A 51679-nucleotide genomic window follows, 5' to 3' on the forward strand; every position below is an offset into this window, starting at 1 on the left:
CAAAGACGATGAGGTAGATAGGTTCGGGGTGGAAGCGTGGCGACACGTGCAGCTGACGAATACTAATCGATCGAGGACTTAACCAACAAACTGAAACGCGAGTTTCCCCACAATGTCGATTTATCCAGTTTTGAGCGAACAAGCTCAACAAGTCCAGTGATGATGGCAAAGAGGCCACACCCGTTCCCATCCCGAACACGGAAGTTAAGCTCTTTTGCGCCGATGGTAGTTGGGGGTTTCCCCCTGTGAGAGTAGGACGTCGCTGGGCAAGTAGAAAGGCCGTTACCGGTTCATTCCGGTAGCGGTCTTTTTTATATTGTTTTTGTAAAAACACAGCCCTGCTTTTCGAAAAGATGTGGCGTCCGGTATAATGGAATAAACTATGAATGAAAACGTGAGGATGCAAAGATTATGACTCAAAGACGTCCAGTAGTGGATGCATTATTGGAATTTCAGAGAAGACGGCCGATTTCTTTTCATGTCCCTGGCCATAAAAACGGCCTGCTATCGGGTTTGCCGAAAGAATTAAAAGCGGCACTTGCGTACGATATGACAGAGTTGGAGGGCCTAGACGATTTACACGCCCCTCATGCGGCGATCAAGGAAGCGGAAGATTTGCTGGCAGAGGCGTATGGTTCAAAAAAAAGCTACTTTCTGGTGAACGGTTCAACTGCAGGAAATCTTGCGATGATCCATGCGGTTTGCGGAGAAGGAGACCTGGTGATTGTGCAGCGCAATTCGCATAAATCAATCTTCCATGCGCTTGAACTTACCCATGTAAAACCCGTTTACGTTGCGCCTGAATGGGATGAGGCGTCCAAAAGCGCTGCAGCTGTCGCCCTTTCTTCAATAGTGGCTGCCATAGATGAATATCCGGAAGCGAAAGCGGTCGTTTTGACATACCCTAGTTATTACGGTGTAGCTTCTGCTGAGTTAGAGGCAATTATTGAATTTTGCCATGAACGGAATATCCCCGTACTCGTCGATGAAGCGCATGGGGCGCATTTAGCAGCGGGCGAGCCGTTCCCGGTGAGTGCATTGGCATATGGAGCCGATGTGGTGGTTCAGTCCGCACATAAAACTTTACCGGCTATGACAATGGGCTCGTATCTTCATATAGCAGGAGAGCTGGTAGAGGAAAGAATGATCGGGAAGTATTTGCGGATTTTTCAATCGAGCAGTCCTTCCTATCCCATTATGGCGTCTCTGGATGACGCGAGGGCATATATCCAAAATTACTCTGTTCACGATAAGCGCGATTTTCTCGAAAAACGCCTTTATTTCATTTCCAGCATCAGGCGGATTCCTTCTCTTGATATAGTGGAGACGGATGACCCGCTGAAATTATTGCTGCGGGTCGAAAATAGAGGGGGCTTTCAGCTGAAAGAGGCCTTGGAACAGACGGGTGTTTATGTGGAATTGGCGGACCTTTTTCAGGTGCTGTTAATCTTGCCGCTGTCAAAACCTTGGCATGCTTATCCGTATGCCGAAATACGCAGCCGCATCAAAGAAGCTGTGCAAAGTATGCGGTTATTGGAGAAGCGTGCTCCAGGCTTTCGCCCTGGCTATCCAAAAGCTGTGACAATTCCCGAGCTGTCGTTTGAGGAAGTGGATTTATCGGTGCAGGAATGGGTACCTTACACGAGGGCGATCGGGAGGATTTCGTCGGCTATGGTAACGCCTTATCCGCCGGGCATTCCGCTGGTAACTGCAGGGGAGAAGTGGACTGTCGAAAAAGTGGAGGAGTTGTCGGATTATCTAGGGGCTGGTGCGGAGATACAAGGGGAACACCGTTTGTCGGAAAAGCTGGTTTCCGTTATCCCATGGTGAGTAGAACGAATGCTTGGGTGGTATACAATAGCATATGCGAAAGCGAATGTGGGGGTAATAGTATGGAACAGGAAAAGTACGCAATTATTGATATTGGTTCGAATACTATCCGGTTGGTGATTTATACGCGGGATAAGAGCGGGCGTTTCTCGGAAAGTGAGAACGTTAAGGCGGTTGCCCGTCTTCGCAATTATTTAACGAACGATAATACGCTTTCCGAAGAAGGCATACAAGTATTGATTGATACTTTGAAGAGCTTTCAGGAAGTCACACGCCACCATCAGCTCGAAGCGATTAAATGCGTTGCGACGGCTGCTGTGCGGCAAGCGAAAAACCAGGATGTTATTATCGATCGAGTTGGAAAAGAGACGGATTTTACCATGCGCATCCTATCTGAATACGAAGAAGCGCATTACGGTTATTTGGCTGTGGTCAATTCAATGTCGTATAAAAGCGGCATTACGGTCGATATCGGCGGTGGCAGTACGGAACTGACTTTATTCGAAGGCCGTGAACTCATTCATTTCCACAGTTTTCCGTTCGGTGCCTTATCGCTGAAGAAGCAGTTTATCGAAGGAGATACACCGAAAAACAGTGAATTGAAGGCGCTGCGGGAGTTTCTCGAAAAACAGTTTTTGACACTCGATTGGATTGAGGGGAAGAACTTGCCGTTGATCGGAATCGGGGGCAGTGCACGGAACTTGGCGCAGATTCACCAGGAAAAAATCGATTATCCGCTTTCAGGTGTCCATGAGTACACCATGAAGCGGAAAGAAGTGGAAGAAACGAATAAGTGGCTGGGATCGATGGCGTTTGACGATTTGCAGCGGGTGGAAGGCTTGTCACGCGACCGGGCGGATATTATCATTCCGGCGGTGGAAGTGTTTAATTGCCTGATGGAATTGATTGATGCGGAACTGTTTGCTTTGAGTCGAAAAGGGCTCCGGGATGGCGTATTTTATGAGGAAATGACCAAAGATTTCGAGATGCCGGTGTTTCCGAACGTCATTGAGGAGAGTTTCTACGATTTGGCGATCGACTACGACATCAATTTGACGCATGCCATCCATGTGACCAATAGCTCGCTGATGATTGTGCGGGAATTGGAAGAGCAAGGGCTTCTTGAATTGACAGAGAGGGACTATCATTGGGTCCGTCTGGGCAGTTCCATGTATAATCTCGGTTCGTATATCGACTCTGAATCGAGCAATCAGCATACCTTCTATCTATTGGCGAACCGGACCATCGATGGGCTTCTGCACAAAGAGCGCATCATTGTAGCCTTGCTTGCTTCTTATAAAAACAAGAACCTGTTCAAACGCAATGCAGCGCTCTATGAAGACTGGTTTACGGAAGAAGAGCTGGATAAATTCAATATCATCGGCGCGGTCATCAAATTCGCCTATAGTTTGAATGCGACAAAACGCGATATTGTCAAAGACATCCAATTGGAATCCCAAAAAGAAGAACTCATTTTTTCTATCCAATGCCGAGAAGACTGGAAACCGGAGCAATACCAGGTCGAGAAGCAGAAAAAGCATTTGGAGAAGCTATTAAAGAAAACAATCACCGTCCACTTTCATGAATGAATGAAACCTGAGGGGGAGTTTTGTCGTGGGAAAGAAAAAGGAAGACATGATCCAGTTGAACAATCCTTCTTATTATAATAACCGCGAACTGAGTTGGCTGGCGTTCAATGAACGGGTATTGCAAGAAGCGCTTGACCCACGCAATCCGCTACTCGAAAAGCTTAAGTTCCTGGCGATTTTCAGTTCCAACTTGGATGAGTTTTTCATGGTCCGTGTAGCGGGATTGCAAGACCAGGTGAAGGTGGGCTTTAATAAGCCTGAGAACAAAGCCGGGATGACGCCAAAGCAGCAATTGCATGAAATTGCCTTGAAGAACCATCAATTGGTGAATTTGCAATACGACACTTTGCGCAAAATATTGTATCCCAAGCTTCAGAGAGAGCATGTCCATTTCCTGAAAGTAAGGGAATTGAGCGATTCGCAGCAAGAGGCTTTAGAGGTTTATTTTGATGAGCATATTTTTCCTGTGCTGACCCCGATGGCGATCGATGCCTATCGCCCGTTTCCGATGCTGTTGAATAAAAGTATCAATTTGGCGGTGGTCTTGGAAGACACGGCAAAAGAAGCGGATTCTGAACAACGGACGCGAACAGCCATCGTGCAATTGCCTGCGATGCTTGAGCGCTTTGTCCAATTGCCGGAAAACGGCGGATTGCGCAAGTTATTGATGCTCGAAGACGTCATCGGTTTCTTTATCGGCAAGCTGTTTCACGGCTATGAAGTCAAATCGACGACTGTGTTCCGTATCACCCGCAATGCGGATATGACAATACACGAAGAAGGCGCGCGCGATTTGCTCAAAGAAATCGAAGAAGAGTTGAGAAAGCGCAAATGGGGCGCTGCCGTTCGGCTCGAAGTGCAAAAAGATGGCTTGGATCCCGTTATTTTGGACTATTTGATGGATGAGTTGGAAGTGCATCCGAAAGACGTCTATGAAATTGATGGATTTCTGGACTTGACCGTGTTTTTCGGTTTTTACAAAAAGATGGCCCCAATATGGGAGCATTTGGTATATGAGGGCAAGATTTCGCAATTGCCGGTAGGGATGGAGAACGGCAAGGCGATTTTTGCGAAAATCGCCGATGAAGATGTTTTTTTGCATCATCCTTATGAATCGTTCGAGCCGGTCGTCGAGTTTATTTCGGAAGCGGCGGATGACCCTGATGTGCTCGCCATCAAACAGACCTTGTACCGTGTCAGCGGGGATTCCCCGGTGATCAATGCCTTGAAGCGGGCAGCAGAAAACGGCAAGCAAGTAACGGTGCTTGTCGAATTGAAGGCACGTTTTGATGAGGAAAACAACGTGCACTGGGCGAAAGAACTTGAAAAAGCGGGCTGCCACGTTATTTACGGGATGACCCATTTAAAGACCCATAGCAAGATCACTCTTGTGGTGCGGAAAAAACAAGGGCGCATCGAGCGCTTTGTCCATCTTGGGACCGGCAATTACAACGACCAGACGGCAAAAATCTATACCGATATGAGCTTATTTACCTCGAAAAAAGAAATCGGCATCGATGCGACGAATTTCTTTAATTACTTGAGCGGCTACACGGAAAAGCCAGAATTCCATTATCTATCGGTGGCGCCGTTTTCGATCAGGAAAGACATTCTTCATTTGATCGATTCCGAAATCCGTTACGAGAAGAAGTATGGCAATGGCCATATTGTGGCTAAAATGAACTCTTTGACGGATAAGATCATCATAATGAAGCTGTATGAAGCGTCGCGTGCGGGGGTGAAGATCGATTTGATCGTCCGCGGCATCTGCTGCTTGCGGCCTGGAATTCCGGAGGTGAGCGATAATATTCGCGTGCGCAGCATTGTCGGGCGCCTGCTCGAACATAGCCGTGTGTATTATTTCCACCAGAATGGAAAAGAGAAGACCTTTTTATCTTCTGCGGATATGATGACGAGAAACCTGAACAACCGCATTGAAATCCTTTTCCCGATTCTCGATAAGCGGGTGAAAGGGCAAGTGTGGGACATTCTCGAGCTTGGGCTGAGGGATAATGTCAAAGCCCGTGAACAGGACGAGGAAGGCAATTACGGTTATGTCCGGAGAATGGAAGGGCAAGCGGTGATCGATAGCCAAATGGAACTGTTCGAGCGCGCATACCAAGTGGCGGAAGACGAGGAATAAGGTCTAAAGGAAGTTGTGGAACAGCCCGTTTTTGCGTTATAGTGGGTAGTGTTTTAGTTAAAAGATAAGGGAACAGGTGAAAATATGAGTTATTTTATTACGCTAGAAGGCGGCGAAGGATCGGGTAAGACGACGGCACTGGCGAAGCTGGCAGAACGTTTGACAGCTGATGGGTTTGAAGTAGTGACGACGCGTGAACCGGGGGGCATTGAAATCGCGGAGAAAATCCGCGAAGTCATCCTGGACCGGACGCATACGGCGATGGACGCCCGTACCGAAGCGCTATTATATGCAGCGGCACGGCGCCAGCATTTGGTGGAGCGTGTGCTGCCGGCGCTTCAGGCAGGGAAAATCGTTCTTTGCGACCGTTTTGTCGACAGCAGCCTCGCTTACCAGGGCCACGCACGCGGGCTTGGCCTGGACAATGTGCTGGCGATCAATGAATTCGCTATCGAAGGGCATATGCCTGAATTGACGCTATATTTTGATGTCAATCCGAAAACGGGGCTTGCGCGCATCGACCTCGATCAAGGACGTGAATTCAATCGCCTAGACGAGGAGTCGCTGGCGTTTCATTACAAAGTGAGGGAAGGCTATTTGCTATTGCTCGGCCGCTACCCGGAACGCATGCAGTTGATCAATGCGGAAAATGAGTTGGATGAAGTGGTGGCGGATGCGTATGAAGCATTGCAGCGCTTCTTGGCTGAAAAACAATAATGGATTGCCGGCAGCCCTGTTCGTTAAGGGCTGTTTTTTCATGGACTGAATCAACGGCTTTGTGCATATAGTCATGAATTTTTCGCATTGCCTAAAGGAAAGATGTGACGGCACGTTCACCGTTCGTGTTATACTAATACATAGAGAAGCAACCAAAAAAGGAGTGAGTGCTGATGAAACTCGTCGTTGCAGTGGTACAGGATCAAGACAGTAACCGCTTATCCAATGCGTTGACGAAAAATGATTTCCGGGCTACCAAGCTTGCCAGTACGGGAGGGTTCTTGCGCTCAGGAAATACCACCTTTTTAATCGGGGTCGACGATAGCCGTGTCCCGAAATTGATGGATTTGATCCGCGACAATTGCCGCGCGCGTGAACAGATGGTGGCGCCGGTTTCCCCGATGGGCGGAAATGCGGATTCCTATATACCGTATCCGGTCGAAGTGGAAGTGGGCGGGGCAACGATTTTTGTCTTGCCAATCGAACAGTTCCAGCAATTTTAAGGAATAGCTTGGCTGTTTCTTCGTCCGCACTACCCGTGATCCATCTGGAACACGGGATTTTTTACAAAGTTTGAAGGTGAAATCATGCACAAGACCATAGAAGAATTGCACGAAATGCAGCCGGTTGTGTTAAAACGGCTGCAAGGGGCGTATGCCAATGACCGTCTGGCCCATGCGTATTTACTCGAAGGGCCATCGGGTTCCGGGAAAAAGGAACTGACGCATTTTTTTGTCAAATTATTATTATGTGAAACACCGATTGATAATGTTCCATGTGAAACATGCCGCAGCTGTAAATTGTATGAAAGCGGCAATCACCCGAATATTTTATTCATTGAACCGGATGGCCAGAATATCAAAATCGACCAGATCCGCGATTTGATTTATACGATGAACAAGACAGCGCTCAACAGTGGGCGTAAGATCTACGTGATCGAGCAGGCGGACCGGATGAATAATTCCTCTGCCAACGCCTTGCTGAAGTTTTTGGAAGAACCGGAAGCGAATGTGACCGCATTGTTGCTAACGGAGCGCTTGAATGCCATCATGAGCACGATTCGCTCGCGCTGCCAGCTATTGTCATTCCAGCCGCTATCACGGCCGAAGCTAATGGAGCGCTTGATGGCGGATGGCATGACGGGGTCGATGGCAGCGACGGTGAGCATGCTGACGCAAAGCGAACAGGAAGCGAAGCGGCTGAGCGAGGAAGAGCAGTTTGCCGATGAACGGAAACTGGTGTTGAAGCTGGTCGAGACGGTCGGGGGCAATGTCCACGAGGCATTACTTTTGATCCAATCTGATTGGCTGCCCTTGTTCAAGGAGAAAGAAGATGCCGAAAGAGGGCTCGACATGTTATTATTTGCATATCGGGACATCGCGACAGTGAAAGCGGGTCTTGAAACTGCACGCACGTATCCGGACATGGAAGAAACTTGGAAGCAGATGGCGCTTCAACGTTCGTTCGATGTATTGTCCAAGCAGCTGCAGGCAGTGCTACAAGCCAAACAGCAATTGCCGCGCAATATGAACCGGACACTGTTGATGGAGCAATTAATGCTAAATCTGCAGGAGGGGTAAAAAAGTGTATAAAGTAATAGGAGTCCGCTTCAAGAAAGCGGGTAAAATATATTATTTCGATCCAGGCGAAGCACTGATCGAAAAAGACGATTATGTCATTGTGGAAACAGCACGGGGCATCGAATACGGCAAAGTGGTCGTTCCCGTGAAAGAAGTGGGCGAGAACGATGTTGTTCTGCCGCTAAAGCAAGTGGTGCGGGTCGCCACTGAACGCGACCGCCTGCAAGTGGATGAAAACCGCTCAGAAGCAGAGCGCGCATTTGAAGTCGGGACGGAGAAAATCGAATCTCACCGTTTGGACATGAAGTTAGTCGATGTGGAATACACATTTGACCGCAATAAGGTCATTTTCTATTTCACCGCAGAAGGCCGTGTCGATTTCCGTAATTTGGTGAAAGACTTGGCGTCGATTTTTCGTACGCGCATCGAACTCCGCCAGATCGGCGTGCGTGACGAGGCGAAGATGCTTGGCGGCATCGGGCCATGCGGTCGCATGCTGTGCTGTTCGACTTTCCTTGGCGATTTTGAGCCAGTATCGATCAAGATGGCGAAAGACCAGAACCTGTCGTTGAATCCGTCGAAGATTTCAGGGCTGTGCGGCCGTTTGATGTGCTGCCTGAAATACGAGAACGATGAATACGAACAGGCGAAAAAGGAAATGCCGGATATCGGCGCACGCGTCGAGACGCCAGATGGCAACGGCCGCGTCGTCAGCTTGAACTTGCTTGAAAGAGTATTGAAAATCCGCCTGGCTGAACAAGACCAGACGCTGGAATATACATTGGATGAAATCATGAACCAAGGGACGAGAGCGTGAGGTGGTGGTATCAGTGAAAGAAAAGAACTTTTTGGATACGGTCATGGATTTTGAACAGCAATTGGAATCGATGCAAGAGCAGTTCCGTGATTTGAAAACAGTAGTAGCGCGGACGATGGAAGAGCATCATGCGCTGCAATTGGAAAATCATCATTTGCGTGCCCGCCTCGATGAACTGAACGAAAAGGTGCCGGAACCGGAAAAAGTCGACCCGGTCAAATTGAAAAAAGCCGTCATGGATATCGGCGAAGGCTACGACAACTTGGCACGCCTGTACCATGAAGGCTACCACGTCTGCAATGTCCATTTCGGCAGCTCCAGAAAAGGCGACGACTGCCTGTTTTGTTTATCTTTCCTGAATAAGCAAAACTAACAAAGAAAAGCGAGGCCGCCTGTTCAGCTCTGACAGGCATAAGACAAGTTCCCGAAGCGGCGCTTTTTGCCGCACAGGGAAATGGGCTTATGACCCGAGGAGCTAGGCGTTCGAGCTAGACATTAAGAAAAGCCGAAACGCCCGTACTGGCAAGACAAGCACAACACAGAAATAGAACCAACAGGCTTCCGACACTCCGTGTGGCGGCAGCCTTTTATTATGGCAGGAGTGAACGATATGTTAACAGATGACGAACGGCTGGATTATTTGCTGGCGGAGAACTTGCGCATCATCCAAAGCCCATCGGTATTTTCCTTTTCTTTGGACGCGGTGCTGTTGGCGCGTTTTGCCTATGTGCCGAAAAAGCGCGGCCGCATTGTCGATTTATGCACGGGCAATGGGGCGATTCCGTTGTTTTTGAGCGCTCGTACCGAATCAACGATCACGGGAGTTGAACTTCAGCCCCGCCTGGCTGGCATGGCGCGCCGCAGCATCGAATTCAACGGCCTCGACGGACAGATCGACATTATCGAAGGGGACGTGAAAGAAATCCCTGCGCAGCTCGGCTACGAGAAATTCGATACGGTGACATGCAATCCGCCGTATTTCCCGGCGCATGACATGAGCGATAAAAATCTGAGTGAGCATATGGCGATTGCGCGCCACGAACTGCACCTGACATTGGACGAAGCGGTACGGTCGGCGAGCCAGTTATTGAAGCAAGGCGGCAAAGCGGCGTTTGTGCATCGTGCGGGAAGATTGATCGATATCATGGCGGCGATGCGCAACAATCGCTTGGAGCCAAAACGGATCCGGCTTGTCTACCCGAAAGCGGGCAAAGAAGCGAATACTTTATTGATTGAAGGCATCAAGGACGGCAAACCGGATTTGAAAGTATTGCCGCCTTTGATCGTTTACGGAGACGACGGCGAATACACGGAAGAAGTGCGAGGTTTGCTGTATGGAAGTGAACAATGACCATTATTTCTACGTGCTTGAATGCGGAGATGGTTCGTATTATGCGGGATATACAAATGATTTAGAGAAACGCTTGGCCAAGCATGAAAGCGGGAAAGGCGCGAAATATACGCGCTCCCGCGGCCCGTTGACGCTCCTTTACCACGAAATGTACGAAACAAAGCCGGAAGCGATGAAAGCGGAATACGCCTTCAAACAATTGAGCAAGGCGGAAAAAATCGCTTATATTCGAAATGGAAAGGCGGAGCGGACATGAAATCACAGAAGAGTTTCAGCGGCGAACAAACGACGCTTTATTTAGTGGCGACACCGATCGGAAATTTGGAAGACATGACGGTGCGTGCGCTGCGGCTGTTAAAAGAAGTGGACGTCATTGCAGCGGAAGATACGCGCAACACCAAGAAGCTTTGCAATTATTTTTCCATTGACACCCCGCTAGTCAGCTATCATGAACACAACCAGGACAGCGGGGGAGAGAAAATCCTTCGCTATTTGGCGGAAGGCAAGTCGGTTGCACTGGTCAGCGATGCCGGCATGCCGTGCATTTCCGATCCAGGGGAGGACATCGTGAAAAAAGCGGTCGAGTCAGGCTATCCGGTCGTCCCGGTGCCGGGTGCAAATGCAGCACTCAGCGCATTGATCGCTTCTGGCATCACTCCGCAGCCGTTCTTGTTTTACGGGTTCCTATCGCGCAATAAGAAAGCGCGTCAGGCGGAACTCGAAAAATTGAGCCAGAAAGAAGAAACGCTGCTGTTTTACGAAGCACCGCATCGTTTGAAAGATAGTTTGAAAAACCTGATGGCGGTGTTCGGCGGCGAGCGCCGGATTGTATTGGCCAGGGAAGTGACCAAAAAATTCGAGGAATTTCTACGCGGAAACTTAGAAGAAGCCGTCGCTTGGGCGGAGTCTAATGAAATCCGCGGCGAATTCTGCTTAGTGGTTGAAGGCAATTTGGAGCCCGACGTGCTGGAAGTGGATGAGTGGTGGAAAGAACTGACATACGTGCAGCACGTCACTCAGTTAATGGAACAAAAACAAATTTCTTCAAAAGAAGCGATCAAGGAAGCAGCGAAAGCGCGAGGCCTTCCAAAGCGTGATGTATACGAAGCATTCCATAAAGACTGAATCGAGCCCATAAAAAAAAGCCGGTGTGCATAGGCACGCCGGTTTTTTATTTCTTCAAATTGCTTTGGATTTCTTTGACAAGCTGCTCCGCGCCTTCTGGGCTGAGGATCAATTTGCCGCCAACTAATTGCATGTTCTCATCGGAAACTTCACCAGTTACCGCACATGTCATATTTGGCATATATTTTTTCAAGATAATTTTGTCGTCGTCGACATAAATCTCCAACGCATCTTTCTCTGCGATTCCTAGCGTACGGCGCAATTCAATCGGAATAACTACGCGGCCCAGTTCATCCACTTTACGTACAATACCAGTCGATTTCATAATCATTAGCCCCTTTCAATTTTAGCGGCAGAATTCGTCAAAATTCGACATTTACCACTTCTTGTCATAAATCATACCAAGTAATGTCAATTAGGTCAATAAAAAACTATGGATTTCATAATAAATTTTGGGTTATTGAGGCAAATACCCATTATTTCGTTATTTTTTTGCCAATTATTTTCCTGTAACCCCATTTTGGGAGGAAGCTCCAATTCTGGAACTCGGCTTTTTCTTGCAGGAGGAAACATTGTACAAAATTCACGACTTCGTTAAAATAAAGGATATACAAAAAAACTGGAGGAATTTTTCGTGACTGCCAAGAACAAGACATTTTACCTGACGACTCCCATTTACTATCCGAGCGGAAAATTCCATATCGGGACGGCTTACACGACCGTTGCATCCGACGCTATGGCGCGTTATAAACGCCTGCGCGGCTTCGATGTCCGTTTTTTGACGGGCATGGACGAGCACGGCCAGAAAATCGAAGAAAAAGCCCGCGAAGCCGGCAAAGAACCACAAGTCTTTGTCGATGAGATGGCTGAGGCGGCGAAAAAAGTATGGGAAGTCATGGACATTAGCTATGACGATTTTATCCGTACGACAGAAGGCCGCCATAAGGAAGGGGTGGAGAAAATCTTCCAAACCTTCCTCGACAATGGCGATATCTACAAAGGGGAATACGAAGGCTGGTATTGCACGCCTTGCGAATCCTTCTTCACGGAATCGCAGCTCGAAGACGGCAATTGCCCGGATTGTGGACGCCCGGTGCATAAAGTGAAGGAAGAATCGTATTTCTTCAATATGAAAAAGTACGCAGACCGCTTGCTTGATTATTACGACAAGCATGTCGAATTTATCGAACCGGAATCGCGCAAAAATGAAATGGTCAATAATTTCATTAAGCCGGGCCTTGAAGATTTGTCGGTTTCGCGGACTTCATTCGACTGGGGCATCCCAGTTCCTGGAGATCCGAAACATGTCATCTATGTATGGGTCGACGCGTTGTCGAACTACATCACGTCACTCGGCTACGGTTCGAATGACGATGCCGATTTCAATAAATACTGGCCGGCGGACGTCCACGTCGTCGGAAAAGACATCGTGCGCTTCCATACGATCTATTGGCCGATCTTCCTGATGGCGCTTGACTTGCCATTGCCGAAGAAAGTCTTCGCACACGGCTTCATCATGATGAAAGACGGCAAAATGTCGAAATCGAAAGGCAATGTCGTCTATCCGGAAATGCTCGTGGAGCGCTACGGGCTCGATGCGGCGCGTTATTTCCTATTGCGCGAACTGCCATTTGGATCTGACGGCGTGTTCTCGCCGGAATCTTTTGTCGAGCGTACCAATTATGACTTGGCGAACGACCTCGGGAATTTATTGAACCGGACCGTTTCCATGATCAATAAATATTTCGACGGCGAAGTGCCGCAAGTCGACGGCCTGAAAACCGATTTTGATGAGACTTTGCAGGCCGTCGCGAAGAATACGGTCTCTGTCTACGAAGAGCATATGGAAAAAATGCAGTTCAGCCTGGTGTTGAGCGAAGTATGGACATTGATTTCCCGCACGAATAAATACATCGATGAAACGCAGCCATGGGTATTGGCGAAAGACGAAAGCGATCGAGCGCAATTGGCTTCAGTCATGGCGCATCTCGCGGAAAGCTTGCGCATGACAGCAGTTATGCTGCAGCCGTTCTTGCCAAATGCACCAAAGCAGATCATCGAACAGCTCGGCCTTACGCCAGAATTCCTCGAATGGCAGACATTAGAGTCATTCGGCGCGATTCCTTCAGGTACGACCGTCGTGAAAAAAGGCACGCCGATTTTCCCGCGTCTCGAAGTGGAGCCGGAAGTGGCCTATATTCGCGACCAAATGCGCGGAGGGGCAGCGCCGAAAGAAGAGCCTGCCCAAACCGTTCCTGAAAAGCCGGACACCCCTGAGATTACGATCGATGATTTCATGAAAGTGGATTTGCGCGTAGCGACGGTTACGGCATGCGAACCGGTGAAGAAGACCGATAAGCTTTTGAAGCTGCAAGTGGACATGGGCTATGAAACACGCCAAGTCGTCTCCGGCATCGCTGAGCATTACAAGCCGGATGAACTTGTCGGCCAAAAAGTGATCATTGTCGCCAACTTGAAACCAGTCAAGCTGCGCGGTGAATTATCGCAAGGCATGATTCTCGCCGGACAGCAAAATGGCTACTTGACCATCGCTTCCGTAGACCAAAAGTTACCGAATGGCACACAAGTTAAGTAAATATTCATGTGACAGCCTGCTCAGTTGAGTAGGCTGTTTTTTTACGTTTAAGGACTTAATGACTATGAAAACAGCTAAAAATGATGAAATGACTTCAAAACATCATGTTTTGTAATCCAAATGTAATATGGCTGTGAAGAAAGAAATGGCCTCAACCCGTACAATGTAACCTATGTGAAGGAGACTGATGAAGATGTATATCGATACCCATGTTCATTTAAACGCCGATCAATACGACGAAGATTTGCAGGAAGTCATTGATCGCGCGCTAAACAGCAAGGTGGAGAAAATGGTCGTCATCGGTTTTGACCGGAAAACGATCAAACGCGCCATTGAATTGGTTGAGCAATATGACTTTATCTATGCCGTCGTCGGCTGGCATCCTGTCGATGCGATCGATTGCACGGACGAAGACCTCGAATGGATCGAACAATTGGCCGCACACGAAAAAGTAGTCGGCATTGGCGAAACCGGCCTCGATTACCATTGGGATAAATCACCGAGAGATATCCAACAACAAATATTCCGCAAGCAGATCCAACTCGCGAAACGCGTCAAGTTGCCAATCATCATCCATAACCGGGAAGCGACAGAAGACGTGCTGACAATCTTGCGCGAGGAAGATGCACAAGAAGTCGGCGGTGTCATGCATTGCTTCGGCGGCAGCGTCGAAACGGCGCAAGAGAGTATCAAAATGAATTTCATGATTTCACTCGGTGGGCCGGTAACATTCAAAAACGCCAAAAAGCCGAAAGAAGTGGCTGCTGAAATTCCACTGGAACATTTGATGATCGAAACCGACGCCCCTTATCTCGCACCGCATCCTTACCGCGGCAAGCGCAATGAACCTTCCTACGTGCCACTCGTGGCGGAAGAGATCGCCCGTTTGAAAGAACTGCCGGTCGAAACGGTAGCGGAAGCCACAACTGAAAATGCAAAACGATTCTACAAATTATCATAAATGCTGGTTAATTAAGAAAACATATGCGTTGACACGGAAGTGGGACGCGCCTATAATCACTCAGGTGTACAAAGGAGGAGTTATTTTTGACAAAAAAGGCAAATAATACCAACAACAATAAATCATTTAAAGGGAAGTCGGTCGCGATCAGCATTGCAACGGTTCTGTTGTTCGCAGCTGTATTGGCTTTCGCAATTTTCGAAGGCACTAAAAATACGGTGACAATTACAGCGAACGGGGAAACCGAAGAAATCCGCACCCACGCTGAAACGGTTGGCGATGTATTGGACGAAAAGGCGATTGAAGTCGGGAAAGACGATTTCCTCAGCCATTCAGCCGATACGAAGATCGAAGGCGATGCCGCGATCGAATGGGATGAAGCTGAACAATACGCAGTAACAGTTGACGGAGAAACCCGTTCAGCGCGGACGACTGAGAACACCGTTGCCGCTATTTTGGAAAAAGCGGAAATTGAAGTAACAAAGCACGACAAAGTTAGTCCTGCATTAGATGAGACTGTCGATGAAGATACAATGATCGACGTAGAGAAAGCGTATGAAGTAACCATCGTGGATGGCGGAAAAGACAAAAAAGTCTGGTCCACTTCGACTACGGTCGCTGACTTTTTAAAACAGCATAGTGTTGAACTAAGCAAACTTGACCGTGTAGAACAGGATATGGATGAACTCGTTCTTCCTAACTCGAAAGTCGAGGTCGTGCGTGTAGAAAAAGTCACCGATGTAGTGGAAGACGCTGTGAAGTATGCAGTGGAAACGAGAAAAGATTCTTCCCTTTTGAAAGGCAGCGAAAAGCTTGTCCAAAAAGGGCAGAACGGATTGGTTAAGAAAACTTACGAAGTCGTGAAAGAAAACGGCAAAGAAGTAAAACGTGAATTGAAAAAAGAAAAAGTCGTCAAAGAACCGAAACAGCAGATCTTGGCTGTCGGCACGAAAACAGTCGTAGCGAGCGTTTCGCGCGGCACAGCGAAAAAAGAAACAGTTGCGCCTAAACAGGCATCAGCGAAACAAGAAGCGGCGCCAGTGAAAAAAGCTTCGGCACCGGCGAAGAAAGCTGCAGCTCCAAAAGCGGTAGCAAAAGCTCCTGCAAAAGCGAAAGCCGCACCACAGCCAGCGAAAAAAGAAGCTGCTTCTGAACCTACAGGCGGCAAAGAATTTTATGTCTCGGCAACAGCTTACACGGCTAGCTGCACAGGCTGCTCTGGCATTACGGCAACGGGCATCAACTTGAAAGCGAACCCGGGCCTTAAAGTGATCGCAGTTGACCCAAGCGTCATTCCGCTAGGTTCAAAAGTGTGGGTAGAAGGCTACGGCAATGCCATTGCAGGCGATACAGGCGGCGCGATCAAAGGCAACAAGATCGATTTGTTCATGCCGAACCGTTCCGATGCCATCGCATTCGGGCGCAAGCAAGTGAAAGTTAAAATCCTCAACTAATCGAATACAGTATTATATAGAAGGAAAAGCTTTCCCGAAGTGTCGGGAAAGCTTTTTACATGTTTGCCGGAAGCGCGGTAAACTGGATGAGATCTGCAGAAACGAGGGATAGGCCATGAAGATACAAGAAGTGATTGTAGTCGAAGGAAAAGATGATACAGTGGCGATTAAGCGGGCTGTGGGCGCCGATACGATCGAAACGAACGGTTCCGCCATCTCCAGCGAGACTTTGCGACGCATTATGCATGCCCAGGAGAAGCGGGGCGTCATCGTCTTCACCGATCCCGATTATCCGGGAAGGCGGATTCGTGCTATTATTGAAGAACACGTGCCGCATGCCAAGCACGCCTTTTTGGCGAAAGAAAAAACCATCGCCAAAAACGGAAAAGGGCTCGGCATTGAACATGCCAGTGATGAAGATATCCGCCAGGCATTAGAGGCGGTCTATACGCCGCTGGCAGCAGAGCGGCCGGTGGAGATCACCCTAGAGGATTTGATCGACGCCCGGCTGATTGCCCATCCGTCAGCGAAAGCCCGCAGGACAGAGCTCGGCGAAGCGCTCAACATTGGCTATACGAACGGCAAGCAGCTGCATAAGCGCCTGCATGTGTTCGGCATTACCAAACAGCAGTTTATCGACGCAGTGCAAGCGTTAACCCAGGAGGACAGAACATGACCAAAGATATAGCAACACCGATCCGTACGCAAGAGATCATGGCCAAACACGGCCTGACGTTCAAGAAAAGCCTCGGCCAGAACTTTTTGATCGACCCGAATATTTTACGCAAAATCGTCTCGCAAGCGGGTCTCACAAAAGATTCGGCCGCCATTGAAATCGGCCCGGGCATCGGTGCATTAACCGAACACCTGGCGAGAGACGCAGGGAAAGTATTGGCGTTTGAAATCGACCAGCGATTATTGCCGGTACTCGCGGACACACTGTCGCCCTATGATAACGTCAAAGTGATCCATTCCGATATTTTGAAAGCGGACGTCGAAAGAGCGATTCAAGAAGAATTGGCCGGTTTTGAAGACATCATGGTCGTCGCCAACTTACCTTATTACGTGACAACGCCGATCATCCTCAAATTATTGCTTGAGAAACTGCCGATTCGCGGAATGGTCGTCATGCTGCAAAAAGAAGTAGCAGAGCGCATCACGGCGAAACCCGGCACGAAAGCATACGGCTCCTTGTCGATCGCCATCCAGTATTATACGGAAGCCGACTACGCCATGACGGTGCCGAAATCGGTATTCATGCCCCAGCCAAATGTCGACTCTGCGGTCATCCGCATGATCAAACGAACGGAACCGATCGTGCAAGTTATTGACGAAGACTTTTTCTTCTTGGTGACACGCGGGTCATTCGTCCAGCGCCGCAAGACGATTCTCAACAACCTGCAAAGCGCCATGCCGAACGGGAAAGCGAAAAAAGACCTCATTCTGCAGGCGCTCGAAGAAGCCGGCATCGACCCAGCGCGGCGTGGCGAAACGCTCAGCATCAAGGAATTCGGGCTGCTTTCCGATAAATTATATCCGCATTTTCATTAAACCGTGAAACTGTAACAGTTTTGGCACAGTTTTTTTCGGAACTAGAATATTTCGGATAAATAACTGTTGCAATTCCTGAAAAGCATTGGTAAAATTAAAAATTTATTTGACTCCGCGGTCATTTTATGCTAGACTTTAGACTATAGTGAGGTGTAGACAAAATGCCCAAAACTTTGGCGGAGATTAAAAAGTCATTAGACCTGCATTTAGGGAAAAGGTTGCTGTTAAAAGCAAACGGAGGTCGCAAAAAGACGGTAGAACGTGCCGGAATTCTGCGTGAAACCTATCACTCCGTGTTCGTGATTGAATTGGATCAAGATGAACATGCATTTGAACGTGTATCTTATAGCTACGCGGACATCTTAACTGAAGCAGTGGAAATCACTGTCTTTGAAGGAACAGAAGACGCACTAGTCGTTAAATAATTGAACTCTATTTCATACTTACTTTACAACCCGCTTCGGTGATTTCGCCGGAAGCGGGTTTTTTCTATTGTTCCGGTTCTTCGGAAGCCATGCGTCTGTGTTAAAATAGTTTTCATCAGAACAGAAAAGGAGGCAGTGGAATGCTCTATATAAAAGCGCCTGCCAAAATCAATTTGACGCTGGATGTCTTGTATAAGCGTCCGGATAACTACCACGAAATCGAAATGATCATGACCACCGTCGACTTGGCGGACCGGATCGGCCTGCAAGGAACAGCGAAAGGCATACATATCCAGTCAGCGGACCGCTTCGTGCCGAATGACTCGCGCAATCTGGCATACCAGGCTGCGCAATTGATCAAAGATACATTCAATATCAAGACAGGCGTCATCATCTCGCTCGATAAGCAAATCCCGGTAGCTGCGGGACTTGCCGGCGGCAGCAGCGACGCAGCGGCCACCTTGAAAGGGCTCAACCAGCTATGGCAATTGAATCTGTCGCTCGATGAGCTGGCAGAACTGGGCGCGAAAATCGGCTCTGACGTATCATTTTGCGTATACGGCGGCACAGCGCTCGCGACTGGGCGCGGCGAGGTCATCGAAGAACTGCCGGCGCCTCCGCATTGCTGGGTCATCCTCGCCAAACCATCGCTCGGCGTTTCGACAGCGGATGTATACGGAGCATTCAATCCAGACAAAGCGGATCATCCGGATACGCAAGCGATGATCGCAGCACTCCGTGAAGGGGATTACGAAGCGATGTGCGCTAATCTCGGCAATGCGCTCGAGAGCGTCACGATGAACCTCCACCCCGAAGTTGGGCAGATCAAGGAGCAAATGATCAAATTCGGTGCCGATGCGGTGCTCATGAGCGGCAGCGGTCCGACCGTTTTCGGCCTGGTCAACCAGGAAGCGCGCATTCCGCGCATCTACAACGGCTTGCGCGGCTTCTGTTCCGAAGTATATGCGGTGCGCTTGCTTGGCGACCGGGAGCCTCTTGCTTAAATACGTATATTTATGGTAAGTTTTCATTAGAATATTCGTGTTTAGGAGAGGGTAGTAGTGAAATGGAAGCGCAGTGAACGCTTGGTCGACATGACGCATTATCTATTGGAACATCCGCATCAATTGATTCCGTTGACATATTTTTCGGATCTGTATCAGTCAGCGAAATCTTCGATCAGCGAGGACCTAGGCATCGTCAAGGAAACCTTTGAAGAAAAAGGCATCGGCCTGTTGATGACCGTGCCAGGTGCTTCGGGCGGCGTCAAATATGTACCGAAGATGAAAGATGCCGAGATTCGTCAAGTCATGGACGGATTGATTACGGAATTGAGCCAATCGGACCGGCTATTGCCGGGCGGTTATTTGTATATGACCGATGTGCTCGGCAACCCCCAAATGATGAACCGCGTCGGTAAAGTGTTTGCCAGCGCATTTGCAGGCGAGAAAATCGATGCCATCATGACAGTCGCGACAAAAGGCATCCCAATTGCCCAAGCCATCGCGCGCCACTTGAATGTACCGGTCGTCATCGTCCGCCGCGACAGCAAAGTGACAGAAGGCTCCACAGTCAGCATCAATTACGTCTCGGGTTCCACGCGCCGCATCCAGACGATGGTGTTATCCAAACGCAGCATGAAGAGCGGCCAGCGCGTGCTCATCACCGACGATTTCATGAAAGTCGGGGGCACGATGAACGGCATGAAGAACTTATTGGAAGAATTCGATTGCACATTGGCCGGTGTTGCGGTGCTCGTGGAAGCGGAGCATGCAGACGAACGCCTCGTGGAAAAATATCTCTCCCTCGTCAAATTGGACGAAGTCAGCGAAAAAGACCGGACCATTACATTGAGAGCCGGAAATTATTTTGAAGGAGCGGATTAATATGAAATACGTAGCGACAGATAAAGCAGCAGCGGCGATCGGGCCGTATTCCCAAGGCGTCATTTCAGACGATATGTTCTATAGCTCGGGGCAGATCCCGTTGAAAGCAGATGGAGAGCTCGCACAAGGCGGCATTGCGGAACAAACGCATCAAGTGTTCGCCAATCTTCAGGCTGTCTTGGAAGAAGCGGGATCGTCGCTTCAGCATGTCATCAAGACGACTGTGTTCATCAAAGACATGAACGATTTTGCGGAACTGAACTCTATTTATGCTTCTTATTTCGGCGAGCATAAGCCAGCGCGCTCCACAGTCGAAGTGGCACGCCTGCCAAAAGATGTGAAAGTAGAAATTGAAGTCATTGCGAAAGTTGCACAATAAAACCACCTTTTGGGTGGTTTTTGTTTTATTTTCATTTATTAAGTAAATTTTCTAATAAATTCTGTAATTTTTGAAGGAATTTAGTCCTCTCTCCCGAATACAAATAAAAGCGCCAAAAAATTACAGCAAGAGAAGGGGAGATTTGAGAATGGAAGTAACTGATGTAAGATTGCGCCGCGTTCAGACTGACGGACGCATGCGGGCAATCGCTTCAATCACGCTCGACAATGAATTCGTGGTACACGACATTCGTGTCATCGACGGCAACGACGGGTTATTTGTCGCCATGCCGAGCAAGCGGACGCCGGACGGGGAGTTCCGCGACATTGCACATCCGATCAATTCTGGCACCCGCAATAAATTGCAGGAAGCCGTGCTTGTTGCCTATGAACAAAGTGAAGAGCAGGCAGTTCTAGAGAATGCTGGCATCTGATACGTCAAAGAACCTTCCACTTCAAGAGAAGGTTCTTTTTTATGGGTAAAATTCCATCGATAAGAAATCCCTCTCGTACCAGTCTTGCTCAGAAGGTGAAAAAGCGCGCAATTGCGCTCGCTTCGGGCTTTGTCATGGGATTGTCATGTCCTGTAACCTTGAAAATCAAGGGTTTTTCAGCTATAGTCAATAAGGAAACGTGAAAGTGGCATTTTTTTGCCTAGACTAGGTAGCCCTTTCGCCAGACAATCATTTTTCAGTTAATCAGTTTAAATACAGGAAACGGAGGGATTCGACCAATGGACCATACATACGCGGTAATTTTGGCGGCCGGGCAAGGCACGCGCATGAAATCGAAATTGTATAAAGTACTCCACCCTGTATGCGGCATGCCGATGGTAGAGCACGTAACGGGGAATATTCACCAGCTTGGCGTCGAGAAAATCGTCACGATCGTCGGGCACGGAGCGGAGAAAGTAAAAGACCAGCTGGGGGACATGAGTGAATACGCACTCCAGGAAGAGCAGCTCGGCACAGCCCACGCCGTGCAGCAAGCAGCGCCATTGATTGAAGGAAAAGCTGGGACGACAATCGTCGTATGCGGCGATACGCCTTTGATCCGTGCGGAAACGATGCAGTCACTCATCGACCATCATAAAGAAACCGGCGCTAAAGCGACCATCCTGACGGCTATCGCTGAAGACCCGACAGGCTACGGCCGCATCATCCGGGACGCTTCTGAAAGCGTCGAGAAGATCGTCGAGCAAAAAGACGCATCGACTGCAGAGCAAGCCGTGAAAGAAATCAATACCGGAACCTATTGCTTTGATAACGAAGCTTTGTTCGACGCGTTGAAAAACGTTTCGAATGATAATGTACAAGGCGAATATTATTTGCCGGACGTCATCGAGATCCTGCAAAAACAAGGGGAAATCGTGGCGGCCTTTGCGACCGACAGCTTTGAAGAGACGCTCGGCGTCAATGACCGCGTCGCGCTGAGCCAAGCGGAGACTTTCCTTCGCCGCCGCATTGCTGAGCAACACATGCGCGCGGGTGTGTCGATCATCGACCCGGCGACTGCGTATATCAGTGCACAGGCAAAAATCGGGGCTGATACGATCATCCACCCGAATGTCACCATTGAAGGCGATACAGTCATCGGCGAAGATTGCGTCATCACATCGAATACGCGCATCGTTTCGAGCACAATCGGCGATCGCACGGAAATCCGCAGCTCCGAAGTGTATGACAGCACGATCGGGAACGATACCGCTGTCGGGCCATTCGCCCATATCCGCCCGCAATCTGCGCTCGGAAATGAAGTGAAGATCGGCAATTTCGTGGAAGTGAAAAAATCCGAGATCGGCGTAGGCAGTAAAGTTTCCCATCTGAGCTATATCGGGGATGCGGCAGTCGGAACTGGCGTCAATATCGGCTGTGGCACGATCACGGTCAATTACGACGGCAAGAACAAGCACCTCACGACCATTGAAGATGATTCGTTCATCGGCTGCAACTCGAATTTGATTGCACCGGTGACGATCGGCAAAGGCTCTTATGTCGCAGCAGGGTCGACCATCTCGAAAGATGTGCCTAGCGACGCCTTGGCGATTGGCAGAGCGCGCCAAGAAAATAAAGAAGGCTACGCAAGCAAACTAAACCGCAAATAATAGGAGGGTTCCCCCCAATGGGCATTCAAAATACTAACTCGAAGTTGAAAATCTTTTCGTTGAACTCGAACAAAGAACTCGCTGAGCAAATTGCTGAGCAAGTGGGCTTGCCGCTTGGCAAAAGCTCGGTAACACATTTTAGCGACGGAGAAATCCAGATTAACATCGAAGAAAGCATCCGTGGCTGCGATGTGTTCATCGTCCAATCGACTTCACAGCCGGTCAACGAAAATTTGATGGAGCTATTGATCATGATCGATGCCGTCAAGCGTGCATCTGCGCGTACCGTGAACGTAGTCATCCCATACTACGGCTATGCACGCCAGGACCGTAAAGCACGTTCACGCGAGCCGATCACGGCCAAACTTGTTGCCAACTTGCTTGAAACAGCCGGCGCGACGCGTGTCGTCGTCTTGGATCTCCACGCTCCGCAAATCCAAGGGTTCTTTGATATTTTGATTGACCATCTGGTAGCTGTGCCACTCCTATCCGATCATTTCCTGAACGATCCGAACATCGATCTCGAGAACGCGATCATCGTGTCGCCTGACCACGGCGGGGTTACGCGTGCCCGTAAAATGGCGGACCGCCTGAAAGCGCCGATTGCGATCATCGATAAGCGCCGCCCGCGACCGAACGTTGCCGAAGTCATGAACATCGTCGGGAACGTTGAAGGTAAAACAGCGATCATCATCGATGACATCATCGACACGGCTGGAACGATTTCGATTGCAGCTAGCGCATTGATCGAAAGCGGAGCGAAAGAAGTTTACGCTTGCTGTACGCATCCGGTGCTTTCCGGCCCTGCCGTTCAGCGCATCCAGGATTCCGTCATCAAGGAATTGGTCGTGACCAACTCGATCGCTCTTGCAGATGAGAAGAAAATCGACAAGATCAAACAATTGACGGTTGCACCGCTTCTTGCTGAAACCATCATCCGCGTACACGAACAGAAATCAGTCAGCACTTTATTTGATTGATGGCGCTGGGGTATCCCAGAGTCTTCCAGGTTTCAGCTTTATATGAACAGGGTAGTTATAAACTATGCGTTTAATATAACTGGAGGTTGAAATTATATGGCTATCAAAATGACAGCAGCGAAACGAGAAACAGGAAAGCCGCATTCGGCATTAACCGATTTGCGCGGCGAAGGCCACGTGCCTGGCGTCGTATACGGCTACAAAATGGAAACAACACCAATTGCGGTATCCGAAATCGACTTGATCAAAACTTTGCGTGAATCTGGACGTAACGGCGTCATCAGCTTGGAAATCGGCGGCAAGAGCACGAACGTCGTATTGAGCGATTACCAAATGGATTCATTGAAAGGCAGCTTCAAGCACGTCGACTTCTTGGCGATCAACATGTCTGAAGAAATCGATGTTGATGCAACTGTTCACTTGATCGGCGAATCACCAGGCGAAAAAGAAGGCGGTGTCGTCACGCAGCCGAACCGCGAAGTTCACATTCGCGTCAAGCCGAGCGATATTCCGGATTCTGTCGATATCGACATCAGCGAGCTCGCAATCGGTGACTCTGTGTCGGTCAGCGACATCCGCGACAAGTTCAGCTTTGAAATCTTGAACGACGATGACTTCCTGTTGATCTCTGTTACAGCACCACGTACAGAAGAAGAGCTAGAAGAGCTTGAAACAACAGACGAAGGCGAAGAGCCTGAAGTAATCGGCGACAACGAAGAAGAAGCAGCCGGCGAAGAAAAAGAATAATTCCTGCAATGCTCAAACAGGGACTGCCCACCGGCAGTCCCTGTTTTTATTGCATGCGCACGGATTATGGTAAAATAAAAGGCAGTGAAGAAGTAAAAGGAGTTTGCTATGAAAATGATCATCGGCCTGGGGAATCCAGGAAAACCATATGAAGAAACCCGCCACAATATCGGCTTTCACGTAATCGACCGGTTGGCGAAAGAATGGAACGCCTCGCTCACGCAGTCCAAGTTCAAGGGGATGTATTCCGTCGTCCACCGCCCAGAAGGCAAAGTGATGCTCGTTAAGCCGCTGACCTATATGAATCTATCCGGCGAATGTATCGGCCCTTTGATGGATTATTACAATGTCGACATGGAAGACATTGTGGTCATCTACGACGATCTGGATTTGCCGGCAGGACAGCTCCGCTTGCGCCAAAAAGGCAGCGCCGGTGGCCACAACGGCATCAAGTCACTGATCCAGCATCTTGGCACCCAGCAGTTCAACCGCATGCGCATCGGCATCAGCCGCCCGCCTGCCGGAATGAAAGTGCCGGATTACGTACTCGCTAAGTTCAATGCTGAAGAAAAGCCATTGATGCAAGAGGCGGTCGGAAAAAGTGCGGATGCGTGCAATTACTGGCTGTCGAAACCATTTATCGAAGTCATGAACGAATACAACGGTTAATCGCTTTGGCGCATGCGTGCGTCCAAGGCTTTTTCCCGTTTCCTATCGTTTTTAAAAGGGTAATATAGCCATCAAACGGCTTAATTTTGGACAGGAAGGAGGAATCTTCATGAAGCACATTTTGCAGACATTTTTAGGGGATTCCCACACTCAATCGTTTATCAAAGAACTGAAAAAAGGCCAGGACCACCAGCTGATCTCGGGCTTATCCGGCAGCGCGCGCCCAATTTTTTATCAGACGGTCTATGAAGAACTCGACAAGCCGCTGCTCGTCGTGACGCCGAATTTGCTGCATGCCCAACGGGTCTATGACGATTTGGTCAGGCTCATGGGGGAGCGGCGCGTGCGTTTGTATCCAGCGGAAGAAACGATCGCCGCAGATATTGCATTTTCCGGACCGGAACTGCGTGCCCACCGCATCGACACGCTCGACCATATGAAATCGACCGGCAAAGGCATTTACGTCACGCCGGTTTCCGGCTTGCGCAAATTATTGCCGTCCCCGGCACAATGGGACGGGGCGACTTTGCGCGTTGCGGACGGAGATGAACTCGAGACCGAGAACTGGCTATTGAAGCTTGTTGCAATGGGCTATTCCCGCACGACAATGGTCACTTCACCCGGCGAATTCGCTTTGCGCGGCGGCATCCTTGATGTCTATCCGCTGCATTTCGAGCATCCAGTGCGCATTGAACTATTCGATACGGAAGTCGATTCCATCCGCCTGTTCTCCGCAGAAGACCAGCGCTCGCTTGAGAAAATCGAGTCGCTGTGCATTTTGCCGGCTGTCGAATTGGTGTTGTCAGCAGGACAGAAGCGTGTATTGGCAGACCGAATCGAAGATCAATTGACCGCGAGTTTGAAGAAGCTCAAGGATGACGATACGAAAGAGTTGATGCTGCAATACGTACAGCATGATATCGATACACTCCGGAGCGGCGACGAACCGGAACAGCTGGCGAAGTACGCCGCTTTGGTCGACTCGCAATCCGCTTTTCTTGGCGATTATTTCCCTGAAGACGGCGTCGTGTTTTTCGATGAGCTCGGACGCATCCAAGAGATGACCGAAACGCTGGAGCGCGAAGAAGCGGAGTGGACGGTGTCGCTCCTCGAAGAAGGAAAGTTCCTCCACGATGTGCCATTAGCGTACCCGTTCCGTGACGTGTTGTCGAAACTCAAGCAACCGGCCAATTTCCTGTCGCTCTTTACACGGACTTTCCCGCTCGTCACGATCAAGAAATCGCTTGCCTATTCCTGCAAGCCGATGCAATCGTTCCACGGGCAGATGAATTTACTGCAAGCTGAAATGGAACGCTGGACGCTCGGCAAATTCCGTGTATTTGTCGTGGCAAGCGGCGAAGAACGGCTGCAAAAAGTACGCTCTGTTTTGGAAGATTATGAAATGGAAGCGGAAATTATTACCGAAAAAACCATCGTACAAGACGGCAAAACCTATCTCGTCGACGGTGAATTGTCGGGCGGCTTTGAAATGCCGCTGCAGCGCATGGCCGTCATTACAGATGCGGAATTGTTCAAAAAGCAGCCAAAGAAAAAAACCCGCGCACAAAAATTGACCAATGCCGAACGCATCAAGAGCTATTCGGAGATCAAGCCGGGCGATTATATCGTCCACATCCATCACGGCATCGGCCGGTTTGTCGGCATTGAGACATTGGAAAGCGGCGGTGTCCATAAAGATTATCTTCACATCGTCTATAAAGGCGATGATAAATTATTTGTGCCGGTCGATAAAATCGACCTCGTCCAGAAATACATCGCCTCGGAAGAAAAGGAACCAAAGCTCCATAAAATGGGCGGCGTCGAATGGAAGAAGACACGCACGAAAGTATCGGCGGCCGTACAGGATATCGCTGATGACTTGATCAAGCTGTATGCGGAACGTGAAGCGCTCGAAGGCTTTACGTTCAGCGAAGACCAGGACATGCAGCGCCAATTCGAAACGGAATTCCCTTACGAGGAAACGCCTGACCAATTGCGCTCTATCGATGAAGTGAAAAAAGACATGGAGAGAAAGCGCCCGATGGACCGCTTAATCTGCGGTGATGTCGGCTACGGCAAAACGGAAGTCGCCATCCGTGCGGCATTCAAAGCGGTGCTAGACGGCAAGCAAGTAGCATTCCTCGTGCCGACCACCATTCTCGCCCAGCAGCATTTTGAAACGATGAGCGAGCGTTTCAAGGATTACCCGATCGAAGTCGGCCTCATGAGCCGCTTCCGCTCGAAAAAACAGCAAACTGAAACGGTCAAAGGCTTGAAGAACGGTTCGGTCGATGTCGTCGTCGGCACGCACCGCATCTTATCGAAAGATGTCGTGTATAAAGATCTCGGCTTGTTGATCATCGATGAAGAGCAGCGTTTCGGGGTGACCCATAAAGAGAAAATCAAGCAGTTGAAATCGACGGTGGATGTCTTGACCTTGACGGCGACGCCGATTCCGCGTACTTTGCACATGTCGATGATCGGCGTGCGCGATCTGTCCGTCATCGAGACGCCTCCTGCCAACCGTTTCCCGGTGCAGAGCTATGTCATGGAGCATAATGGCGGTCTCGTGCGTGAAGCGATCGAACGCGAGATGGCGCGCGGCGGCCAAGTGTTTTATTTATACAACCGTGTGAGCGATATGACCCGCAAAGTGGACGAGATCCAGCAGCTCGTTCCGGAAGCGCGCGTCGGCTATGCCCATGGGCAGATGTCTGAGACCGAACTCGAATCGATCATTCTCGGCTTCCTCGACGGCGAATACGATGTCCTCGTGACGACGACGATCATCGAAACCGGCATCGACATCCCGAATGTCAATACGCTCATCGTCTATGACGCCGACCGCATGGGCTTGTCGCAGCTGTATCAATTGCGGGGCCGCGTCGGGCGCTCGAGCCGCGTGGCGTATGCGTATTTCATGTATCAGCGCGATAAAGTGCTGACGGATGTCGCCGAAAAACGGTTGATGGCCATCAAGGAATTCACCGAACTCGGCTCCGGCTTTAAAATTGCCATGCGCGATTTGTCGATCCGCGGGGCGGGCAATTTGCTCGGCTCCCAGCAGCACGGCTTTATCGACTCGGTCGGTTTCGATTTGTATTCGCAAATGCTCGAAGAAGCAATCGAAGAACGCCGCACCGGCATGAAGAAAGAAGTCGTGCCGGAAGTGGAAATCTCGCTGACGGAAGATGCCTATATTCCGGATAGCTATATTGCCGACGGCTACCAGAAGATCCAAATGTACAAACGCGTCAAAAACATGGAAACTGCAGAAGAAATGATCGACTTGCAGGATGAATTGATCGACCGTTTTGGCGATTTGCCGATCGAAGCCGAGCAATTGCTGCGCATCGCCCGCATGAAAGTCTGGGCACGCGCTGCCGGTGTCGACTCGATCAAGCAGCAAGGCGACCGTGTCACTATCAAATTGAGCGATGCTGGAACAGAAGCGATCGACGGCGGCAAAGTCGTCGAAGCTTCCGGCAGCTACGGACGTGCAGTCGGCTTCACGATGAATGGCCAGGCACTTGTTTTGAATATAGACGGCAAGAAGACCGGCAAGCACCATCCGTTTGATGTACTCGAAGGCATGATGGAGATTCTGGCTGATTCTGTCCGGGAAGAGGCGTCTGTCGGGTGATGCGGGGGACAAGCAGATGACGGCGCAGCATTCGATGGCCAGTTTCTTGAAAGGTGCCGCGTTACTTACACTCGCAGGGTTTGTCGTCAAACTGCTGAGCGCTGTTTACCGGGTGCCGTTTCAGAACCTGGTCGGCGACGAGGGCTTTTATATTTATCAGCAAGTGTATCCATTCGTGGCGATTTTCGGCATTTGGACGTCCTACGGCTTTGCAGTCGCTGTATCGAAATTATTGGCAGAGCAGCACGATTCAAAGCATGCCGGCATTTTACGAACGGCTACCTGGCTTATGGTAATTCTTTCCGCCTCAGCATTCGCCGCGCTCTATTTCGGGGCTGGCATGCTGGCAAGCTGGATGGGCGATCCTTTGCTTGCCGGATTGCTGCGGGCAGGGGCGTTTGCGGTCGTCTTCATGGCACCGCTTGCAATTATGAAAGGTCGACTTCAGGCAACTGGCAATATGGCACCGGTCGCTACGGCTCAAGTCGCAGAACAGGCAGTGCGCGTCTCGGTCATTTTGATCGGCGCATTTGCTGCTGTCAGCTATGGCCTCTCGCTTTATGTCGCAGGGCAAGTGGCAATCGCCGCTGCGGGCGCCGGCGCATTCGCGGCTGTGCTGTTATTATGGCGTTCTTATCGGAGTCAAAGAGAGCGCCCCATTGGCACTTTCGACCGGGGAATGGCGAAGAACCTGCTGTTTACAAGCCTTAGCGTCAGCATGAGTTCGCTGTTATTGGTGCTGTTTCAGCTGGTCGATTCGTTTACTGTCTATCGTCTGCTCGAACAGCCGCTCGGGACGGAGGCTGCCATGGAACAAAAAGGCATCTATGACCGTGCGCAACCGCTTGTGCAATTCGGCATTTTATTGGCGACTTCTTTGACGCTGTCGCTCGTGCCGCTTATTGCCCGTACGATGCAGGAAAAAAGCGGCCGCAGCCCGGCACTATACGCGAGCCTCGCATTTCGCGTGTCCGTGTTGTTTGCGGTCGCCGCATCCGCCGGGTTGACGCTGGTTATGCCTTATGTCAATGAAGCTTTATTCCAGACGCCGGACGGATCTGTTGCACTCATCGTTTTTAATTGGCAAATCGTTTCGATGTCACTTGTGCTGGTGCTGACGGCGATTCTGTACGGTTTCGGAAAAATCCGCGTGCCGGCGCTGTTATTGTTTGTCGGTTTGATTCTGAAACTGGCTGGCAATCTATTGCTCGTGCCACTGTACGGCATCACCGGGGCAGCGCTTGCCGGCAATATTGGCTTGGTCTTTATTGCGGCAGCGCTCATCTGGTATTTTAAGAAAGTTTGGCCGCTGCAATTTGCTCACGCCCGTTTTTACGGCTGGCTCACAGCAGCGTCTGTGGCGATGACGATCGCGGTTTACGCCTTTGTAGTAGTGCTCGTGCCGCTATTGCCATGGTCCGGCCGGTGGGAAGCCGTATTCATCACACTGACCGCCGTGCCGCTCGGCGCTGCCGTGTTTTTACTGGTGGTGGCGAAATCACGGATCATCACCGAAAGGGAATGGTACATTATCCCGTTCGGACGCCGGCTGGCTGCGTTGCAATTGGCGCTCAATCCACGAAAGAAAAGGAGTTAGACAATGCATACCATTCATATACTCGGCCTTGGCGCCGGGGATCTTCTGCAATTGCCGCTCGGCGTATACCGTACCTTGAAAGAGGCGGACCCGCTTTACTTGCGGACAGCGGATCACCCGGTCGTTACAGAGCTGGAAACAGAAGGCTTACGTTACAAGAGCTTTGATGCAATTTACGAAAAGCATGACGATTTTGCGCCGGTTTATAAGGAAATCGCCGAGACGCTTATTGCGCTTGCGGAAAACGTATCCGTTTATTACGCAGTGCCGGGACATCCGCTCGTTGCAGAACAGACGGTACAATTTTTGATCGAAGCAGAAAAACAAGGGCGCTGTGAATTGTCGATCGCCGGGGGGCAAAGCTTTTTGGACGCTATATTCGGCGCGTTGCGCATCGATCCGATCGAAGGCTTCCAGCTGGTCGACGGCATCGGCCTCGACAGCGACCGGTTGAATATGACCGAACACATTTTGATCGCGCAAGTGTATGACCAATTCAGCGCATCCGAAGTGAAACTATCGCTGATGGAGAAATACCCGGAAGATTACCCGGTAACGATTGTTACAGCCGCAGGGGCCACTTCAGAGCGCCTGCGTACGGTGCCGCTCCACGAACTCGACCGTTCGGCGGAAATCGATAATTTGACGACTGTCTACGTGCCGCCTGCAACGGAGCAGACGCAGCGGTTGAAAGAATGGCAGACATTCCGTGAAATCATCGCGAAACTGCGCAGTCCTGAAGGCTGCCCGTGGGACCGCGAGCAGACACATGAATCACTGCGTCCTTATTTACTCGAAGAAGCGCACGAATTGCTGCAGGCGATCGAAGAGGAAGATGACGAAGCCATCGCGGAAGAACTCGGCGATGTGCTGCTGCAAGTATTCTTGCACGCGCAAATCGGCCAAGACAGCGGCTATTTCCAACTCGAAGATGTGCTAGAAGCCATTAGCGATAAAATGATCCGCCGCCATCCGCATGTGTTCAGTGATGTGGAAGTGGCGTCGTCAGATGAAGTCGTGGATAATTGGCAAGCAATCAAGCGCCAGGAAAAACCGGCGGGCGAATCGCTGCTCGATGGCCAGGACCGCTACAGCTCCTCGTTATTGACCTCGTATAATTATCAGAAGAAAGCCGCAAAAGCAGGCTTCACGTGGAAAGATGCGGACGGCGCATGGGCGAAGTTCGAAGAGGAATTGCAGGAGTTCAAGATTGAAGTGGCGAATGGTTCCAAAGACCAACAGCTCGATGAATTCGGCGACCTGTTGTTCACGCTCGTCAACATCGCGCGTTTTTACGGCTTGTCGCCCGAACAGGCAATGGTCCAAGCGAACCATAAATTCCGCACGCGCTTTTCGCACGTAGAGCAGCGCGCGCAAGAAGACGGCCGCACGTTTTCAGATTACACATTAGACCAGCTCGACAGCTTCTGGAACGAAGCAAAAGCTGGACACAGAGAGGACGAAAATCATGAGACTCGATAAATTCCTGAAAGTTTCCCGTTTGATCAAACGCCGCACTTTGGCGAAAGAAGTAGCCGATCAAGGCCGCATTTTGGTCAATGGCAATAAAGCGAAAGCAAGCAGCGTCGTCAAAGAAGGCGACGAACTGCAGATCCGCTTCGGGCAAAAAGTGGTCACTGCCCGCATCGACCAATTACGCGAAAACGTCCGCAAAGAACAAACAGCGGAAATGTACACGATCCTGAACGAAGAAAAGCTCGATAAAGTGGATCCGAGCTTTGTAGACGATGAGGCATAAAGAATGAAAAAGAACCCAGCCGGTTAGCGGTTGGGTTCTTTTTGTATGTTGAAAAAAATGTTGTGAACAGTTGGAGTGGAATAGTGATGAGGGAAGATTGCGCTTCAAATGCTGCTTTCCCGGGGCGGGCGTCGAGCCTCCTCGTCGCGCAAAAATCATGCGCTCCTGTGGGGTCTCTCAAACCCGCTGATCCCTCAGGCGTCGCCGCCCTACACTCCATCTCTAGGTTTCGAATGGTGGTTAATTGCGTCACCCTCTCAATTTAGTAAATGAAGAAATAAAGTGCACTTTTTCTCGGTAGACCAGTTTACTGATTTTGTTCAGCCCATGCATTGCCAACAAAGCGACGTACTCAAAGGCAGACGAGTCATACAAAACCGGAACCATCTTACTTATTTACTTCAATGAAATATCCAAGCCGCCACGCGCACAAGGGTGAGCCGAAGCAATGAGACAGCGGGTTTCTGGCTCATTGCGAAAGGCCAACCCCAAGCGAGGCAGCGACTAACAAAGCGATGCAAAATACAATGAACGACCCCCGTCGCATACAAGCTGCATGGCCCAACTCTTTTGACCAATTAAGCTACTCACCCAAAAGCGGACGAACCGTACAAAACCGAAACCATCCGACTCACTCGATTCAACGAAATGTCCAAGCCCCTCGCGCTTAAGGGTGAAGCGAAGCCAAGAGACAGGCGTTCTTCCTGGCTCATGGCGGGAGCTCAACCCCGAGCGAGGCGGCGGCTACCAAGGTGACAAAAAAAGCTTACTCCTCTGTACATTAAAACGCCACTCCGCTAAAAATTCGACAACCCCAAAAAGAGCCTCGCCAGTTGCAGGCAAGGCTCTTCATTCGTATCAATAAGTTCAATCACCTATCAAAGTTACGAGCACCGCTTTTTGGGCATGCAGGCGGTTTTCGGCTTCCTGAAAAATGACCGAATGGGGGCCTTCCAAAATATCGGTCGTCACTTCTTCCTCGCGATGCGCCGGGAGGCAGTGCATAAAGATGTAATCCGCTTTCGCGTGCTGAACCAGTTCCGCGTTCACTTGGAATCCTTCAAAATCATTCAAACGTTTAATGGCTTCGGCTTCCTGACCCATGCTCGCCCAGACATCCGTATAAATGGCATCGCTGTTTTTCACGGCTTCGACGGGATCATGGGTCACCGTCACCACAGAACCGCTATCTTTTGCGATGACTTGCGCGAGTTCGACCATTTCCGCCTGCGGCTCATAGCCTTTCGGGGCGGCGATCGCGATGTCGAGCCCGACTTTTGCGGCACCGATCATCAAGGAATTGGCCATATTATTGCCATCCCCGATATACGCCAGCTTGCGGCCTTTCAACTCGCCGAAATGTTCGATGAGCGTCATGAGATCAGCCAGCACTTGACACGGGTGGTAATCGTCGGTCAAGCCGTTGATGACGGGAATCGAGCTGAACTTGGCGAGCTCTTCCACAGCGGACTGATGGAATGTGCGGATCATCAAGCCGTCCAAATACCCCGATAGCACACGGGCCGTATCGGCAATCGTTTCACCGCGGCCAAGCTGGGTATCCTGAGAACTCAAGAACATTGCGTGCCCACCGAGCTGCAGCATGCCGGCTTCAAACGACACGCGTGTGCGGGTCGATGATTTCTCGAAGATCATGCCGAGCACTTTTCCTTTCAAGAGCGGTAAATGTTTATTTTCAGGTTTCTTTAATTCAATCGCTAAATTAAGCAAATCAAGAATTTCCTCGGTGCTATAGTCTTTCAATGAGAGAAAATCTTCCTGGGCAACCGTTGGGGCAAGCGGCATGATCATTGTCATTGGGCAAGCACTCCCTTCAAACGTTCAGATTGGTTTTTTTGGCTAGCGGCGTAAGCATCGGCCGTTTCCGGGCGTGACCAAGCGTGGAGGCGGTGGATGGCCGCTTGCGCCATGCGGCCGGCGTCGGGTGTTTCGGAAAAGTCGATGTAGGCGGCAGCGTCTTTCGATGTTAACCACTCGTTAAACGAAAGTTGGTCTTCGGTGACGATCGTGAAGCCTTGTGCGCGCCAAGAATTGAGTTGCTCGTAATCGACGCTGTCCTGCGCGGCAAATAGCGTTGAGCCTGTTGCAAGTTTCGCCAGCTGGACGGAAGCGCCGGTCAATGCTTTCTCGAGCGCGTCTTCAAACAGCTTGGCTGTGCCAATCACTTCGCCGGTCGACATCATCTCGGGCGACAGGACAGGGGACAGGCCAGGCAATTTAATATGGGAGAACACCGGCGCTTTGACGGTGAAGTCCGGTTGTCCGTTATACATGTCTTCGATGCCGAGCTCATCGTACGGCATGCCGAGCAGTAGGGCGGTTGCGTGCTGAACGAGCGGTACATCCGTCACTTTCGAGCTGATCGGCGCTGTGCGCGACGCCCGCGGATTGATTTCCATGACGAATAATTGATCTTCTTCGTAGACGAATTGAATATTGAATAGCCCTGTGTAGTCAAGCTGCCTCGCAATATGCTTTGCGGTATCGATCAGCTTTTGCTGCTGGACATCTGTTAATGTCACGGGCGGCGTGCTCGCGATGCTGTCGCCGGAATGGACACCGGTTCCTTCGAGATGCTCGAAGATCGCCGACACCCAGACGTTGTCGCCGTCCGTTAAAATATCGGCTTCGGCTTCTTTGCCGGTGACGAAATGGTCGACCAATACCGGAAACGCCTTGTCCGCGCCCGCGAGCCAAGCATCAAGCTCCGCTTGGTCGTGAAGCACGATCATGCCGCGTCCACCGATGACGTAAGAAGGGCGAAGCAAGACCGGGAAGCCGAGATTTTCCGCTGCGGGCAGCACTTCTTCCGGCGCATTCGCCGTCGTCCCGGGGATGGTCGGCAAGCCGATCGACTCGAGAAACGCATAAAAGCGGTCGCGGTCTTCCATTTGGTCCAGCAAATCGACCGATGAACCGAGCACGGTAATGCCCGCTTCTTCAAGTGCTTTCGCCAAATTAAGTGAAGTCTGGCCGCCGAATTGGAGGATGACTTGGTGGATGCCCTCAAATTCCAGGACGTTCAAGACATCTTCCGCCGTGATTGGTTCGAAATAAAGCGCATCGGCAACTTCGTAATCGGTGCTGACGGTTTCCGGGTTGTTGTTGATCATGACCGCTTCATAGCCAAGCTTCTGTGCGGCCATAACGCTGTGCACGCAGCAATAATCGAATTCGATGCCTTGCCCAATGCGGATTGGGCCGGATCCGACGACCGCGACTTTTTTCGCATCATTCGAACGGTCGACGTCTGCAGCATTGTCCCATGTGGAATAGAAATAATTTGTATTCGAACGGAACTCAGCGGCGCATGTATCGATCATCCGGTAGGCTGGCGCAATTTTATAGCTTCTGCGCTGTCCCCAAATTTCAGCTGCCGGCACATTCCAAATATCGGCCATTTGCTGGTCGCTGAAGCCGAGCTTTTTCGCCTGTAATAAGCGATCAGCAGTCACGGAGTTCCAGCTGATCGATTTGAGGTCTTGCCACTCTGTAACAATATTCGATAAAACGTATAAGAAATAAGGCGTGATGCCAGTGATGGCATGCAGTTCATCCGTGGTTTTCCCGCGAATGAGCAATTCGAACAGCACGAACAAACGGCGGTCGTCCGGCTTCATTGCGAGTTCCAATAAATCGCCTGTCGGCAATGAGGAGATGGCAGGCAGGCGGAACCCATCTATCGGAAGTTCAAGCGAGCGCAACGCTTTTTGCATGGCGGCTTCCATGCGGCGTTCGATCGCCATCACTTCGCCGGTCGCCTTCATCTGCGTGCCGAGCGTGCGGTCTGCTAAAGGAAATTGGTCGAACGGCCAGCGCGGGATTTTCAAGGCGACGTAATCGAGTGCCGGCTCGAAGCTGGCATAGGTCGTGCCGGTCACCGGGTTCTTCAATTCATCGAGCGTATAGCCGATGGCGAGCTTGGCGGCGATTTTCGCGATCGGGTAGCCGGTCGCTTTGGAAGCGAGCGCGGATGAGCGGCTGACACGCGGGTTGACTTCAATCAAAAAATAATCGGAGGTTTCCGGATGGAGGGCGAACTGCACATTGCAGGCGCCGATGATGCCGAGCGCTTCGATGATGTTGATGCAAGACGTGCGCAGCATGTGAAAATCCGGATCGTTCAAAGTTTGGCTCGGGGCGACGACAATCGAATCGCCCGTATGCACACCGACCGGATCCAAGTTCTCCATATTGCAGACCGTGATGCATGTGCCTGCTGCATCGCGCATCACTTCATATTCGATTTCCTTATAGCCGGCGATGCTCGTCTCGACGAGGCATTGCTTGATCGGGCTCGCCGACAAGCCTTGCGTGACCAGCTTGATGTAAGCTGCTTCGTCGCTTGCGATGCCGCCGCCGAAACCGCCGAGCGTATAGGCAGGACGGACGATAACGGGATAGCCCGTGCGCTGTGCAAAAGCGAGCGCTCCGTCGAGCGAATAGATGATGTCGGAATCAGGCACCGGCTCGCCAAGTTGCTTCATCAAGGAGCGGAACTGGTCGCGGTCTTCCGCTTTTTTGATGGCGGTCATATCGGTGCCGAGCAATTCGACGCCGTATTGCTCCAAGATGCCAGCATCCGCGAGCGCCATTGCCAAATTCAAGCCGGTCTGGCCGCCGACGGTCGCAAGCAAGCCATCGGGACGTTCTTTCTCGATGATGTTCGTAGCGGATTCGAGTGTCATTGGTTCGAAATACACTTTGTCCGAGACGCTTTCATCGGTCATGATCGTTGCCGGGTTGTTATTGATGAGCACCACTTCGATGCCTTCTTCTTTTAGAGCCAAGCACGCTTGGGTGCCGGAATAGTCGAACTCAGCGGCTTGGCCGATGACGATGGCGCCGGATCCGATGACGAGCACTTTTTCAATAGAGTCTAATTTAGGCATGCATTTTCACCTTCTTCATTTCATTTGCGGTCTCCAGGAATTGGTGGAACAAAGCGAGATGATCCGCTGGGCCGGGAGCTGCTTCCGGGTGGAATTGAACCGTCGTAATCGGCAATTGCGGATGAATCAAGCCTTCGATGCTGCCGTCGTTGACGTTTTCATACAGTATCTCGAACGGCGTTTCATTCAAGCTCTCCGCTTCGACGACATAGCTATGATTTTGGGAGCTCATGCTAACGCGTCCGGTCTTATTGTTTTTGACGGGATGGTTGGCACCGCGATGGCCGTAAGCGAGCTTCGCTGTTTTCGCGCCGAAAGCAGCAGCCAGCACCTGATGGCCGAGGCAAATGCCGAACGACGGATAGCGTTCTGCCCAGTCGCGGTAGACCGGCAAGCGACTATTCAGTGCTTGCGGATCTCCCGGGCCGTTCGAGAACAATAGCCCGTCAACGCCGAGAGTTTTGGGAAGGTCGGCTGCTCCGTTGTAAGGGATGACGCTCACCGTGCAGCCAAGAGTGAGCAATTCTTTTAAAATGGATGCTTTGTAATGGAAATCGACCAGGCCGATATGCAAAGGGCCTTCGCCGATTTGCTTCGTCTCTGCCGCTGCGCCAGCCGGGAAAAAGTCGGTCTTGATCATTTGCCACGGTTGTTCAGCCGCATCCTCGTGAAGGAGCTGCGCCGGCATGGTGCCCGTTTCACGAACCTGTTGGATGACTGAGCGTGTATCGATGCCGCTGAGGAGCGGAACGCCTTGCGCTTCGGCGAATTGTGCCAGCGAAATTGCCTGTTTGGGTAACGGGCCTGCATACAGCTCTGCAACGATGATGCCAGAGGCTTGAATTTTTTCGGATTGTGCATAAAGCGATTCGATGCCGTATTGGCCAATCAAAGGATACGAAAAAACGATGACCTGTCCTTTATAGGACGGGTCGGTAATAACTTCCTCATAGCCGGTCATGCCGGTAAAAAAGACGACCTCTCCCTGTACCGCCGCTTGTGTGCCGTGCCACGATCCCGTAAATGATGCGCCGTTCGACAAAATCAATTTTCCTGTCATGCCCCACACTCCTTTTTATGAATATATATGCAATATAAGTAATTTTTATAATAAATGATGTGTTCTGTATTATAATGTTGCATAAAAATTAAGTCAACAGTATTTTTATTAATTGTCATGGGAATTGGTTAAATTCCGGTAAAATGCAGGAAAAAAGGAGAAAGGGCTTACAGAAAATCTTTTTAAATGGAATGTTTTTCATGTATAATAATCACAAAATCAGTAGGGAAGGGGCGTCCATAAGTGAAGAGAGAGAAAATGCATGAAAATCAGGGAGTGACCCCGCTGCAAAATGAATACACGCGGGCTGCAGAAATTGAAGACGCACGAAAAAAGCGGCATAAAGTAGTATTGTACAGACGCTTGGCGGTGTTCGGCTTGGTGGTGCTGTTGACGAGCATTTGGCTGGGCTCAACCATTTATGCACAATCCCAGACCATTGCCGGCAAAGAACAGCTCCAGCAGGAAAAGCTGGCCGAGCTAGAAGAAGTACAGAAACAGCAAGCCAAGCTCGAAGAACAGATCCGTTTATTGAACGACGACGATTATGTGTCGAAGCTGGCGCGCAAAGATTATTTCCTGTCGGATGAGGGCGAGATTATTTTCACCTTGCCGAATGATGCCGAGAAACCGCAAGAAGATGGCGAAGAAAAAGAGTAGTCGGTTGACACTCTTCCTTTCATCGCTATAATTAAAGGTGGGATCAGTCCCGCAAACTGTCAATTTGGCCCGAATTTGGAGTCATCTTAAATTTTAAGGAGGAGCATTTTTTTTATGTCGATTGAAGTAGGCAGCAAGTTAGAAGGAAAAGTCACGGGTATTACAAACTTTGGAGCGTTCGTACAGCTTCCAACCGGTGCAACAGGCCTCGTGCATATTAGTGAAGTCGCCGACAACTATGTGAAAGATATTAACGATCACTTGAAAGTTGGCGAAATGGTAGAAGTGAAAGTGATGAATGTAGAAGCAGACGGGAAAATCGGTTTGTCGATCCGCAAAGCGAAGCCTCAGCCAGAAGGCGGCACAAGCCGTCCAAGCCGTCCGCGTCCGAACAATCGTTCTTTTGACCGCGCCCCTAAGGAAACCTTCGAAACGAAGATGGCAAAATTCCTGAAAGACAGCGAAGACAACCTGTCGACGCTAAAGCGTGCCACAGAATCCAAGCGTGGCGGTCGTGGAGCGAAAAGAGGCTAACTTGCTAGCTGTTTTAATAGCATAGAGAAAATGCTTCAACTTAGTTGAACTGTGAAGATGGAACGCTTCTCCTTTCGGGGAGGGCGTTTTTTTTATCGCCCGAAAAGTGCGAAGCGGTAGGAGAATGGGAGGCACTTGTCTAAGTAAGTAGACAGCTCAGCAGGCTTTCGTCCTGCACGATACAGCGGAAAGGTGTGGAAAGGATGGAACAACAGCAAGTCCTTCAGGCATTTGACGACTACGAAGTCTACATGGAATCGCTCCAAAAGACCTTATCCGAATCCGATGACGCACATAAGCCGATCGCAGACGGCAAATGGTCAATCGCGCAGATGGTCATGCATCTCGCAGAATGGGACCGTTTTATCCGCAGCGAGCGGCTGCCGCACATGGAAGAAGGGGTGCATCTGGATCCTTTGCCAGAAGTTGATGAATTCAACCGCCGTGCCATCGATAAAGCCGACACGATGGATTTTTCGTCAATTGTCACACAAGCCATTGAAGAACGCCGTTTGTTGAGAGAGCGGCTGGCATCTGCCACTCCCAGTCAATGGAATGCCGTGTTCTACGTTGATGATAAGAACATGACGATGGGTCGCTATTTCGGGGGTCTCGCCGAACACGATGCCCACCATTTCAAGCAGATCGATACTTTTTTAACATAAAAAAAAAGCGCCCTCCATGATGGAGGGCGCTGCTTATGATAGGATGGCGGCAGAGGGGATCGAACCCCCGACCTCACGGGTATGAACCGTACGCTCTAGCCAGCTGAGCTACGCCGCCTTGTTCAAACGAACAGTTTATATCATACTATCCTTAATACATATATGTCAATTAGCATTTTATGTTTTTGCGATATTTATTTTATTCAGGCTGGAAAATAAACAGAACAGGAGGGCATGCCGTGAATCATTATGAACAAACGATGCTTGCATACCATACAAAACACGGGTTATTCGAAACTGGCGAGCGGCTTGTCATCGGCGTTTCGGGCGGCATCGATTCGATGGTTCTTTTGCATTTTCTCTCGAAAAAGCGGCATCAATTGGGCGTACACCTCACAGCAGTGCATATCGATCACATGTTGAGGGGGGAACAATCTGCGCAAGACCGCCGCTTCGTCGAGCAGCATTGCCAGCTGTGGGAGGTGCCGTGTGAAAGTTTTGCAGTCCCTATCCCTGCGATTTTAGCTGAAAATGGTGGAAACACGCAAAGTGTCTGCCGGGAAGAACGCTACCGGATATTCGAGCAAGTGATGGAAAAAACGGAATCCACCGTCCTCATCACGGCCCATCATGCAGACGACCAATTGGAGACGATTTTGATGGAAGGCATGCGCGGCAGCCTGCGAAACGGGGCTTTTGGCATGCGCATCAAGCGGCCATTTGGCGGCGGCATGCTCGTCCGGCCGCAGCTTGCTGTCACCAAACGGGAAATTGCCCAGTATGCGGAACTGGATAAAGTGCCATACCGCGAAGACCCGAGCAATGCCAGTGACGCTTACACGCGCAACCGTATCCGCAAGACCATCGTGCCGGCGATGGCACAGGAAAACCCTCGCGCTTCGTTACACTTTTCCGAGCTTGCCGAACAGATCAATGAAGATGCAGCGTTCCTCCAGCAGCTCGCCGTACAAACGCTAAAGGAATTGCTGCTATCAGGTCAGGAATTGCTTATTTCTGCCGAAAGTTTCAGAAGCCATCCCTCTGCTTTACAAAAAAGGATGGTTCTACTACTATTAAACTATCTATATGATGACAAGCGAGTGTTAATAACGAGCCATTTGGCGGAACAAGTGCGCGAGCTGCTGCAAAGTTCCTCGGGCACTGTTTTTTTACATTTGCCGCAAAATTATATGATGATACGCCAATACGACCAGGTATTCTTTGAAAAATCAAAAGAATTCCTCCAGCGCCAGCAGGTAGATATCGGTTATGTTTGGTCGCCGCCTGTCCTGGGCTCCCGTTACCGGGTTGTGCCAGTGGGCGAAGAGCCGGAAGCAGAGAATGCCGTTTTTTGGTATTTCCACTCCGAAGAGACGGATTTTACGCTCCGCGGAAGGGAGCCTGGCGACCGCATCTTGCTTGCGGGCATGAACCAGGCGAAAAAACTGGCGCGGCTGATGATTGATGAGAAGATCCCATCGCAACAGCGGGACAACTGGCCAATCATCGTAGCCGGAACAAATCGAGTATTACTGGTGCCCGGTTTGCGCACCGCCGCTTGCCTGAGCCGGACCAAGCGTTCGGAAGACAACCGAGTATTAGTTGAACAATGCATAGACTATGCAAAATGAGGAAGAAACTAGGAGGCCCACCATGCTACAAAAGGACATTAAAGAAGTATTGATCAGCGAACAACAGCTTCAGGAAAAAGCACGCGAACTCGGCGACACATTGACGCGTGATTATGAAGGGAAATACCCGCTTGCCATCGGCGTATTAAAAGGCGCTATGCCATTCATGGGCGACCTCATGAAACGTTTTGACGGTTATGTGGAAATGGATTTCATGGATGTTTCAAGCTACGGAAACGCAACGGTTTCTTCAGGCGAAGTCAAAATCGTCAAGGATTTGAACGCAAGCGTCGAAGGCCGTGACTTGCTGATCATCGAAGACATTATCGACAGTGGGCTGACACTGAGCTATTTGGTGGACTTGTTCAAATACCGCAAAGCGAATTCCATTAAAATCGTCACGCTTCTCGACAAGCCAACTGGCCGCAAAGTGGACTTAAAAGCGGATTATATCGGCTTTGAAGTGCCGGATGCGTTCGTTGTCGGCTACGGCTTGGACTACGCAGAAAAGTACCGCAACCTTCCATATATTGGAATTCTTAAGCCAGCTGTCTATAGCGGCGAAGAGGAATAGTCAAAGAACGTTCAAAGAGCCGATGATTTCAAGCATGCCGTAAAGGCTTTTCATTGTATGCATTTTTGTCCCTGTGTTAGTATTTAGTATAGTTTTGGGAAACTTTGTGAGGAGGCGCGGGATGAATCGAATATTCCGATACACCATATTTTATCTACTGATATTCCTAGTCATCATCGGTATTCTAGGAACTTTCAATAATAGCAACCAACCGACGCAAAATATTGGCTATGGCGACTTTCTGGATGCGCTGAACGCTGGCGAAATTACAGAAGTGACCATCCAGCCGGACGCACAAGTGTACGAAGTGACCGGCCGCATGACAGATTATGATGAAGGCGAATCGTTTGTGACCAATGTACCAATCGAGAACGAAGCTTTGGTAGCGCAAATCGATGAGCTCGCGACAGCCCAAGAAGATGTGGAAGTCGAGTTTTTGAAAGCGCCGCAAACTAGCGGATGGGTTTCATTCTTTACCGGCATCATTCCATTCATCATCATCTTCATCCTGTTCTTCTTCTTGCTCAACCAATCACAAGGCGGCGGTGGCGGCCGAGTGATGAACTTCGGGAAAAGCAAGGCGAAATTATACGATGATCAGAAACAAAAAGTTCGCTTCGACGATGTAGCCGGAGCGGATGAAGAGAAGCAAGAGCTTGTCGAAGTAGTGGACTTCCTGAAAGATCCGAAACGCTTCGGTGAAATCGGTGCCCGCATTCCGAAGGGGATCTTGCTTGTCGGGCCTCCGGGTACCGGTAAAACTTTGCTTGCCCGCGCAGTAGCTGGCGAAGCAGGCGTGCCGTTCTTCTCCATCAGTGGTTCGGACTTCGTCGAAATGTTCGTCGGTGTCGGGGCTTCGCGTGTTCGTGATTTGTTCGAGAACGCGAAGAAAAACGCACCATGTATCATCTTCATCGATGAAATCGATGCAGTCGGACGCCAGCGCGGCGCCGGCCTTGGCGGCGGGCATGATGAGCGTGAACAAACGCTTAACCAATTGCTCGTCGAAATGGATGGCTTCGGCGCGAACGAAGGCATCATCATCATCGCTGCAACCAACCGTCCGGATATCCTGGATCCGGCACTTCTGCGTCCTGGCCGTTTTGACCGCCAGATCACAGTCGGCCGCCCGGATGTTAAAGGACGCGAAGAAGTGTTGAAAGTCCATGCGCGCAACAAGCCGCTTGACGACACTGTCGACATGAAGGCGATCGCCCAGCGGACGCCTGGCTTCTCCGGTGCAGATCTTGAGAACTTATTGAACGAAGCAGCTCTTGTAGCCGCTCGCCGCAATAAAAAGAAAATCGACATGTCCGATATCGACGAAGCGACAGACCGCGTTATTGCCGGTCCGGCTAAGAAGAATCGTGTCATTTCGAAGAAAGAACGCAATATCGTCGCTTACCACGAATCAGGGCATACCGTAATCGGCCTGATTCTGGATGATGCGGATATCGTCCATAAAGTAACGATTGTCCCGCGCGGCCAGGCTGGCGGATATGCCGTCATGCTGCCACGTGAAGACCGTTACTTCATGACCAAACCAGAACTTCTCGATAAGATTGCCGGCTTGCTAGGCGGTCGTGTTGCAGAGGATATCGTCTTCGGTGAAGTATCCACTGGCGCGCACAATGACTTCCAGCGCGCAACAGCGATTGCCCGCAGCATGGTTACTGAATACGGGATGAGCGATAAGATCGGCCCGATTCAATTCGGCCAATCCCAAGGCGGAAACGTCTTCCTTGGACGCGATTTCAATTCGGATCAAAACTATTCCGATGCCATCGCATTCGAGATCGACCAAGAAATCCAGCGCATCATTAAAGAGCAATATGTCCGGACGAAAGAGATCCTCACGGAAAAACGCGAGCTTCTCGAACTTCTCGCCAACACATTGCTCGAAGTGGAAACACTTGATGCTGCACAAATCATGCATTTGAAAGAACACGGAACCTTACCGGAACGTTCGTATGAAGCCTTGAATGGCCGATACGAAAAAGATGAAGAAGGCGAAACGGATTCAGACGAGGTAAACCCGGATGTGACGGGCGCACCGAATGATCCATCATCAGGAGATTTGCCGGAAGAAGGCTCATCCACTGATTCGCAAGGACCGATCCGAGAAGACCGTAAATAACCGAAAGCCGGTGCCATGCCTGAAAAGGGCTTGGCGCCGGCTTTTTGCTTTTGTAGAATTATGGTATGATGTGTTGGAAATTCAGCAGATAAATGGGGAGAATTTATGATCTTAGTGATGGATACAGGCAATACCAATATCGTCCTTGGCGTATACGATGATGAAACACTGCTTCACCATTGGCGGATGGAAACCGACCGCCATAAAACCGAAGATGAATACGCCATGCAGATCAAAGCATTTTTGAATCATGTCGGACTGGGCTTTGAAGCGATTGACGGCGTCATCATGTCATCTGTCGTCCCGCCGATCATGTTTGCGCTAGAGCGCATGGCGCAAAAATATTTCCACACCAAAGCACTGGTCGTCGGGCCTGGCGTCAAGACCGGCCTCAACATTAAATACGAAAACCCGCGTGAAGTCGGTGCAGACCGCATCGTCAATGCCGTCGCAGCGATACAGGAATACGGCGGCCCCTTGATCATCGTCGACTTTGGCACTGCCAATACTTTCTGTTACATCGACGAAAAAAATCAATACCAAGGCGGCGCCATCGCCCCGGGGATCCAAAGCTCGACCGAAGCGCTGTACACGCGCGCCTCGAAATTGCCGCGCATTGAAATCGCGCGTCCCGATTCGGTTGTCGGGAAAAATACCATTTCGGCCATGCAGGCGGGCATCGTCTATGGCTACGTCGGCCAGGCAGAAGGAATCATCACTCGCATGAAAAAACAAAGCAAGCAGCATCCGACCGTCATCGCGACAGGCGGACTTGCGCCGTTAATTGCCGCAGAGTCGGATATGATCGACCATGTCGACCCGTTTTTAACATTGAAAGGCCTGCATTTCATTTATAAACGCAATCAAGCGTAAGGAAAGGAATGATCATTATGCCAGATTATTTAGTTCGCGGACTTGGTTTTAATGGCAACGTTCGTGCATTTGCAGTCAATACGACAGAAACAGTAGGGGAGGCGCAGCGCCGCCACCAAACGTGGCCTGCTGCAACCGCAGCTCTTGGGCGTTTAATGACAGGCGGCGTGATGTTTGGCGCGATGCTTAAAGGAGAAGACCGCGTCACCTTGAAAATCGAAGCAGGCGGGCCGATTGGATATCTATTGGTCGATAGCGACGCCAAAGGCAATGTGCGCGGCTATGTCGCCAACCCGCAAACCCATGTCGACAGCAAAAGCGGAAAGTTGGACGTCAAAGGTGTCGTCGGCACGGATGGCATGCTGTCGGTCGTCAAAGACCAAGGCATGCGCGATTATTTCACAGGACAGACGCCGATTGTCTCCGGAGAAATCGCGGAAGATTTGACCTATTATTTCGTCGTCTCCGAACAAGTGCCTTCTTCTGTTGGCCTGGGTGTTCTCGTTGATACCGATAATTCGGTACTCGCAGCAGGCGGCTTCATCATTCAGTTGATGCCCGATACCGATGACGAGACCATTACATTGATCGAAAAACGCTTGGCGAATATCGAACCGGTCTCGTCCATGATCAAGCGAGGGCTCACCCCTGAAGGCATTCTGGAAGAAGTGCTGGGTGCTGATAACGTCCAGATTCTCGAGAAAATGCCTGTCCAGTTCAAGTGCACTTGCTCAAAAGAAAAATTTGCCGAAGGCCTCATAGGGCTCGGGAAAGAAGAAATTCGCCAAATGATCGACACAGACGGGCAAGCAGAAGCTGAATGCCATTTCTGCCACGAGAGATATCATTACAACAAAGAAGAATTGGAAGCGCTGCTCAATGAACTCGAATCGAAATAACACAACACCACCGAAACAGAAACGCCACTTGAAAACGAAACCCGTATTAATGGTCATCGGCATTTTATTGCTGGCCAATTTGCTATGGTTCATCGCTTGGCTCATTCCAAATGGCAGCAGTGCCGCAAACGAGGAAGTCGCAGCAGTCGATGGCGAGGAAATTACCCGTGCCGAATGGATGGCATCGATGGAACAGCAGCACGGCCGAAGTGCCCTTCTCGAATTGGTCAATGAAAAAGTTATGGCCGCTGCAGCAGATGATTACGGCATCGAAGTATCCGATAAGGAAATCGATCTTGAATTGGCCATGATGCGTACCGCGCAGGACGGCACCGAAGAACTGTTGTATGCCAATGACACCGAACGCCAGCGCGAAAAAGTGAAAGCGCAATTGATCTTGGAGAAAGTCTTGACAAAAGATGTCCTCGTCGATGACCAGGCCATCAAAGATTTCTATGAAGACAATCGGGCGATCTATGACGTCAAAGATTCATACCGCACAAGCATGATCGTCTTGAATTCCAAAGCGGAAGCAGAAGAGGCGATCAAAGAACTCGAGAGCGGCTCAAGCTTTGAAGCACTTGCCCGCGAGCGTTCCATCGATAACGCCACCGGTAACCTCGGAGGAGATATCGGTTTCGTCTCTCCCGGCCAAGCGTCGATCGATCCACAAATCGCAAAAACGGTCGAAACCATCGAACCCGGCTCGTGGTCGGCTCCACTGGCGCTTGAAGATGGCCGGACCGCCGTCATTATGGTGAAAGAAAAAATCGAAGGCCGTACGTTCAGCTATGATGAAGTGAAAGAACACATCAGCCGGGAGTTGGCACTTGAACAATTGCCTCAATCGGTTTCTCCCGAAGCCTTCTGGCAAGAATTCAATGCTGAATGGTTTTACGGTGAAGGGGAATAATCTGCCGACGCTCTCCAAAGATTGACAGTTCGCGCCGCAATTGATAGGATGAAATAAATAATGTCGACAAAAATAGTAGGGATTAGGAGTGGTAAACATGGCACGAGTAGGAAATTCAATTACCGAATTGATTGGGCAAACACCGATTGTTAAATTAAACCGGCTGACAGGACCTGAAGATGCGGAAGTTTACGTTAAATTGGAATACTTCAACCCGGGCTCCAGCGTGAAAGACCGGATTGCGCTTGCGATGATCGAAGCAGCTGAAAAATCCGGCGACTTAAAAGAAGGCGATACCTTAATCGAACCGACAAGCGGCAATACAGGAATCGGCCTCGCCATGATCGCTGCAGCAAAAGGCTACCGCAGCGTACTCGTCATGCCTGAAACCATGAGCATGGAACGCCGCAACTTGTTGCGCGCATATGGCGCGGAACTCGTCTTGACACCAGGACCCGATGGCATGAACGGCCCGAACGGCGCCATCAAGACGGCCGAAAAACTGGCGGCTGAAAACTCCTGGTTCATGCCCCAACAATTCAATAACGAGGCAAACCCTGAAGTGCACCGTCTGACCACAGGGCCTGAAATCGTCGAAGCGATGGATCAACTGGACGGTTTCATTTCCGGCATTGGGACAGGCGGCACGATTACTGGTGCTGGGCAAGTATTGAAAGAACACTATCCGAATATCCACATCGTAGCTGTCGAACCGACGGATTCCCCGGTCTTGTCCGGCGGAAAACCAGGCCCTCACAAAATCCAAGGCATCGGTGCTGGCTTTGTGCCAGCCGTGTTGAACACAGAAATCTATGATGAAATCATGCAAGTAAGCAATGAGCAATCGTATGAATTTGCCCGCAGAACGGCACGCGAAGAAGGCATTCTTGGTGGTGTATCATCAGGAGCCGCGATCTACGCAGCGCTTGAACTGGCGAAAAGACTCGGCAAAGGCAAAAAAGTATTGGCGATCTTGCCATCAAACGGTGAACGTTATTTGAGCACTCCGCTTTACCAATTTGACGAAAATAACGGATGATCCGCAGAGCCTTCTGAAAAGAGGGCTCTTTTGTTTGTGCAGAAACCGCAGATTCACGATAAGATAAGAGCAGTTTGAATAATAGTATTTCCCAGGAAATGATCGATTCCTTCAATTCATATATGGACGGTGGAAAAAATGGACTTAAATGTATTCGCAAAAACGCAAGTGATGGGCATATTGAATGTGACACCGGATTCGTTTTCCGATGGCGGGCAATTCGATGATATCGAAAAAGCGTTGGGCCGCGCCAAGCAAATGTTAAAGGATGGAGCTTCCATTATCGATGTGGGCGGCGAATCGACACGCCCTGGCCATACACAAATTTCTGACGAAGAAGAAATCGCTCGGGTAGTGCCGGTCATCCAGGCGCTCAGAGAACAGACAGAGGCAATTATTTCCATCGATACATACAAATCTGCCGTTGCCCAAGCAGCTGTCGAGGCTGGTGCACAGATCATCAATGATATTTGGGGCGCTAAATACGATCCCGAGATCGCCCGGGTGGCTGCAGACAAACAAGTGCCGATCATTCTAATGCACAACCGTGCCGAAGCGGTTTACGATGATTTTTGGCAAGACGCAAAAAAAGACCTCGAAGAAAGCATCCGCATCGCCCGAAATGCAGGCGTTTCGGACAAACACATCTGGCTCGATCCCGGCATCGGGTTCGCCAAGACGCTCGCCCAAAACGTCGAGATGATGCAGCGGCTAGATCAGCTCGTAGCAATGGGCTACCCCGTACTCCTCGGCACTTCCCGTAAATCATTCATCGGTAAATTACTCGATGCAAAAGTCGATGAGCGCTTGGAAGGTTCTCTCGCAACAGCAGCTTTCGGTGTCACGAAAGGCTGCCAAGTCGTGCGTGTCCACGATGTCAAAGAAACGGTGCAGACAGTGAAGATGATGGATTTTTTAACAGGCAAGATAAAAGTGGAGGGATAGACATGGATTATATTCATTTAAACGAAATGGAATTTTACGGTTATCACGGTGTATTTTCGGAAGAACAAAAACTCGGACAGCGTTTCCGGGCGACAGTGACGCTTGCCGTCGATTTAAAACATGCTGGGGAAACTGACGAACTGGAACATACGGTTCATTACGGTGAAGCGTACGAAACATGTCGCGAAGTTATCGAAGGAGAACCCAAAAAGCTGGTCGAGGCCGTGGCCGAAACAATAGCTGCTGAATTATTGAACCAATTTCCGCTAGTCCAGGGAGTCCGCGTTCAATTGATTAAACCTGACCCGCCAATCCCAGGCCATTACAAATCAGTAGCAATCGACATCACCCGAGGCAGCTTCCGATGAATGAAGTCTACCTATCCTTGGGCTCGAATTTAGGAGACAGGAAAGCCCAGCTTCAAGAAGCGGTTCGCTTGCTTCAAACGAATCCTTCCATTTCGAACATAAAAATGTCTTCCATCTACGAAACGGCTCCAGTCGGCTATCTCGATCAACATGCATTCCTAAATCTAGTTATCCGATTGGAAACCAGTCTCTCTCCATTAGAGTTGTTGGACATATGCCAAGAAATTGAGCAAGCTTTGCACAGGGAGCGGTTGGTTCGTTGGGGCCCGCGCACAGTGGACCTTGATGTGTTGCTGTACGGCCAAGAGCAGCTGGCAACAGAAAGGCTCACCATTCCACATCCCCGCATGTATGAGCGGGCATTCGTGCTTGTGCCTTTGCAGGAACTGATGCCCTCCCTCATTCTTCCGGAAGATTTAGAGATGCAAGAAGTACATGTGTGGAAAACGTATATTAACGTAAATACATTTTTGCGTGATGCAAATTAATGAACAAGATTATTTGCAATTAAAAGAACTGCGAATAATGCGATTAGAAGTTGCCAAGAAAACGGCAGCTTTTCTTATGTAACGGCACGAAAAATTGTGTACAATGGATAAATACACGAAAGCACGTGGTTTTAACAGAAAAAGGAGTGTAGGATATGTCAGAAGAGTTGAATGACCAATTAGTGGTGCGCCGCCAGAAAATGCAAAATTTCCGTGAACATGGACTCGACCCATTCGGAAAACGTTTCGAACGCACACACCTTTCACAAGAGATCGTCGAGCAATATGACCAATTCTCGAAAGAAGAACTAGAAGAAAAATCGGCTGAGGTCATTATTGCGGGCCGCATCATGACGAAGCGCGGAAAAGGTAAAGCCGGATTCGCACACCTGCAGGATTTGAAAGGGCAAATCCAAATCTACGTCCGTAAAGACGCAATTGGAGAAGATTCTTATGAATTCTTCAAAACCGCAGACTTAGGTGACATCATCGGCGTCCGCGGCACTGTTTTCAAGACAAATGTCGGTGAACTCTCCGTAAAAGCACAAGAAGTGGAATACTTAACAAAAGCCCTTCGCCCGCTGCCGGAAAAATTCCATGGCTTGAAAGACGTTGAACAACGCTATCGTCAGCGTTATCTTGATCTAATTGTCAGCGAAAATAGCAAAGAGACGTTTATCTTGCGTAGCCGGATCATTCAAGCGATGCGCCGCTATCTGGATAACCAAGGATTTTTAGAAGTTGAAACACCGATGCTCCATTCAATCGCCGGCGGAGCCACTGCACGTCCGTTCATTACCCACCATAATGCGTTAGACATGCAATTATACATTCGTATTGCTATCGAACTTCATTTGAAACGCCTCATTGTAGGTGGATTAGAAAAAGTTTATGAAATCGGGCGCGTCTTCCGTAACGAAGGCATCTCCACCCGTCATAATCCAGAATTCACTATGCTCGAACTTTACGAAGCATATGCTGATTACAATGACATCATGTCCTTGACAGAGAACTTAATTGCACACACTGCACAGGAAGTCCTTGGCACAACGACTGTCCGTTATGGAGAAGAAGACATCAATCTAGCTCCGGGCTGGAAACGTCTGCACATGGCAGATGCAGTTAAAGAATACACTGGTGTAGATTTCTGGCAACATATGTCGAAAGAAGAAGCACAAGCACTCGCCAACCAACATGGAATCGAAATCAAACCTACTATGGAAGTGGGGCATATCCTAAATGAATTCTTCGAACAAAAAGTTGAAGAACAATTGGTTCAGCCTACATTCATTTATGGACATCCGGTTGAAATTTCTCCGCTTGCTAAGAAAAATCCGGAAGATGAGCGTTTCACAGATCGTTTTGAACTATTCATTGTACGTAGAGAGCATGCAAATGCCTTTACAGAATTAAACGATCCAATCGATCAGCGTGAACGTTTTGAAGCGCAACTCATAGAAAAAGAAGAAGGAAACGATGAAGCTCATGAAATGGATGATGACTTTATCGAAGCGTTGGAATATGGCCTTCCTCCAACGGGTGGCTTAGGAATCGGGATTGACCGCCTGGTTATGCTACTAACTAACTCAGCATCGATACGAGACGTGTTATTATTCCCTCAGATGCGGCCAAAAGAATAAATTGGAAGTGAAAAGTGGGTGAGCTGTTTAGCTTACCTGCTTTTTTTAAAAAAACTATTGCGCTCATCACGAGAAGGTGATAAGATATTTCTTGTCGCGTTTTTAGTAAAAAGCGAGATGAGAAGAAAGTAAAAATAACTATTGACTCCTGCAAGGAAGTTTGGTAGTATTTAAAAGTCGCTGTCACATTAAGCGAATCAACACATGAACCTTGAAAACTGAACAGCAAAACGTCAACAATACAGTCGCGAGTGATCGCGGCAAACGTACTGATCAGCTTCGGCAGATCAAGCGAATCGCGCGTCTTTCGAGACGGCGATGCGCCAGCAGTATTGAGCAATCAACTACTCTATAATGGAGAGTTTGATCCTGGCTCAGGACGAACGCTGGCGGCGTGCCTAATACATGCAAGTCGAGCGGAGATAGTGGAGCTTGCTC

General features: G+C 49.9%; 47 protein-coding genes, 1 tRNA gene and 3 rRNA genes. 46 read left to right on the forward strand and 5 right to left on the reverse strand.

All coding sequences use genetic code 11. From position 1 onward, the window contains the following. From DFR62_RS16715 to rsmI, 13 genes are all read left to right on the forward strand, one after another. A 23S ribosomal RNA gene (locus DFR62_RS16715) occupies nt 1–86 on the forward strand; the annotation flags it as partial. A gap of 66 nt (nt 87–152) precedes the next feature. Further along, a 5S ribosomal RNA gene (gene rrf, locus DFR62_RS16720) occupies nt 153–268 on the forward strand. A 143-nt stretch (nt 269–411) separates the two neighbouring features. Further along, the gene (locus DFR62_RS16725; protein WP_121301350.1) at nt 412–1830 is read left to right on the forward strand and encodes an aminotransferase class I/II-fold pyridoxal phosphate-dependent enzyme; all 1419 of its coding nucleotides are present in this window, start codon (nt 412–414) and stop codon (nt 1828–1830) included. 62 nt (nt 1831–1892) lie between these two features. Then, nucleotides 1893–3419, forward strand: coding sequence for an exopolyphosphatase (gene ppx, locus DFR62_RS16730; protein WP_121301351.1), 1527 nt, complete (start codon nt 1893–1895; stop codon nt 3417–3419). A gap of 25 nt (nt 3420–3444) precedes the next feature. Beyond that, nucleotides 3445–5562: an RNA degradosome polyphosphate kinase gene (locus DFR62_RS16735; RefSeq protein WP_277751590.1), complete on the forward strand. Its 2118-nt coding sequence runs from the start codon at nt 3445–3447 to the stop codon at nt 5560–5562. Nucleotides 5563–5646: 84 nt separating this feature from the next. Then, nucleotides 5647–6279 carry a dTMP kinase gene (gene tmk / locus DFR62_RS16740; protein ID WP_058382246.1) on the forward strand — a complete coding sequence of 211 codons (633 nt, stop codon included), beginning with the start codon at nt 5647–5649 and terminating at the stop codon, nt 6277–6279. A gap of 173 nt (nt 6280–6452) precedes the next feature. Then, nucleotides 6453–6782 carry a cyclic-di-AMP receptor gene (locus tag DFR62_RS16745; RefSeq protein ID WP_058382245.1) on the forward strand — a complete coding sequence of 110 codons (330 nt, stop codon included), beginning with the start codon at nt 6453–6455 and terminating at the stop codon, nt 6780–6782. A gap of 84 nt (nt 6783–6866) precedes the next feature. After that, complete coding sequence (gene holB / locus DFR62_RS16750; RefSeq protein ID WP_121301352.1) at nt 6867–7859, forward strand: DNA polymerase III subunit delta'; 993 nt, start codon at nt 6867–6869, stop codon at nt 7857–7859. Nucleotides 7860–7863: 4 nt separating this feature from the next. Then, nucleotides 7864–8676, forward strand: coding sequence for a PSP1 domain-containing protein (locus tag DFR62_RS16755; RefSeq protein WP_058382243.1), 813 nt, complete (start codon nt 7864–7866; stop codon nt 8674–8676). 13 nt (nt 8677–8689) lie between these two features. Next, nucleotides 8690–9049, forward strand: a complete 360-nt coding sequence (gene yabA / locus DFR62_RS16760) for a DNA replication initiation control protein YabA (protein WP_058382242.1) — start codon at nt 8690–8692, stop codon at nt 9047–9049. Between the two features lie 237 nt (nt 9050–9286). Further along, a complete protein-coding gene (locus DFR62_RS16765) occupies nt 9287–10027 on the forward strand; it encodes a tRNA1(Val) (adenine(37)-N6)-methyltransferase (RefSeq protein ID WP_058382241.1) in 741 nt (246 codons plus the stop codon). After that, nucleotides 10011–10283 carry a GIY-YIG nuclease family protein gene (locus DFR62_RS16770; protein WP_121301353.1) on the forward strand — a complete coding sequence of 91 codons (273 nt, stop codon included), beginning with the start codon at nt 10011–10013 and terminating at the stop codon, nt 10281–10283. The genes DFR62_RS16765 and DFR62_RS16770 overlap by 17 nt, the downstream gene beginning before the upstream one ends. Then, entirely contained in the window at nt 10280–11152 is an 873-nt protein-coding gene (gene rsmI, locus DFR62_RS16775; protein WP_121301354.1) for a 16S rRNA (cytidine(1402)-2'-O)-methyltransferase, read from the forward strand. Before DFR62_RS16770 ends, rsmI begins: the two co-directional genes overlap by 4 nt. 46 nt (nt 11153–11198) lie before the next feature. Here rsmI and DFR62_RS16780 read toward each other — a convergent pair whose 3' ends face one another. Further along, the gene (locus tag DFR62_RS16780) at nt 11199–11477 is read right to left on the reverse strand and encodes an AbrB/MazE/SpoVT family DNA-binding domain-containing protein (RefSeq protein WP_058382238.1); all 279 of its coding nucleotides are present in this window, start codon (nt 11475–11477) and stop codon (nt 11199–11201) included. Between the two features lie 309 nt (nt 11478–11786). Between DFR62_RS16780 and metG the strand changes: the two genes are divergently transcribed. The 18 genes from metG (at nt 11787) to DFR62_RS16870 (ending at nt 31902) form a co-directional block, all read left to right on the forward strand. Continuing rightward, entirely contained in the window at nt 11787–13748 is a 1962-nt protein-coding gene (metG, locus tag DFR62_RS16785; RefSeq protein ID WP_121301355.1) for a methionine--tRNA ligase, read from the forward strand. 193 nt (nt 13749–13941) lie between these two features. Next, complete coding sequence (locus DFR62_RS16790) at nt 13942–14709, forward strand: TatD family hydrolase (RefSeq protein WP_121301356.1); 768 nt, start codon at nt 13942–13944, stop codon at nt 14707–14709. Nucleotides 14710–14795: 86 nt separating this feature from the next. Further along, a complete protein-coding gene (locus DFR62_RS16795) occupies nt 14796–16163 on the forward strand; it encodes a G5 and 3D domain-containing protein (protein ID WP_121301357.1) in 1368 nt (455 codons plus the stop codon). A gap of 115 nt (nt 16164–16278) precedes the next feature. Beyond that, on the forward strand, nt 16279–16839 hold the full coding sequence (gene rnmV, locus DFR62_RS16800) for a ribonuclease M5 (RefSeq protein ID WP_121301358.1): 561 nt from the start codon (nt 16279–16281) through the stop codon (nt 16837–16839). After that, nucleotides 16836–17714: a 16S rRNA (adenine(1518)-N(6)/adenine(1519)-N(6))-dimethyltransferase RsmA gene (gene rsmA / locus DFR62_RS16805; RefSeq protein ID WP_121301359.1), complete on the forward strand. Its 879-nt coding sequence runs from the start codon at nt 16836–16838 to the stop codon at nt 17712–17714. The genes rnmV and rsmA overlap by 4 nt, the downstream gene beginning before the upstream one ends. A gap of 161 nt (nt 17715–17875) precedes the next feature. Continuing rightward, nucleotides 17876–18139, forward strand: a complete 264-nt coding sequence (veg, locus tag DFR62_RS16810) for a biofilm formation stimulator Veg (RefSeq protein WP_058382232.1) — start codon at nt 17876–17878, stop codon at nt 18137–18139. A 140-nt stretch (nt 18140–18279) separates the two neighbouring features. Then, nucleotides 18280–19143: a 4-(cytidine 5'-diphospho)-2-C-methyl-D-erythritol kinase gene (ispE, locus tag DFR62_RS16815; RefSeq protein ID WP_058382231.1), complete on the forward strand. Its 864-nt coding sequence runs from the start codon at nt 18280–18282 to the stop codon at nt 19141–19143. 57 nt (nt 19144–19200) lie between these two features. Beyond that, on the forward strand, nt 19201–20025 hold the full coding sequence (gene purR / locus DFR62_RS16820; RefSeq protein WP_058382230.1) for a pur operon repressor: 825 nt from the start codon (nt 19201–19203) through the stop codon (nt 20023–20025). A 1-nt stretch (nt 20026) separates the two neighbouring features. Then, the gene (locus tag DFR62_RS16825) at nt 20027–20404 is read left to right on the forward strand and encodes a RidA family protein (RefSeq protein ID WP_121301360.1); all 378 of its coding nucleotides are present in this window, start codon (nt 20027–20029) and stop codon (nt 20402–20404) included. 148 nt (nt 20405–20552) lie between these two features. Further along, nucleotides 20553–20837, forward strand: coding sequence for a septation regulator SpoVG (spoVG, locus tag DFR62_RS16830; RefSeq protein WP_121301361.1), 285 nt, complete (start codon nt 20553–20555; stop codon nt 20835–20837). A gap of 299 nt (nt 20838–21136) precedes the next feature. After that, on the forward strand, nt 21137–22507 hold the full coding sequence (gene glmU, locus DFR62_RS16835; RefSeq protein WP_121301362.1) for a bifunctional UDP-N-acetylglucosamine diphosphorylase/glucosamine-1-phosphate N-acetyltransferase GlmU: 1371 nt from the start codon (nt 21137–21139) through the stop codon (nt 22505–22507). A 17-nt stretch (nt 22508–22524) separates the two neighbouring features. Next, nucleotides 22525–23487: a ribose-phosphate diphosphokinase gene (locus DFR62_RS16840; RefSeq protein ID WP_058382226.1), complete on the forward strand. Its 963-nt coding sequence runs from the start codon at nt 22525–22527 to the stop codon at nt 23485–23487. A gap of 96 nt (nt 23488–23583) precedes the next feature. Beyond that, on the forward strand, nt 23584–24234 hold the full coding sequence (locus DFR62_RS16845) for a 50S ribosomal protein L25/general stress protein Ctc (protein ID WP_058382225.1): 651 nt from the start codon (nt 23584–23586) through the stop codon (nt 24232–24234). Between the two features lie 108 nt (nt 24235–24342). Continuing rightward, nucleotides 24343–24903, forward strand: coding sequence for an aminoacyl-tRNA hydrolase (gene pth / locus DFR62_RS16850; protein ID WP_121301363.1), 561 nt, complete (start codon nt 24343–24345; stop codon nt 24901–24903). A gap of 109 nt (nt 24904–25012) precedes the next feature. Beyond that, a complete protein-coding gene (mfd, locus tag DFR62_RS16855) occupies nt 25013–28546 on the forward strand; it encodes a transcription-repair coupling factor (protein ID WP_121301364.1) in 3534 nt (1177 codons plus the stop codon). A 16-nt stretch (nt 28547–28562) separates the two neighbouring features. Beyond that, nucleotides 28563–30143: a putative polysaccharide biosynthesis protein gene (locus DFR62_RS16860; protein ID WP_121301365.1), complete on the forward strand. Its 1581-nt coding sequence runs from the start codon at nt 28563–28565 to the stop codon at nt 30141–30143. A gap of 3 nt (nt 30144–30146) precedes the next feature. Then, nucleotides 30147–31625, forward strand: coding sequence for a bifunctional methyltransferase/pyrophosphohydrolase YabN (gene yabN, locus DFR62_RS16865; RefSeq protein WP_121301366.1), 1479 nt, complete (start codon nt 30147–30149; stop codon nt 31623–31625). Continuing rightward, complete coding sequence (locus DFR62_RS16870; protein ID WP_058382220.1) at nt 31612–31902, forward strand: RNA-binding S4 domain-containing protein; 291 nt, start codon at nt 31612–31614, stop codon at nt 31900–31902. The genes yabN and DFR62_RS16870 overlap by 14 nt, the downstream gene beginning before the upstream one ends. A gap of 867 nt (nt 31903–32769) precedes the next feature. Here DFR62_RS16870 and argF read toward each other — a convergent pair. Genes argF through DFR62_RS16885 form a run of 3 tightly spaced genes read right to left on the reverse strand, consistent with a single transcriptional unit; the run spans nt 32770 to nt 37875 of the window. Beyond that, complete coding sequence (gene argF / locus DFR62_RS16875; protein WP_121301367.1) at nt 32770–33720, reverse strand: ornithine carbamoyltransferase; 951 nt, start codon at nt 33718–33720, stop codon at nt 32770–32772. After that, on the reverse strand, nt 33717–36815 hold the full coding sequence (locus DFR62_RS16880) for a carbamoyl phosphate synthase large subunit (RefSeq protein ID WP_121301368.1): 3099 nt from the start codon (nt 36813–36815) through the stop codon (nt 33717–33719). The genes argF and DFR62_RS16880 overlap by 4 nt, the downstream gene beginning before the upstream one ends. Beyond that, nucleotides 36808–37875 (reverse strand): carbamoyl phosphate synthase small subunit, encoded by a 1068-nt coding sequence (locus DFR62_RS16885; protein ID WP_121301369.1) that lies wholly within the window; start codon nt 37873–37875, stop codon nt 36808–36810. Before DFR62_RS16885 ends, DFR62_RS16880 begins: the two co-directional genes overlap by 8 nt. A 243-nt stretch (nt 37876–38118) precedes the next feature. Here DFR62_RS16885 and DFR62_RS16890 point away from each other — a divergent pair, with 243 nt between their 5' ends. From DFR62_RS16890 to DFR62_RS16900, 3 genes are all read left to right on the forward strand, one after another. Beyond that, nucleotides 38119–38535, forward strand: a complete 417-nt coding sequence (locus DFR62_RS16890) for an FtsB family cell division protein (RefSeq protein ID WP_237150654.1) — start codon at nt 38119–38121, stop codon at nt 38533–38535. Nucleotides 38536–38649: 114 nt separating this feature from the next. Then, nucleotides 38650–39069 (forward strand): S1 domain-containing RNA-binding protein, encoded by a 420-nt coding sequence (locus tag DFR62_RS16895; protein ID WP_058382215.1) that lies wholly within the window; start codon nt 38650–38652, stop codon nt 39067–39069. A gap of 203 nt (nt 39070–39272) precedes the next feature. Further along, nucleotides 39273–39734, forward strand: a complete 462-nt coding sequence (locus tag DFR62_RS16900) for a DinB family protein (RefSeq protein ID WP_121301370.1) — start codon at nt 39273–39275, stop codon at nt 39732–39734. A 44-nt stretch (nt 39735–39778) separates the two neighbouring features. On the opposite strand, the gene DFR62_RS16905 is transcribed toward DFR62_RS16900, so the two are convergent. After that, a tRNA-Met gene (locus DFR62_RS16905) sits at nt 39779–39852 on the reverse strand. Between the two features lie 121 nt (nt 39853–39973). Here DFR62_RS16905 and tilS point away from each other — a divergent pair. From tilS to DFR62_RS16965, 12 genes are all read left to right on the forward strand, one after another. After that, nucleotides 39974–41365 (forward strand): tRNA lysidine(34) synthetase TilS, encoded by a 1392-nt coding sequence (gene tilS / locus DFR62_RS16910; protein ID WP_121301371.1) that lies wholly within the window; start codon nt 39974–39976, stop codon nt 41363–41365. A 22-nt stretch (nt 41366–41387) separates the two neighbouring features. Further along, nucleotides 41388–41939: a hypoxanthine phosphoribosyltransferase gene (gene hpt, locus DFR62_RS16915; protein ID WP_058382213.1), complete on the forward strand. Its 552-nt coding sequence runs from the start codon at nt 41388–41390 to the stop codon at nt 41937–41939. A gap of 121 nt (nt 41940–42060) precedes the next feature. Continuing rightward, the gene (gene ftsH / locus DFR62_RS16920) at nt 42061–44076 is read left to right on the forward strand and encodes an ATP-dependent zinc metalloprotease FtsH (RefSeq protein WP_058382212.1); all 2016 of its coding nucleotides are present in this window, start codon (nt 42061–42063) and stop codon (nt 44074–44076) included. A gap of 105 nt (nt 44077–44181) precedes the next feature. After that, entirely contained in the window at nt 44182–44949 is a 768-nt protein-coding gene (locus DFR62_RS16925) for a type III pantothenate kinase (protein WP_121301372.1), read from the forward strand. A 17-nt stretch (nt 44950–44966) separates the two neighbouring features. Beyond that, on the forward strand, nt 44967–45848 hold the full coding sequence (gene hslO / locus DFR62_RS16930; protein WP_121301373.1) for an Hsp33 family molecular chaperone HslO: 882 nt from the start codon (nt 44967–44969) through the stop codon (nt 45846–45848). After that, nucleotides 45829–46761 carry a peptidyl-prolyl cis-trans isomerase gene (locus tag DFR62_RS16935; RefSeq protein ID WP_121301374.1) on the forward strand — a complete coding sequence of 311 codons (933 nt, stop codon included), beginning with the start codon at nt 45829–45831 and terminating at the stop codon, nt 46759–46761. The genes hslO and DFR62_RS16935 overlap by 20 nt, the downstream gene beginning before the upstream one ends. 97 nt (nt 46762–46858) lie before the next feature. Further along, entirely contained in the window at nt 46859–47800 is a 942-nt protein-coding gene (gene cysK, locus DFR62_RS16940; protein ID WP_058382208.1) for a cysteine synthase A, read from the forward strand. Nucleotides 47801–47938: 138 nt separating this feature from the next. Continuing rightward, nucleotides 47939–48745, forward strand: a complete 807-nt coding sequence (gene folP / locus DFR62_RS16945) for a dihydropteroate synthase (RefSeq protein WP_121301379.1) — start codon at nt 47939–47941, stop codon at nt 48743–48745. Between the two features lie 2 nt (nt 48746–48747). After that, a complete protein-coding gene (gene folB, locus DFR62_RS16950) occupies nt 48748–49113 on the forward strand; it encodes a dihydroneopterin aldolase (RefSeq protein WP_121301375.1) in 366 nt (121 codons plus the stop codon). Beyond that, entirely contained in the window at nt 49110–49601 is a 492-nt protein-coding gene (gene folK, locus DFR62_RS16955; protein WP_121301376.1) for a 2-amino-4-hydroxy-6-hydroxymethyldihydropteridine diphosphokinase, read from the forward strand. Before folB ends, folK begins: the two co-directional genes overlap by 4 nt. Nucleotides 49602–49756: 155 nt before the next feature. Further along, complete coding sequence (gene lysS / locus DFR62_RS16960) at nt 49757–51241, forward strand: lysine--tRNA ligase (RefSeq protein WP_121301377.1); 1485 nt, start codon at nt 49757–49759, stop codon at nt 51239–51241. Nucleotides 51242–51592: 351 nt separating this feature from the next. Further along, nucleotides 51593–51679, forward strand: a 16S ribosomal RNA gene (locus DFR62_RS16965); the annotation flags it as partial.

Source organism: Planococcus citreus (genome assembly GCF_003664125.1).
Taxonomy (GTDB): domain Bacteria; phylum Bacillota; class Bacilli; order Bacillales_A; family Planococcaceae; genus Planococcus; species Planococcus citreus.

Bases quoted from the DNA above. Each gene is read 5' to 3' on its own strand.
- DFR62_RS16725 (WP_121301350.1), top strand. From the start codon at position 412: ATGACTCAAAGACGTCCAGTAGTGGATGCATTATTGGAATTTCAGAGA.
- ppx (WP_121301351.1), top strand. From the start codon at position 1,893: ATGGAACAGGAAAAGTACGCAATTATTGATATTGGTTCGAATACTATC.
- tmk (WP_058382246.1), top strand. From the start codon at position 5,647: ATGAGTTATTTTATTACGCTAGAAGGCGGCGAAGGATCGGGTAAGACG.
- DFR62_RS16745 (WP_058382245.1), top strand. From the start codon at position 6,453: ATGAAACTCGTCGTTGCAGTGGTACAGGATCAAGACAGTAACCGCTTA.
- holB (WP_121301352.1), top strand. From the start codon at position 6,867: ATGCACAAGACCATAGAAGAATTGCACGAAATGCAGCCGGTTGTGTTA.
- DFR62_RS16765 (WP_058382241.1), top strand. From the start codon at position 9,287: ATGTTAACAGATGACGAACGGCTGGATTATTTGCTGGCGGAGAACTTG.
- DFR62_RS16770 (WP_121301353.1), top strand. From the start codon at position 10,011: ATGGAAGTGAACAATGACCATTATTTCTACGTGCTTGAATGCGGAGAT.
- rsmI (WP_121301354.1), top strand. From the start codon at position 10,280: ATGAAATCACAGAAGAGTTTCAGCGGCGAACAAACGACGCTTTATTTA.
- DFR62_RS16780 (WP_058382238.1), bottom strand. From the start codon at position 11,477: ATGAAATCGACTGGTATTGTACGTAAAGTGGATGAACTGGGCCGCGTA.
- DFR62_RS16790 (WP_121301356.1), top strand. From the start codon at position 13,942: ATGTATATCGATACCCATGTTCATTTAAACGCCGATCAATACGACGAA.
- rnmV (WP_121301358.1), top strand. From the start codon at position 16,279: ATGAAGATACAAGAAGTGATTGTAGTCGAAGGAAAAGATGATACAGTG.
- rsmA (WP_121301359.1), top strand. From the start codon at position 16,836: ATGACCAAAGATATAGCAACACCGATCCGTACGCAAGAGATCATGGCC.
- veg (WP_058382232.1), top strand. From the start codon at position 17,876: ATGCCCAAAACTTTGGCGGAGATTAAAAAGTCATTAGACCTGCATTTA.
- ispE (WP_058382231.1), top strand. From the start codon at position 18,280: ATGCTCTATATAAAAGCGCCTGCCAAAATCAATTTGACGCTGGATGTC.
- DFR62_RS16825 (WP_121301360.1), top strand. From the start codon at position 20,027: ATGAAATACGTAGCGACAGATAAAGCAGCAGCGGCGATCGGGCCGTAT.
- spoVG (WP_121301361.1), top strand. From the start codon at position 20,553: ATGGAAGTAACTGATGTAAGATTGCGCCGCGTTCAGACTGACGGACGC.
- glmU (WP_121301362.1), top strand. From the start codon at position 21,137: ATGGACCATACATACGCGGTAATTTTGGCGGCCGGGCAAGGCACGCGC.
- DFR62_RS16840 (WP_058382226.1), top strand. From the start codon at position 22,525: ATGGGCATTCAAAATACTAACTCGAAGTTGAAAATCTTTTCGTTGAAC.
- DFR62_RS16845 (WP_058382225.1), top strand. From the start codon at position 23,584: ATGGCTATCAAAATGACAGCAGCGAAACGAGAAACAGGAAAGCCGCAT.
- pth (WP_121301363.1), top strand. From the start codon at position 24,343: ATGAAAATGATCATCGGCCTGGGGAATCCAGGAAAACCATATGAAGAA.
- mfd (WP_121301364.1), top strand. From the start codon at position 25,013: ATGAAGCACATTTTGCAGACATTTTTAGGGGATTCCCACACTCAATCG.
- DFR62_RS16860 (WP_121301365.1), top strand. From the start codon at position 28,563: ATGACGGCGCAGCATTCGATGGCCAGTTTCTTGAAAGGTGCCGCGTTA.
- yabN (WP_121301366.1), top strand. From the start codon at position 30,147: ATGCATACCATTCATATACTCGGCCTTGGCGCCGGGGATCTTCTGCAA.
- DFR62_RS16870 (WP_058382220.1), top strand. From the start codon at position 31,612: ATGAGACTCGATAAATTCCTGAAAGTTTCCCGTTTGATCAAACGCCGC.
- argF (WP_121301367.1), bottom strand. From the start codon at position 33,720: ATGACAATGATCATGCCGCTTGCCCCAACGGTTGCCCAGGAAGATTTT.
- DFR62_RS16880 (WP_121301368.1), bottom strand. From the start codon at position 36,815: ATGCCTAAATTAGACTCTATTGAAAAAGTGCTCGTCATCGGATCCGGC.
- DFR62_RS16885 (WP_121301369.1), bottom strand. From the start codon at position 37,875: ATGACAGGAAAATTGATTTTGTCGAACGGCGCATCATTTACGGGATCG.
- DFR62_RS16895 (WP_058382215.1), top strand. From the start codon at position 38,650: ATGTCGATTGAAGTAGGCAGCAAGTTAGAAGGAAAAGTCACGGGTATT.
- DFR62_RS16900 (WP_121301370.1), top strand. From the start codon at position 39,273: ATGGAACAACAGCAAGTCCTTCAGGCATTTGACGACTACGAAGTCTAC.
- hpt (WP_058382213.1), top strand. From the start codon at position 41,388: ATGCTACAAAAGGACATTAAAGAAGTATTGATCAGCGAACAACAGCTT.
- ftsH (WP_058382212.1), top strand. From the start codon at position 42,061: ATGAATCGAATATTCCGATACACCATATTTTATCTACTGATATTCCTA.
- DFR62_RS16925 (WP_121301372.1), top strand. From the start codon at position 44,182: ATGATCTTAGTGATGGATACAGGCAATACCAATATCGTCCTTGGCGTA.
- hslO (WP_121301373.1), top strand. From the start codon at position 44,967: ATGCCAGATTATTTAGTTCGCGGACTTGGTTTTAATGGCAACGTTCGT.
- DFR62_RS16935 (WP_121301374.1), top strand. From the start codon at position 45,829: ATGAACTCGAATCGAAATAACACAACACCACCGAAACAGAAACGCCAC.
- cysK (WP_058382208.1), top strand. From the start codon at position 46,859: ATGGCACGAGTAGGAAATTCAATTACCGAATTGATTGGGCAAACACCG.
- folP (WP_121301379.1), top strand. From the start codon at position 47,939: ATGGACTTAAATGTATTCGCAAAAACGCAAGTGATGGGCATATTGAAT.
- folB (WP_121301375.1), top strand. From the start codon at position 48,748: ATGGATTATATTCATTTAAACGAAATGGAATTTTACGGTTATCACGGT.
- folK (WP_121301376.1), top strand. From the start codon at position 49,110: ATGAATGAAGTCTACCTATCCTTGGGCTCGAATTTAGGAGACAGGAAA.
- lysS (WP_121301377.1), top strand. From the start codon at position 49,757: ATGTCAGAAGAGTTGAATGACCAATTAGTGGTGCGCCGCCAGAAAATG.